The sequence below is a fragment of the Eubacterium sp. AF34-35BH genome, assembly GCF_003477765.1.
In the GTDB taxonomy this organism is placed as follows: domain Bacteria; phylum Bacillota; class Clostridia; order Lachnospirales; family Lachnospiraceae; genus Eubacterium_G.
The window spans coordinates 1-57,671 of sequence record NZ_QUDZ01000007.1; the positions used below are offsets into that span (position 1 = coordinate 1).

General features: G+C 32.4%; 57 protein-coding genes (1 of these 57 running past the window's edge). 54 read left to right on the plus strand and 3 right to left on the minus strand.

The genetic code is table 11. The features are described 5' to 3' along the window. The first annotated feature begins 190 nt into the window (after positions 1 to 190). From DWZ69_RS08790 to DWZ69_RS09010, 45 genes are all read left to right on the plus strand, one after another. Positions 191 to 502 (plus strand): hypothetical protein, encoded by a 312-nt coding sequence (locus DWZ69_RS08790; RefSeq protein ID WP_118436792.1) that lies wholly within the window; start codon positions 191 to 193, stop codon positions 500 to 502. A gap of 131 nt (positions 503 to 633) precedes the next feature. Beyond that, positions 634 to 1,779 (plus strand): aldo/keto reductase, encoded by a 1,146-nt coding sequence (locus DWZ69_RS08795; protein WP_118436794.1) that lies wholly within the window; start codon positions 634 to 636, stop codon positions 1,777 to 1,779. Between the two features lie 32 nt (positions 1,780 to 1,811). Then, complete coding sequence (locus DWZ69_RS08800; RefSeq protein ID WP_118436796.1) at positions 1,812 to 2,570, plus strand: arginase family protein; 759 nt, start codon at positions 1,812 to 1,814, stop codon at positions 2,568 to 2,570. A gap of 214 nt (positions 2,571 to 2,784) precedes the next feature. Next, the gene (locus DWZ69_RS08805; protein ID WP_118436798.1) at positions 2,785 to 3,279 is read left to right on the plus strand and encodes an N-acetyltransferase; all 495 of its coding nucleotides are present in this window, start codon (positions 2,785 to 2,787) and stop codon (positions 3,277 to 3,279) included. Positions 3,280 to 3,401: 122 nt separating this feature from the next. Further along, complete coding sequence (locus tag DWZ69_RS08810; protein WP_118436800.1) at positions 3,402 to 3,734, plus strand: hypothetical protein; 333 nt, start codon at positions 3,402 to 3,404, stop codon at positions 3,732 to 3,734. Positions 3,735 to 3,836: 102 nt separating this feature from the next. Beyond that, positions 3,837 to 4,964 carry a tetratricopeptide repeat protein gene (locus DWZ69_RS08815; RefSeq protein WP_158561063.1) on the plus strand — a complete coding sequence of 376 codons (1,128 nt, stop codon included), beginning with the start codon at positions 3,837 to 3,839 and terminating at the stop codon, positions 4,962 to 4,964. 4 nt (positions 4,965 to 4,968) lie between these two features. Then, entirely contained in the window at positions 4,969 to 6,072 is a 1,104-nt protein-coding gene (locus DWZ69_RS08820) for a hypothetical protein (protein ID WP_117999224.1), read from the plus strand. 105 nt (positions 6,073 to 6,177) lie between these two features. Then, positions 6,178 to 7,713 (plus strand): serine/threonine-protein kinase, encoded by a 1,536-nt coding sequence (locus DWZ69_RS08825; protein WP_118436802.1) that lies wholly within the window; start codon positions 6,178 to 6,180, stop codon positions 7,711 to 7,713. 45 nt (positions 7,714 to 7,758) lie between these two features. After that, complete coding sequence (locus tag DWZ69_RS08830; protein WP_118436804.1) at positions 7,759 to 7,941, plus strand: hypothetical protein; 183 nt, start codon at positions 7,759 to 7,761, stop codon at positions 7,939 to 7,941. A 304-nt stretch (positions 7,942 to 8,245) separates the two neighbouring features. Then, positions 8,246 to 9,322, plus strand: a complete 1,077-nt coding sequence (locus DWZ69_RS08835) for an ATP-dependent 6-phosphofructokinase (RefSeq protein WP_118436806.1) — start codon at positions 8,246 to 8,248, stop codon at positions 9,320 to 9,322. 53 nt (positions 9,323 to 9,375) lie between these two features. Next, on the plus strand, positions 9,376 to 11,451 hold the full coding sequence (gene ppk1, locus DWZ69_RS08840) for a polyphosphate kinase 1 (RefSeq protein ID WP_243002574.1): 2,076 nt from the start codon (positions 9,376 to 9,378) through the stop codon (positions 11,449 to 11,451). A gap of 397 nt (positions 11,452 to 11,848) precedes the next feature. Next, positions 11,849 to 12,403, plus strand: coding sequence for a sigma-70 family RNA polymerase sigma factor (locus DWZ69_RS08845; RefSeq protein WP_117999164.1), 555 nt, complete (start codon positions 11,849 to 11,851; stop codon positions 12,401 to 12,403). Continuing rightward, a complete protein-coding gene (locus tag DWZ69_RS08850; RefSeq protein WP_117999163.1) occupies positions 12,400 to 13,383 on the plus strand; it encodes a hypothetical protein in 984 nt (327 codons plus the stop codon). The genes DWZ69_RS08845 and DWZ69_RS08850 overlap by 4 nt, the downstream gene beginning before the upstream one ends. A gap of 146 nt (positions 13,384 to 13,529) precedes the next feature. Then, positions 13,530 to 13,760, plus strand: a complete 231-nt coding sequence (locus tag DWZ69_RS08855; protein WP_022165933.1) for a hypothetical protein — start codon at positions 13,530 to 13,532, stop codon at positions 13,758 to 13,760. 84 nt (positions 13,761 to 13,844) lie between these two features. Continuing rightward, entirely contained in the window at positions 13,845 to 14,108 is a 264-nt protein-coding gene (locus tag DWZ69_RS08860) for a hypothetical protein (protein WP_147337634.1), read from the plus strand. Positions 14,109 to 14,149: 41 nt separating this feature from the next. After that, positions 14,150 to 14,950 (plus strand): SDR family oxidoreductase, encoded by an 801-nt coding sequence (locus DWZ69_RS08865; protein ID WP_117999161.1) that lies wholly within the window; start codon positions 14,150 to 14,152, stop codon positions 14,948 to 14,950. A gap of 148 nt (positions 14,951 to 15,098) precedes the next feature. Beyond that, complete coding sequence (locus DWZ69_RS08870) at positions 15,099 to 15,959, plus strand: hypothetical protein (RefSeq protein WP_117999160.1); 861 nt, start codon at positions 15,099 to 15,101, stop codon at positions 15,957 to 15,959. Between the two features lie 40 nt (positions 15,960 to 15,999). Further along, positions 16,000 to 17,421: an MBOAT family protein gene (locus tag DWZ69_RS08875; protein ID WP_117999159.1), complete on the plus strand. Its 1,422-nt coding sequence runs from the start codon at positions 16,000 to 16,002 to the stop codon at positions 17,419 to 17,421. 11 nt (positions 17,422 to 17,432) lie between these two features. Further along, positions 17,433 to 18,836, plus strand: a complete 1,404-nt coding sequence (locus DWZ69_RS08880; RefSeq protein WP_117999158.1) for a hypothetical protein — start codon at positions 17,433 to 17,435, stop codon at positions 18,834 to 18,836. 84 nt (positions 18,837 to 18,920) lie between these two features. Continuing rightward, a complete protein-coding gene (locus tag DWZ69_RS08885) occupies positions 18,921 to 19,475 on the plus strand; it encodes a hypothetical protein (protein WP_117999157.1) in 555 nt (184 codons plus the stop codon). 300 nt (positions 19,476 to 19,775) lie between these two features. Further along, the gene (locus DWZ69_RS08890; protein ID WP_118436808.1) at positions 19,776 to 20,144 is read left to right on the plus strand and encodes a GntR family transcriptional regulator; all 369 of its coding nucleotides are present in this window, start codon (positions 19,776 to 19,778) and stop codon (positions 20,142 to 20,144) included. A 36-nt stretch (positions 20,145 to 20,180) separates the two neighbouring features. After that, positions 20,181 to 21,077 (plus strand): ABC transporter ATP-binding protein, encoded by an 897-nt coding sequence (locus DWZ69_RS08895; RefSeq protein ID WP_118436810.1) that lies wholly within the window; start codon positions 20,181 to 20,183, stop codon positions 21,075 to 21,077. Then, positions 21,065 to 22,363 (plus strand): hypothetical protein, encoded by a 1,299-nt coding sequence (locus DWZ69_RS08900; protein WP_118436812.1) that lies wholly within the window; start codon positions 21,065 to 21,067, stop codon positions 22,361 to 22,363. The genes DWZ69_RS08895 and DWZ69_RS08900 overlap by 13 nt, the downstream gene beginning before the upstream one ends. A 117-nt stretch (positions 22,364 to 22,480) precedes the next feature. Beyond that, complete coding sequence (locus tag DWZ69_RS08905; protein WP_118436814.1) at positions 22,481 to 23,818, plus strand: N-acetylmuramoyl-L-alanine amidase; 1,338 nt, start codon at positions 22,481 to 22,483, stop codon at positions 23,816 to 23,818. Between the two features lie 13 nt (positions 23,819 to 23,831). Further along, a complete protein-coding gene (locus DWZ69_RS08910; RefSeq protein WP_118436816.1) occupies positions 23,832 to 24,647 on the plus strand; it encodes a Cof-type HAD-IIB family hydrolase in 816 nt (271 codons plus the stop codon). A 237-nt stretch (positions 24,648 to 24,884) separates the two neighbouring features. Next, positions 24,885 to 25,991 (plus strand): SEC-C metal-binding domain-containing protein, encoded by a 1,107-nt coding sequence (locus tag DWZ69_RS08915; RefSeq protein WP_118436818.1) that lies wholly within the window; start codon positions 24,885 to 24,887, stop codon positions 25,989 to 25,991. A 134-nt stretch (positions 25,992 to 26,125) separates the two neighbouring features. Then, positions 26,126 to 27,295, plus strand: coding sequence for an FprA family A-type flavoprotein (locus DWZ69_RS08920; RefSeq protein WP_118436820.1), 1,170 nt, complete (start codon positions 26,126 to 26,128; stop codon positions 27,293 to 27,295). Further along, positions 27,270 to 27,848: an NUDIX domain-containing protein gene (locus DWZ69_RS08925; RefSeq protein WP_347497509.1), complete on the plus strand. Its 579-nt coding sequence runs from the start codon at positions 27,270 to 27,272 to the stop codon at positions 27,846 to 27,848. Before DWZ69_RS08920 ends, DWZ69_RS08925 begins: the two co-directional genes overlap by 26 nt. 110 nt (positions 27,849 to 27,958) lie before the next feature. Continuing rightward, positions 27,959 to 28,711 (plus strand): tRNA threonylcarbamoyladenosine dehydratase, encoded by a 753-nt coding sequence (locus tag DWZ69_RS08930; RefSeq protein WP_117999149.1) that lies wholly within the window; start codon positions 27,959 to 27,961, stop codon positions 28,709 to 28,711. A 148-nt stretch (positions 28,712 to 28,859) separates the two neighbouring features. Next, a complete protein-coding gene (locus DWZ69_RS08935) occupies positions 28,860 to 29,987 on the plus strand; it encodes an ATP-binding protein (RefSeq protein WP_118436822.1) in 1,128 nt (375 codons plus the stop codon). Continuing rightward, positions 29,971 to 30,135, plus strand: a complete 165-nt coding sequence (locus tag DWZ69_RS08940) for an AzlC family ABC transporter permease (RefSeq protein WP_118436823.1) — start codon at positions 29,971 to 29,973, stop codon at positions 30,133 to 30,135. Before DWZ69_RS08935 ends, DWZ69_RS08940 begins: the two co-directional genes overlap by 17 nt. Before the next feature lie 24 nt (positions 30,136 to 30,159). Further along, positions 30,160 to 31,062: a LysR family transcriptional regulator gene (locus DWZ69_RS08945; RefSeq protein WP_118436908.1), complete on the plus strand. Its 903-nt coding sequence runs from the start codon at positions 30,160 to 30,162 to the stop codon at positions 31,060 to 31,062. A 269-nt stretch (positions 31,063 to 31,331) separates the two neighbouring features. Further along, positions 31,332 to 32,447 carry a 5-methyltetrahydropteroyltriglutamate--homocysteine S-methyltransferase gene (locus tag DWZ69_RS08950; protein WP_117999147.1) on the plus strand — a complete coding sequence of 372 codons (1,116 nt, stop codon included), beginning with the start codon at positions 31,332 to 31,334 and terminating at the stop codon, positions 32,445 to 32,447. Positions 32,448 to 32,690: 243 nt separating this feature from the next. Continuing rightward, on the plus strand, positions 32,691 to 33,020 hold the full coding sequence (locus tag DWZ69_RS08955) for a helix-turn-helix transcriptional regulator (protein WP_022165423.1): 330 nt from the start codon (positions 32,691 to 32,693) through the stop codon (positions 33,018 to 33,020). A 130-nt stretch (positions 33,021 to 33,150) separates the two neighbouring features. Further along, positions 33,151 to 33,891: a response regulator gene (locus DWZ69_RS08960; protein ID WP_022165422.1), complete on the plus strand. Its 741-nt coding sequence runs from the start codon at positions 33,151 to 33,153 to the stop codon at positions 33,889 to 33,891. Positions 33,892 to 33,964: 73 nt separating this feature from the next. Beyond that, the gene (locus DWZ69_RS08965) at positions 33,965 to 34,606 is read left to right on the plus strand and encodes an HAD family phosphatase (protein ID WP_022165421.1); all 642 of its coding nucleotides are present in this window, start codon (positions 33,965 to 33,967) and stop codon (positions 34,604 to 34,606) included. Positions 34,607 to 34,719: 113 nt separating this feature from the next. Beyond that, positions 34,720 to 36,078: a Trk system potassium transporter TrkA gene (trkA, locus tag DWZ69_RS08970; RefSeq protein WP_117999146.1), complete on the plus strand. Its 1,359-nt coding sequence runs from the start codon at positions 34,720 to 34,722 to the stop codon at positions 36,076 to 36,078. A 13-nt stretch (positions 36,079 to 36,091) separates the two neighbouring features. Beyond that, entirely contained in the window at positions 36,092 to 37,549 is a 1,458-nt protein-coding gene (locus DWZ69_RS08975; protein ID WP_117999145.1) for a TrkH family potassium uptake protein, read from the plus strand. Between the two features lies 1 nt (position 37,550). Beyond that, positions 37,551 to 38,891 carry a potassium transporter TrkG gene (locus DWZ69_RS08980; RefSeq protein ID WP_118436825.1) on the plus strand — a complete coding sequence of 447 codons (1,341 nt, stop codon included), beginning with the start codon at positions 37,551 to 37,553 and terminating at the stop codon, positions 38,889 to 38,891. A 114-nt stretch (positions 38,892 to 39,005) separates the two neighbouring features. After that, positions 39,006 to 39,653 carry a TrkA family potassium uptake protein gene (locus DWZ69_RS08985; RefSeq protein WP_117999143.1) on the plus strand — a complete coding sequence of 216 codons (648 nt, stop codon included), beginning with the start codon at positions 39,006 to 39,008 and terminating at the stop codon, positions 39,651 to 39,653. 18 nt (positions 39,654 to 39,671) lie between these two features. Then, the gene (locus tag DWZ69_RS08990; protein ID WP_118436827.1) at positions 39,672 to 40,277 is read left to right on the plus strand and encodes a phosphoribosylanthranilate isomerase; all 606 of its coding nucleotides are present in this window, start codon (positions 39,672 to 39,674) and stop codon (positions 40,275 to 40,277) included. Between the two features lie 176 nt (positions 40,278 to 40,453). Then, positions 40,454 to 41,116, plus strand: a complete 663-nt coding sequence (locus DWZ69_RS08995; protein WP_117999141.1) for a response regulator transcription factor — start codon at positions 40,454 to 40,456, stop codon at positions 41,114 to 41,116. Then, positions 41,113 to 42,144, plus strand: a complete 1,032-nt coding sequence (locus DWZ69_RS09000; RefSeq protein ID WP_158573377.1) for a sensor histidine kinase — start codon at positions 41,113 to 41,115, stop codon at positions 42,142 to 42,144. Before DWZ69_RS08995 ends, DWZ69_RS09000 begins: the two co-directional genes overlap by 4 nt. 245 nt (positions 42,145 to 42,389) lie before the next feature. Continuing rightward, a complete protein-coding gene (locus tag DWZ69_RS09005) occupies positions 42,390 to 43,157 on the plus strand; it encodes an ABC transporter ATP-binding protein (protein ID WP_117999139.1) in 768 nt (255 codons plus the stop codon). Then, positions 43,144 to 45,171 carry an ABC transporter permease gene (locus DWZ69_RS09010; protein WP_118436831.1) on the plus strand — a complete coding sequence of 676 codons (2,028 nt, stop codon included), beginning with the start codon at positions 43,144 to 43,146 and terminating at the stop codon, positions 45,169 to 45,171. The genes DWZ69_RS09005 and DWZ69_RS09010 overlap by 14 nt, the downstream gene beginning before the upstream one ends. A 180-nt stretch (positions 45,172 to 45,351) precedes the next feature. On the opposite strand, the gene DWZ69_RS09015 is transcribed toward DWZ69_RS09010, so the two are convergent. The 3 genes from DWZ69_RS09015 to DWZ69_RS09025 form a co-directional block, all read right to left on the minus strand. After that, positions 45,352 to 45,687, minus strand: a complete 336-nt coding sequence (locus DWZ69_RS09015; RefSeq protein ID WP_117999137.1) for a YolD-like family protein — start codon at positions 45,685 to 45,687, stop codon at positions 45,352 to 45,354. 10 nt (positions 45,688 to 45,697) lie between these two features. Beyond that, positions 45,698 to 46,966: a DNA repair protein gene (locus DWZ69_RS09020; RefSeq protein ID WP_118436833.1), complete on the minus strand. Its 1,269-nt coding sequence runs from the start codon at positions 46,964 to 46,966 to the stop codon at positions 45,698 to 45,700. A 93-nt stretch (positions 46,967 to 47,059) separates the two neighbouring features. After that, positions 47,060 to 47,683 (minus strand): Maf family protein, encoded by a 624-nt coding sequence (locus DWZ69_RS09025; protein ID WP_118436835.1) that lies wholly within the window; start codon positions 47,681 to 47,683, stop codon positions 47,060 to 47,062. Between the two features lie 275 nt (positions 47,684 to 47,958). Here DWZ69_RS09025 and DWZ69_RS09030 point away from each other — a divergent pair, with 275 nt between their 5' ends. From DWZ69_RS09030 to DWZ69_RS09070, 9 genes are all read left to right on the plus strand, one after another. Then, positions 47,959 to 49,374, plus strand: a complete 1,416-nt coding sequence (locus DWZ69_RS09030; RefSeq protein WP_147364275.1) for a C40 family peptidase — start codon at positions 47,959 to 47,961, stop codon at positions 49,372 to 49,374. Positions 49,375 to 49,770: 396 nt separating this feature from the next. Continuing rightward, entirely contained in the window at positions 49,771 to 50,469 is a 699-nt protein-coding gene (gene pyrH, locus DWZ69_RS09035) for a UMP kinase (protein WP_118436839.1), read from the plus strand. Positions 50,470 to 50,522: 53 nt separating this feature from the next. Continuing rightward, entirely contained in the window at positions 50,523 to 51,077 is a 555-nt protein-coding gene (frr, locus tag DWZ69_RS09040; RefSeq protein WP_022164961.1) for a ribosome recycling factor, read from the plus strand. Between the two features lie 85 nt (positions 51,078 to 51,162). After that, on the plus strand, positions 51,163 to 51,891 hold the full coding sequence (locus tag DWZ69_RS09045) for an isoprenyl transferase (protein ID WP_279210259.1): 729 nt from the start codon (positions 51,163 to 51,165) through the stop codon (positions 51,889 to 51,891). 1 nt (position 51,892) lies between these two features. Further along, positions 51,893 to 52,717, plus strand: a complete 825-nt coding sequence (locus DWZ69_RS09050) for a phosphatidate cytidylyltransferase (protein ID WP_022164959.1) — start codon at positions 51,893 to 51,895, stop codon at positions 52,715 to 52,717. Between the two features lie 19 nt (positions 52,718 to 52,736). Continuing rightward, the gene (locus tag DWZ69_RS09055; protein ID WP_118436843.1) at positions 52,737 to 53,879 is read left to right on the plus strand and encodes a 1-deoxy-D-xylulose-5-phosphate reductoisomerase; all 1,143 of its coding nucleotides are present in this window, start codon (positions 52,737 to 52,739) and stop codon (positions 53,877 to 53,879) included. Between the two features lie 3 nt (positions 53,880 to 53,882). Further along, positions 53,883 to 55,184: a site-2 protease family protein gene (locus DWZ69_RS09060; protein ID WP_118436845.1), complete on the plus strand. Its 1,302-nt coding sequence runs from the start codon at positions 53,883 to 53,885 to the stop codon at positions 55,182 to 55,184. Between the two features lie 28 nt (positions 55,185 to 55,212). Further along, positions 55,213 to 56,268: a flavodoxin-dependent (E)-4-hydroxy-3-methylbut-2-enyl-diphosphate synthase gene (gene ispG / locus DWZ69_RS09065; RefSeq protein WP_117999131.1), complete on the plus strand. Its 1,056-nt coding sequence runs from the start codon at positions 55,213 to 55,215 to the stop codon at positions 56,266 to 56,268. Further along, a protein-coding gene (locus DWZ69_RS09070; RefSeq protein ID WP_347497521.1) for a PolC-type DNA polymerase III crosses the window boundary here: on the plus strand, positions 56,264 to 57,671 show its beginning. The gene runs 3,122 nt beyond the window's last position; only the first 1,408 of its 4,530 coding nucleotides appear in the window; its start codon is at positions 56,264 to 56,266; its stop codon lies beyond the right edge, outside the window. The genes ispG and DWZ69_RS09070 overlap by 5 nt, the downstream gene beginning before the upstream one ends.

Sequence of the window (57,671 nt, forward strand, 5' to 3'; positions counted from 1 at the left end):
TTCCCCAAAAGTACACCCCTTTTAGCAAAAAACAAGCAAAAGGGATGTATTTTCCCAAGTATGAAATTAACAAAACTAAGATGATTCCTCATAATACATCCCTTTTGACAAAAAATAGGTCAAAGGGATGTATTTCTCCATAATAATAAATATAGAACAGAAGATGTATTGAATAATAAGCATAAGTCCATTGACAGAAACTAACAAACCACTTCAGGAACATGGAAAAATTAAAACAAAAGATGTGGATATGGCAGCTACTTCTTTTGCGATGACTGTGCATTCTATGATGGATTATCAATTAGATTGTGCCGGAATGGAACAAATAAAGAATTCGGCAGAAGATGTTAGTCAGAATTATGATGAAGTTAAATATGCCAGAGAACAAAAAACGTGTGGCATGTTAGAAAATTATATAAAGTGGTTTTGCAGTGAATTTGGAGGAGATGGAAATGAAAAGAAAATCTCACATACAAAACAAGATTATCACTGCACAATATAAATTACGCAACTAACACAGTCTCCAAACAAAGTTGACGATTAATTCTTTCTAATGTAAATTAACTATAGGATTAAGTATTACATATTAACGTGAAGACAAATTTCAATTTATATGAAAGTGAGAATGATAAAATGAAAACACGTAAGTTAGGAAAGACAGGACTTGACGTAAGTGAAATCGGGTTTGGTGGTGAATGGTTAGAACGACACCCAGAAGAAGAGGGAATCGAATTAATTAAATATGCATCTTCTAAAGGAATTAATATTCTTGACTGCTGGATGGCAGATCCAAAATCAAGAGACACTATTGGAAAAGGTATCAAGGATAATAGAAGTGACTGGTTTATTCAGGGACATATTGGTTCTACCTGGAAAGATGAACAGTATTTTAGAACAAGAGACATGAAATATGTTTGGCCGGCTTTTGAAGATTTACTTAAAAGACTTCAAACAGATTATATTGATATTGGCATGATACATTACATAGATTCAGAAGAAGAATGGGAACAGATTCAGCATTCAGATTATATGGATTATGTAATGGAGTTAAAAGAAAAGAACATAATACATCACATTGGCATGAGTTCCCATAACCCAAAAGTTGCCATAAAAGCAGCACAGTCAGGGTATGTTGAGATGATTTTATTTAGTATAAATCCGGCATTTGACATGTTACCTGCAAGCGAAGATATTGACACAATGTTTGCAGAAAAATTTGATAACAACCTTAAAGGAATTGACCCTGAGCGTGCAAAGTTATACAAAATATGTGAACAGAATAATGTTGGAATCACAGTTATGAAAGGTTACGCAGGCGGTAGACTATTTGACGAAAAACGTTCTCCTTTTGGAGTAAGTTTAACACCTGTTCAGTGTATTCATTATGCATTAACCAGACCTGCAACAGCATCTATTATGTGCGGCTATGACACAAAAGAACAGGTAGATGATGCTTTGGCATATGAAACAGCTACAGAGCAGGAAAAAGACTATGCATCAGTAATCGCCAATGCTCCGTTCCATTCATACAAAGGAGAATGTACATACTGTGGACATTGCAAGCCTTGTGTGGCGAATTTAGATATTGCAATGATTAACAAATTCTATGATTTGGCGACAATGCAACCTGAGGTGCCTGCAACAGTACAATCACATTATGAACTTCTTGAACATAAAGCATCTGAATGTATTGCTTGTCATGCTTGTGAAGTACGTTGTCCATTTGGAGTAAAAATCGCAGAAAGAATGGAGAAAACAGCAAAACTATTTGGTTGCTAGAATCACATTTGCTTGTAAGGGGGCGTTTAACATTGATTAGAAGCAAAAATTACATTTTAGATTTTACACATGTATATATTGATGAGGACATACAACAAGAAAGTGGTATAAGCCTAATTGATTGTTCGGACATTGAAGGCTGTGACCTTTATTGCTCCAAGGCTGCTGAAATAGAAATAAAGAAAAGAACAGAGCAGTATGGAATTCATGGGATACATTTTATTGATTCAGGTAATTTTCATTACATAACAAAAATAAATACAGACAGAATAATGAAGCCCTTTTCATTAGTTCTATATGATCATCATACCGATATGCAGGAACCGATGATTAACAAAATGACCAGTTGTGGAGACTGGGCAGCGCAGGTTATTAATGAAAATAAAAATCTTGTTCAATTGATTCTGATAGGTGCAACTGAAAATGACATAGAGCAAATTCATATTAAGAATCGCGAAAAACTTATAACTTTTTCAGCAGAAGAACTTAGGAGTGGCAGAGGAAAAGATAAGCTTAGCAAAATAATGACAGATGTACCTTTTTACATTTCAATTGATAAAGATATTCTGGATAAAAATTATATTGAAACAAATTGGAGTCAGGGCCACATGCCACTTGATATGCTAGAGCATCTTTTACACTTTTTTATTAAAGACAAAAAGATTATTGGAATTGATATATGTGGAGAATGCCAGAGCGGGTTGCCTCTTCCTGAATATATAGAGGCAGAGGAGAAAAATTCAAAAACTAATATCGAGCTATACGAATACATTAGAAAATATAGAAAATGAAACTTATTTGATATGTCGCAATTAAAGTGGTAAAACAGTTGAAAATAATAATTAAAATTTAGGTTGGAGAAAAACTGTATTATATATTTTGATAAAATGAGCAGAAAAGTTTGTATTATATATTTTGATAAAATGAGCAGAAAAGCTTGCAACATAGATTGTGACTTAAGAGTTAAAAATGATGACATTCATTTTGAGTTAGGAGGCAGAACAAATGAACATACTCATAAGAGAATATAATCAGAATGATTTAGAAGCAATGATTGAAATTTGGAATCAGGTTGTAGAAGATGGAATTGCATTTCCACAGGAAGAATTATTAAACAACGATACAGGAAAAGAATTTTTTGACTCGCAGACTTACAGTGCAGTGGCGGAGGATAAGGATACAGGAAAAGTGTATGGCTTGTATATTTTGCATCCTAATAATGTGGGACGTTGTGGACATATCTGTAATGCCAGCTATGCTGTTAGTAAAGAATCAAGAGGGCTACATATAGGGGAAAAGCTGGTGCTTGATTGTTTGAAGCAGGGTAAGAACAAGGGATATGGAGTGTTACAGTTTAACGCTGTTGTTGCAACTAATACCCATGCAAGACATTTATATGAAAGACTTGGTTTTACTCAGTTAGGTATAATACCAAAAGGTTTTAGAATGAAGGATGGACATTACGAGGATATTTGCCCATATTATCACGAACTTGTTTAGATAATTTAATGAAAAATTACAGTTAGTTGCTAAATGCAAAGAATGTACATGGACTGAGAAAATATTGCAATATAGCAATATTGGTTATGTTAGAAATTAGGAGAAAAATATAGGTATGGTATATGTTAAAGATTTACTTCAGTTGGAATCTTTATGGTAAGAACAATGTTTCTGTCTGCAGCATTATGTGGAATAGCAGACTATTTTCAGGTAGCATGTTTAATGTGGTATTTGACTATGTGTTTATGTTCCCTATGAATTTAGGCTTTACGGGGGCTGCGTTAGCAACGTCACTTAGCCCGATTGTTACCATGAGTATATGCACAACACATTATTTAGGAAAAAGTAATCAGGTAGAATTTAAAACAAAAAGATTATCATTTCTGTCATCAGAAGTGATTACATTTACAGCGGTTATGATTGTGGCAAAGACTAACTTGAAATTCCGTAAATAAAGGTCAGTTTGTGAAAAAAAGCAATAAGTGCATGTGTTATAATACTTTAGAATTGCTGGTAGTATGTCAATAAATATTTGCATAAAGATAAGAGGAAGCAATATGGAATTTCAATATCTTCTAGAACAGAAAACAATGGATTATATTCAAAATAAAAACTTAGAATTAGTGGAAAAAAGTATGTGGAATAGTGGTGCTATTGTATATACTGTAAAGAAATCCGGCGATAACTTTGCCGGATTCTATTCACTGATAGCTATTTATTTGGAAGAAAAAGATTTTAAATTACAGGCAGAAATTTATAATTTATATAATGATAGCAGATTTAATGAAGATTTAATTCAGTGTGAAACAATTGAAGAAGAAATAGTTGATAATGGGAAATTAATCTATATAATTACAGAGAATGTTAATTCAATTATTGACATGATTTTAGATGGAAAAATAATTCTTTCTAACAAGACAGAAGAACAGAAAAAGATATGTTTATTTAATTTGCTTGCTGACATTTGCGATACCATAGTGTATGTGAAAAATAAATACAGCAATTTAAATATATACATCAATAATGAAGAATTATGTATTAACGAAAACGGTAAAGGAAAGCTCTTGTTATTTGATTTGGTAAAAAATCAAATGGCAACTAATAATGAAGCTTATGAACTTGCATATATTGGAAAAAATATTGCAAAAGGTTTAAATATTGATGTTAATATTCCGTTATTGGAAGAAAATATAGAAATGTTTAGACAGTTTTGTCTAAGGGAAATTAAATCTTGTGAAAAAGAAGAAGAAAAAAATAAAAACAAATATGAGAATAATTTAAAGAAAGCCAAAAAGGGTGATAAAAAGGCGCAATATATTGTTGGCTATATGTACGAACATGGAAAAGCTGTACCAAGAAGTATGAGTAAAGCAAAATACTGGTATGAAAAATCAGCCACAAAAAAATATACGAAAGCACTTAATAATATGGCGTATTTTTATCAAAAGGGAATACAGGTAGATAAGAGTATTGAAAAGGCAGAAGAACTTTTGAAAATCTCAGCAAAACAAAAAGATAGTGTGGCATGCTTAAATCTTGCAATAATGTACCAAACAGGAAAAAAGGGCAAAGTCGATATAGAACAGGCATTGTATTGGTATAAAAAAGCTATGAAATACGGGGATAAAGTAGCAGAAAGAATGTACAAACGTTTAATTATGCAAAAAGCAAATGAAAAAGGGTGACAAAATGGAACATATAAATACTACTGAGATGTACTATAAAGTTATAAATTGTGAAGAAGTAGATGAGTTAAAAGAAATATTAAATGCATACAGTCCATACTATTCAAAATGGAGAGATTATATAAATAATATAATGTTATCAAGGGGATTGTCTTATGAAAAGTTAGGAAAAAAATGTGGCTTTAGTAAAAATACAATAAAATCCTGGATAAAAAATAATAAAGTGCCAAAATCAAGGGAAAGCTTCATAAAACTTGGCATGGGGTTAAGGTTTAATTTACAGGAAATTAATTATATGTTACAGCGATATGGAAAATATCCTAGACTATATTCAAAATCATTAGAAGATGCTATATGTATTTATGTAATTTCACACTATCCAAAAGAAGAGAGAATTAATCCCTATGAATATTGCACTACGCTTAAGGGAAAATTTTTAGATATTTTAAAAACAAAAAACAGAAGAAAGTATTTGGCTAATTCTCAAAATGAAACCTTTGAAGTAGAAGAAAAATTAGTAAGTCTGAAAAATGAGAATGAGCTGGTCTCATTTATAAGGGAAAATGAAGTTGAATATATTAACAGTTATTACAAGTTGGTGGACTACATTGAAGCATATATAAAGGCTGAAAATTTTGGCGGTTCCTATCATAGCCTTGTAAAAGCCGAAAATCTGGATAAGGGATTTGAAAAAATGATTTCTAATTTGAAGAATTGGGGGGAAGTACCTAACAGACAAAGGTTAATTGCATTAGGAATAAAACTTAATATGTCTTATGTTGAAATCAATCAGTTACTTGATTATGCAAATATGGAAAAACTATGCCCAAAGGACAAGATAGAGTGTATAATACTTTATGTACTATCTAACATAGATATTTCTAATCCTGAATATCAGACAAATCATATGTCGTTAGTTACCAGTTACAGCAATAACCCACAAATTAAGGAACAGTGTTCACATCTTTTAAAAGAATTAACAGGGTTAAAAAATTCAGATGAAATTGAAAAAGATATGCAGTATTACATAAGTGATACTTTAAGAAACCTTGAAATGGATAAGGAAGATTATGGAATTTTAAAATTGTTTATTGGTAAAGACAATTAAAATTTATATGGAAAATAATAAGGTATTTTGTGATTAGAATATTTATAAATAAAAAATATGAGATAGTACAGCAATTACGATAAAAAATAAAAATGGGAGACAATAATGGATTCTATTTTAGGCAGAACAATATTAGGATACAATGTAATAGAAAAAATAGGTTCAGGTGGATTTGGCGATGTATATAAAGTTGAGAGAAGCAACATTGTAGGAAAGACTACAAGAGCTTTAAAAGTAATTACATTACCAAAAGATGATGAATACCTTGAAATATTAAACTCCATGGGTGGAGACAAAAACAAGACAAATGCATATTTTGAAAAAGAACTTAATCGTGTAGTTAATGAGATAAGAGTTTTTTCACTTATATCGGAGAAGGACAATCATAATATCGTTTCATATTATGAAAACGACGTAGAACAAATAGGTGAGTATAGGTATAACATATATATTTTAATGGAACTTCTTACACCGCTTAATAAATGGCTACAGCAAAATAATATTACTGTAGAGGATGGACTTAATATTGGGATTGGTATAGCAAACGGACTTGCTATTTGTCATAAGAACAATATTGTTCACAGGGATATTAAGCTAAGTAACATATTTGTTTCTAAGGATGGAGCGTTTAAACTAGGTGATTTTGGGGTATCAAAAAATATTACTAACGCAACAATGGCACATACCATAAAAGGAACACCTAATTATATTGCTCCTGAAATTTATATTGGCAAAAGTAAATATGACAATACTGTAGATATATATTCGTTAGGAATTTTAATGTATTATCTATTTAACAAAAAGCGTTTTCCATATTATCCTGAGTACCCAAAGGAATATACAAGGGAAGATGAAGATAAGGCGTTTTACAAAAGAATGCAGTATGATAAACTCCCAAATCCATTGGAGGCTCCGGATAGCATTACAAAGATAATAAAAAAAGCTGTTTCAAAATCTGATGAAAGATATCAAAGTGCAGTTGCCATTGAAAAGGACTTAATTGTGGCAAAATCAAAATTAAGCGAAAAACAGTTGAGTAGACAAATTGGTTTTGAGCCGGTTTTTGCTGACAATAACAAAATCGAAAACGAAAAGGAACATCTGTTAGTTCAGAACTTAATGGGAAAAGACTATAACAGCATCAGTTTTCAGGAGCAGGGCTTAACCATGGATGAAAGCGTTATAATATCTAAAAAGAATAACAAAAGAAAATGGTTAATTATAGCTGGTGTTATCGGTGTGGCAATATTGTTGTTTTTAATTGTGTATCTTAGCAGTTGTACAAATTCTAAAAATACTTCTGAGAAAAATATAGCCATAACAACTACTGAGAAATCAATAGTAATAAAAGAGAGTATAGTTATGGAATCTTCTGCAAAAGATACAGAATCAAATACTGAGACTACAAAAGTAAGCCAGACAACAGAAGTACAGAAAACTACTAAGAAAAAACGAAAGAAGAAAAGTCAGGTAGCTTCAGAGAAGACAACACAAGAAGTAACAACCATGCCTTCAACAAAATCAAATAATGCATACATAAATAAGTCAGCGCAACCGTCATCAAAGAAAGTTAATACAACAAATAAACCAGCCGGTCAGAAAAAAGACAGTGCAATTGACTTTGAAAATGTGGTAGAGTAAAGATATTATTTATGATTTAGATTACTCTGAATTAGGAGGGTTACAATGAAGAAAAGTTTAACAATAGTAATTATGATAGCATTAGCCATGGCTTTAGTATGGGCAGTTGTTTTCGCAATTGTTCTAAAAAGCTTAATTATAGGATTAGCCATTGGTTTGGCATTTGGTTGCTCAATGGCAATTGTAGCTTATGTTATAGTTAGCTCAAGTAGGAAAAATGATAAGTAATAAGTAAGGTATGTTTTTGAAGACAAGAACATATACATAATAAAAAACGATAACTCGTAAGCATACGGGTTATCGTTTTTTTTATGTAATAAGAAATTCCTTCATATTTTTTTATTACACAAAAACATAATGAGTAATTATTTTAGAATGTTTATTAATAATATGAATAGAATAATCAATAGACAGTTTAGATTTAACGTGGATTTTACTTTAAATGACACAAATATTTATAGGAAAAAAATACAATTAGAACAATGTATTAATAATACAAAATATTTGTGAAAAGAAATATTAAGGAGGAGAAGTGATGAGGGTAGGAATACTTACAAGTGGTGGTGATTGCCAGGGCTTAAATGGTGCAATGTATGGCTTGGTAAAAGCTCTTAATTTCAATTGCAAGGAGAAATTAGAGATATACGGAATTTTAGAAGGCTATACAGGCTTGATTAATGGTGATTACAAAAAAATGAAACATGAGGAATTTGAAGGAATTCTTAATATGGGTGGGTCCATACTTGGCAACTCAAGACAGCCATTTAAAAGAATAAATGATGCAGATGAAAATGGCGTTACAAAGGTACAGTCCATGATTAAAAATTATAAAAATATGGATTTAGATTGCCTTGTTGTGTTAGGTGGAAATGGTTCCCACAAAACAGCAAATCTTTTAAGTGAGCAGGGGTTAAACGTGGTGACTTTACCAAAAACAATTGATAATGACATTAACGGGACAGAAATGACTTTTGGTTTTCAGTCAGCAATTGATATAGCAACCAGAACGCTTGAAGAACTGCATACAACAGCCAAGTCACACAAGAGAATTATCATTGACGAAATAATGGGAAACAAAGCAGGCTTTTTAACTCTTTATTCAGGAATTGCCGGGGAAGCAGATATTATTTTAATACCTGAAATTCCTTATTCCATTGATAAAATCGTTGAGTTTATAAATAAAAAACTAAATGAGGGAAGGCGTCACATTATTATTGCGGCAGCAGAGGGAATTATATCAAAAGAAGAAAGTAAACTAACTAAGAAAGAGTTGAAGCAGAAACGTGCTACAGAGAACTATACATCAGCAGCAGTATATTTGGAGAAAAAATTAAGTGAAAAAGTCCACAGAGAAATTAGAGCAGTAGTTCCCGGTCACATTCAAAGAGGTGGCAGTCCATGTGCCTATGACAAAGTTCTAACATCAAGACTAGGGGCAAAGGGCGCAGAACTTATTTTAAATAAAGAATACGGAAGAATGGTAGCTGTTGTAAATAATGAAATTTCCAGTGTGCCATTAAGTGTAGCTGTGGAAAAGCCGAAGAGAGTTAATCCAAATGATGAAATTGTAAAACAAGTGAGAATGATGGGAATATGCTTAGGAGATTAATTGAAAAAAATTTCAAAATAAAAATTATTATAAAAAGTGAAAGAAGAAGTAATATGAAAGAAAACAAGAATACAGTGCTTCCATGTTATGACAATAGAGAGTTATCATGGTTAAAATTCAACGAAAGAGTTTTAGAGGAAGCAGAAGATGAAAGAGTACCTTTATGTGAAAGATTAACTTTTGTTAATATATTTTCAACTAACCTGGATGAGTTTTTCAGAGTAAGAGTTGGCTCAATTTATGATCAGATGCTAATTTCTGACAAGAAAAGAGAAAACAAAACTTACATGACCTCCAGTGAACAATTAGAAAGTATTTATAAAAATACAAAAGAACTTTTAAAGAAAAAGGATAGAGTTTACGATAAGCTTATTGATAAATTAAAACTATATAATATTCAGATTGTAGGTTTTGATAAGTTAAGAAAAGAAGAAACACAGTATATGGAATACTATTTTAGAACTAATGTAATGCCTTTACTTTCTCCACAAATAATCGGAAAGAAACATCCTTTTCCTTTTTTAAATAATCAGGAGATTTACGCAGTAGCCTTAGTTTCAAACAAAAACAGAGAAAAAATATGTATTGTACCATGTGGTGGTTCAATGTTTAGCAGATTAATACAGGTGTTCCCAAACAAAAACAAATACATGCTAATAGAAGAAGTTATTCTGCACTTTATGCCACAGATTTTCGAAAACTATAATGTGGAAAGTAAGTCTTTAATAAGAATAACAAGAAACGCAGATATTGATATTGATATTGATGAAATTTTTGCAGACGAAGACATTAGTTATAGAGAGTCAATGGAAGAATTAATTAGGATGAGAAAGAAACTTTGTCCTATAAGAATGGAATATTCAAGAGTTTTAGATGAAAAGGTTATTAAAAGTCTGTGTAAGGAATTAGGCTTAAACAAAAAGCAGACATTTTATTCCAAGGCACCACTTGATTTATCTTTTGTATTTAAAATACAGGATATTCTCAGAAATAATCGTGAACTGTTTTTCAAAAGAAGAGTGCCACAGATTTCTAAAAACATAGATGAAAATAAGTCGATGATGGAACAAATTGAAAACAAGGACATTCTTTTAAGTTATCCCTTTGAGAGTATGACATCTTTTATTAATTTGCTAAAAGAGGTTGCCCATAACGAAAATGTAGCTTCCATCAAAATGACATTATACAGAGTGGCTAAAAACTCACAGGTAGTAGAAGCACTGATTGATGCCGCAGAACATGGCAAAGAAGTTGTTGTAATGGTTGAGTTGCGAGCAAGATTTGATGAGCAAAACAACATAGAGTGGTCAAGAAGAATGGAGGATGCAGGTTGTCGAATTATCTATGGAATTGACCACACAAAAGTACATTCAAAAATATGCCTGATTACTTACACAAAAGACAACAAGGTAAAACATATTAGTCAGATTGGAACAGGCAATTATAACGAAAAAACTTCAAAACTTTATACAGATTTATCATTAATGACAGCCAATGAAGAAATAGCAAAAGAAGTTGGCAAAGTGTTTAACAAAATCTGTATGGAAGAGGTTATGGAAAAAACAAAACATCTTCTTGTATCTCCTAAATGCATGCAAAATAAAATTGCAGATTTAATTGATGGAGAAATTAAAAAAGTTGAAGAGGGCAAAACCGGATATATTGGCATGAAGTTTAATTCCTTAACAGACAAAGTTCTGATTGAAAAGTTAATTGAAGCATCACAGAAAGGTGTAAAAATCGACTTGGTTATTAGAGGCATCTGTTGCTTAATTGCAGGAGTTAAGGAATATACAGAAAATGTAACTGTAAAAAGTATTGTTGGCAGATACTTAGAACATTCAAGAATATATATTTTTGGAACTGAAGATGACAGAAAAATATACATTTCATCAGCAGACTTAATGACAAGAAACACTGTCAGACGTGTTGAAGTGGCAGCTCCAATTTATGATGAAAACATAAAAAAGAGAGTTAGCAAAATGTTTGACATAATGCTTCAGGACAATATTAAAGGCAGATATATGAAATCTGATGGTAAATACTATAGACCTGAAATCGCAGAAGGTGAAACATTAATAGATTCTCAAGAGTATTTCTTTGAGGAAGCTTATGGTAAAATAGAATAATTTTTTGAAATATTATATTTTTTAATTATTATATTGTTTTTTATTATATAAATAATTTTGTGATTAAGTAAAGCAAATAGTTTTGAACAAAAATGTAGCTGTGTTATAAGAATTCACAAAAAAGTTAGAACAAAAAATTTAGCTTTTTTGGGGGGATGAAGTTGTAACATGGCTATATTTTTTTTTGAAAAATTCTATTATACAAGGAACGTAAACCTGTTAAGTTGTTGATTCAAAGAGAGAAACATTATATCAAAATATGCAAATATGGAAAAATTATATAATAAGTTTTATGTTATAATTGACAATTAGAAATCCAATACCAATGGTATAATATTTTAAAATCAAGTGTAATAATACAGATCAATTTCGTAGTATAAGGTGAAGGAGGTAAAAAGTGAAAGATGAAAGAATAATTAAAGAGCTTTTTAACAGGTCAGAAGATGTTTTAAAAGTTCTAAAGGAAAAATACGAGAAGCCTTGTATGAACATTGCTATGAAATTAGTAAGTAAAGAAGATGCAGAAGAATGCGTTAATGATACCTTTCTTGCAGTGTGGAATCAGATTCCACCAAACAAGCCGGATCCTTTATGCGCATATATTTTTAGAATTACAAAAAATCTTGCCCTGAAAAAATATCACACTAATACAGCAAAAAAAAGAAATAATTATTATGATTTGGTGTTAGATGAGTTAGCAATGTGTATTCCTGACAAGGCAAATGTGGAAAGCGAGATTTTAGCAAAAGAACTGGAAAAATACATAAACAGTTTTATTGAAAGTTTAGCTGATATCGATAGGGTGATATTTGTAAAGCGATATTATTTCCTAAAGGAAATACCTGAAATTGCAATGGAAACAGGTAGAAGCAAAAATTACGTTACAGTTCATTTGCACAGACTAAGGACAAGGTTAAAGAAATATTTGTCTGAGAAAGGATGGATATTATGAGAAAAGAAGATGAAAAATTAATAAGAAAAAAACAAATGGCAGAGCACATGCTTAATTCTATTGATGCTAAATATATTAAGCAGGCAGCAGACTACAGGCCTAAAAATAATAGGAACACTGAAAGTGTTAGAAAGGTAGGAAAAACTGAAAGTGTCGGTAATGCCGAAAGCATAGGAATTGTTAAAAGTGTTAGATATGCCGGAATTGCAAAAGTAGCAATTGCAGCCTGCATAATTGTCGCATTAGTTTTATTTATAGGAAGAAATAATTTTAACAACAATAAAAATAATAATAGTTATAATGAAGTGGCACAAAGCCAATCAGTGGAAATTAAGGAAAACAACAGACTTCATTTATCAGTAGGTAAAAATGAAGAAAAGCTGCTAACAAAAGGCATGAAAGTAAATGTTGGGAAATATGAATTTTCAGTAGAATCAAGTCAGCCGGGAATTCCCATCATAGCAACTGATTCGCAGAATGGAAATTCCAAAATAACTGTAAAGTCAGACAGTGGAATTATAAGAGTGGAAAAAGATGGTGCTTACGAGACTATAGAAAAACAAACTACAATAACAAGTGGGCAGACAATTTTCTGGAGTCCAAGTCCTGGAAATGAAACAACAGCCGAGGTTGTTATATGCTTGTTTGAAAATGAAAAAATAGTTAGTGGTGTAGTTGTAAACATAATACCCTATAAAAACTCCACTTACATTGTTAAATATGTTGATGATGTGGATATTATTAATCAATATGAAGAGGTAAAAGGAAAGCTGGAAGCAGTTAAAGCATCCCAGTATGATATTGAAAAAGATTTACAAAGAGGTGCTGTGCCTGAAAACAAAATAAAGGCGGCGAAGAGTAAAAACAATAAATACAAAGGGTTTATTAAGAAGTATGAAAAGAAAATAAATGAAATGAAAAACAATCAAAAACTAGTTGATGAGTTTTTGGAAGACTACAATAAAATTACAGAAAAATAAAGAAATTTTGGAATCGTTTTCTTCTTTTACAGGATAAAGTAAAAAAGAAAACGATTTTATGTTATATATGTGCTTATATTACATTTACAGACGGGAAAAAGGAGAGTATACTGTAGCAGTAGGAATTAAAGAAGAAGGAAGGACTTATGGCAGGATATTTAATTAAAGATACAACAAAGGAAGAGAGAAGAAAAATTGTAGAGGAATCTCTTGGTAACATTGAGGCTAATTGCGATGGCTGTATGTCAGGGTTGGCTGAAATGTATGAGGATTACATTGATGGAAAAAGAGAAATAAGAGATATTAACATGGAATTTAACAGTAGATATGTTAAAGGAAATATGGATAGAGAAGATAGTAGAAGCTGTCCAATGTAAATAAATCGAGCAGTCTCAGGAAAATGTAATCATATTAATAATGAAAACAAAAGAATTTGAGTATAACAAGTAATTTGAGAAAAATTGAAAGGAGAGATAGCATTTATTGCTATTGTGAGTATTATGAACCCATTAGAAATGATGAAAATGAAAAATAAAATGACTGAATTCACAAACAGACATCCTATGTTGCCTAAATTTTTTAACAGAGCAGCTATGGAAATTAAAGAGGATACAGTTATAGACCTTGTAATAACACCAAAAGATGGAACGCCTATTAAGACTAACATCAAAGTTACAAAAGAAGATTTAGAGTTGTTAGAAACTTTAAAGAATATGAAGAATTAGTCAATAAATGATATTTATTTCAAAAGAGAGGAGATGTTAATATGGGATTTTTTAAAGACAAGACAGTAATTATTACAGGTGGTGGAAGAGCTGTTTTAAGTGATGGCAGTTGTGGATCAATTGGTTATGGCATAGCTACAGCCTATGCAAAAGAAGGTGCAAATCTTGTACTTACTGGTCGTAATGTTAAAAAGCTTGAAGATGCAAAGGAAGAGTTAGAGCGTTTATATAGTATAAAAGTTCTACCGGTTCAGGCGGACATAAGTGCATCAGCAGATAATGAGGCGGTGGTAAAGAGCGTGGTTGATAAAGCAATTAAAGAATTTGGACATATAGATGTTTTAATAAATAATGCTCAGGCTTCAGCATCAGGCGTAACATTGGCAGATCACACAAAGGACCAGTTTGACTTGGCAGTTTACTCAGGCTTATATGCAGCATTTTATTACATGAAGGAATGTTATCCTTACTTAAAAGAAACAAAAGGTTCTGTAATTAATTTTGCATCAGGTGCAGGTCTTTTTGGTAATTATGGTCAGTGTGCTTATGCAGCAGCCAAGGAAGGAATTCGTGGACTTACAAGAGTTGCAGCTACTGAATGGGGACCTGACGGCATTAATGTAAATGTTGTTTGTCCTTTAGCTTGGACAGCACAGTTAGAGAATTTTGAAAAAGCATATCCTGACGCATTTAAGGCAAACGTTAAGATGCCACCAATGGGACATTATGGAAATGTTGAAACAGAAATCGGTAGAGTCTGCATACAGCTGGCATCGCCTGATTTTAAATTTATGACAGGTGAAACAATAACTCTTGAAGGTGGACTTGGACAGAGACCATAGAGGGTTTTAAATAATATAATTATAAATACAGAAAAGGAAGAAGTATGTGGCATTTCTACTATACATCATATGCAAGAATGCTGGGAGTATATTCTGTATATAACAGGTATCCTGTTTTATAAATAAATTGAAAGGAAAAAAGGAAAAAATGAAAGGAAAAATGAAAGGAAAAAAACAAATTGCACTATTAATGTCTTTATGCCTGAGCATTGGCATGTTGAACATTACATTGGCTAACGTAAAAAATAATAATGCAGGTGTAGTAACAAAAAACGTTCAGACTTTAAGTGCAAACAAAAAAACAAAGGCTAAAAAAGTAAGCAAAAAGAAAAAAGGAAAAACAGGTTTTGTAACAAAAGAAGGTAAGAAGTATTATCTAAAATCAGGTAAAAAGCTAAAAAGCATAATTCTTGAAACAAAGAAGTACAAATATTTACTTGATAAAAACGGTGTGGTAGTTACCGGCTGGAAACAGTACAAAGGAAAATACTATTATTTTGACAGAACAAGTGGCAAAATGGCAATTAAGAAAAAAATAGATGGTATTTCTTTGGACAAGTATGGAAGGGCAAAGAAAAACAAATTAAATGCTGCCAAAATTAACACAATGATAAAGGCAAGAAAAACTGTAAACAAAGTTTGCAAAGTAAGTGACACAAAAGATCAGAAGTTAAGAAAATGTTTTGACTATATTGCAAAGGTCCCTTACAGAAGATACAGATTTTTAAAACCTATTTATCACAAAAAAGGTTGGGAGTCTACATTTGCAGATGACGTTTTTGACAAGGGTAGCGGCTGTTGTGTATCAATGTCAGCAGCATTAGCTTTTATGCTTCATGAGTGTGGTTATAGCACAGTTTATGTTGTACATGATTCAGAACACGCCTGGGTGGAATTAAACGGCAGAGTGTATGATGCTCTTTTTGCAAGAGCAAAAGATTATAATAAATATTATAATTTGTCATATGGCAATTTTAGTTGCCATCCTGTAGATAAAAGAAAAATTTAATAAATTACAAAAATAGATAAAATACAGACGGGAGAAAATTATGGTTTTTAGTTCGGCAATTTTTCTTTTTGTATTTTTACCGGTTGTATGTGCGTTGTATTTTATACTACCGGGTATGAAAACAAAAAATATATTGCTGATTATAGCAAGTTTAATATTCTATGCTTTTGGAGAGCCGGTTTATGTATTGCTTATGATTGCCTCAATCATATTTAATTATATATTTGGGCTTTTTGAAGGAAAGTTTAGTGACAGTGGAAGTATTGTTGGAAAAAGAATAGTTTTAGTGTTAGCAGTAATTGTTAATATTGGTATGTTGTGTGTGTTTAAATACACATCATTTATATTAGAGAATGTTAATTACATAGGTAACTTAAAAATCAAAATTCCTGCAATTGCACTTCCAATTGGTATATCATTTTTTACATTTCAGGCTTTATCGTATGTAATTGATGTATACAGAAATCCTGAATTAATGCAGAAGAATTTATTTAATCTAATGCTGTATGTTTCATTTTTTCCACAGCTTATTGCAGGTCCCATTATCAGATATAATGAAATTGCAAATCAGATTAATAAGCGTGAAAGTACAATTGACAAAACAGCAGAGGGGATTAGAAGATTTATCATAGGTTTAACAAAGAAACTTATTATTGCCAACGCGACAGGTTATGTTGCAGATGCAATCTTTAAACTAGATATCAGTGATTATAATTTTATTGTGGCATGGGTAGGAGCAATTACCTATACACTTCAGATTTACTATGATTTTAGTGGTTATTCTGACATGGCAATAGGTATGGCAAAAATCTTCGGTTTTGAATTTAGGGAAAACTTTAATCACCCTTATTCAGCCAAGGGTATAAAAGACTTTTGGAGAAGATGGCATATTTCCTTATCAACCTGGTTTAAAGAATATGTATATATACCTTTAGGCGGTAACAGAAAAGGTAAGTTTAGAACTGAATTAAACAAAATGATAGTATTCTTTTTAACAGGTATATGGCATGGAGCAAATTGGACATTTGTAATATGGGGCTTAATTCATGGTGTTGCAAATGTAATTGAAGATACAATTGGACAGGTAATCAAAATCAAAAACAAAATAGTAAGCAACATTATTACGTGGATTGTTGTAATTTGTGCCTTTGTTATGTTTAGGGCAGATAGTGTTATGATTGGTCTTAAGATGTTAAAGACAATGTTTACAGGATTTAATATGGGGCTAAAATCAATAAGCTATGTTGGTCAGTTACTAAGTCCATATTATGTATTTATAATATTGTTAGCAATTGCTTTTGCTTATCCCTTAAGAGAAAAAATTGTTAATGTAATCAAAAATAAATGTGGTGAGAATACATCAGGAACATTAATCTATGTTGCAGACATTTTATTTTTACTAATATGTGTTGTGGCACTTGCAACAGCAACCTACAATCCATTTATTTATTTTAGATTTTAACAGGAGAGAACATGAAGAAAAAGATATTTATAGCAATATTTTTTATTATGATATGTTTACCATCACTTGGAATGTTCTTTTATAAAACTGATATAAGTGCAGAAAAAAGAGAAGTTCAGACTTTCCCAAAAGTAAAAGAAAATGGAAAAGTAAATATGGATTTCTTTAATCAGTTAAGTGATTATTTTTCGGATAATTTCGCATTTCGTCAACAACTTATTGAGACTGATGCAGTAATAAAAAAGAATGTTTTCAAGGAGTCAGGAAACAGTGAAGTAATAGTGGGAAATAAAGGTTATTTGTTTTTTAGCGAAACCCTTAATGATTATTTAGGTCAGAACGTGTTGTCCCACAGACAAATATATGCCTGTGGAAGAGTTTTATCTCTGTTACAGGAGCATGTAGAAAACAATAATGGTAAATTTTTGTTTGTGGTAGCACCTAATAAGAATTCATTATATCCTGAATTTATGCCTGGCAGATTTGCAAAGATATCAGATAAAAACAACTATTATTACCTAAAGAAACAGCTTAAGGAACAGAAAATTAATACTGTTGATTTAAAAGGAAAATTCCTTAAATCGGGTAAGAAAGTATATCATAAACTTGACAGCCATTGGAATAATGAAGGTGCATCAATGGCGTGTGATTTTATGCTTAATAATTTAGGAAAGAAGCATTATAATTATTCAGATGAAAAGTACAGCGTAACAAAAGATTTTTCGGGAGATTTGTATGAAATGCTGTTTCCTAAAGGTAGTGAGAAGGATTACAATGTTAAGTATGATAAAAAGCATACTTATGAAGTAACATCTCACTTTAAGAAAGTAACAGATATATCAATGGCAACTGAAAACAAGGAAAAGAAAGGCTCTATTGTTATGTATAGAGATTCTTTTGGAAATGCGTTAATTCCGTTTGTAGCTGATGAATATGGAAGTGGCTATTTTACAAAGGCTGTTCCTTATGACATAAATTTGCAAAGTGAAAATAATGCTGAGGCAGTTGTAATTGAGTTAGTCGAAAGACATATACCTTCATTAATTGAGGAAGCTCCATACATGGCAGCCCCTACAAGAATTTTAAATGGAGAAGTTGTAGAAAAAGAAAATTCAGGTACTGTAAATATTGGTGACATGGAAGATTATCTCCCAATAAGCGGTCAGGTTGACGAGAAGTACATTGATGACAATGGCAAGATTTTGATTAGACTTAAGAGCAATGATAAACAGTATGTTTTTGAAGCTTTTCCTGCACCAATTAACAGTAAAATAAAAAATAAAGGTTATAATTATGGTATGTATTTGGACACTTCTTTAATAGATGGTGGCACATACGATATTGATGTTATAACTACAAAGAACAATCAGTATTATAGTTCAGGTGTGAAAACACAGCTAGAACTTGAGGAGTAAAATAACAGATTTATTTACCTCTAAGGGGAGTTTGTAATATGAGTTTGTGTAAATAAAAACTAAAGATTTAAGAGGAGAGAGAAAATGAGAAAAATTTGTGCAATGGTAACAGTAATTGCCACAATGGTATTTATGACTGCATGTGGAGGGAACAAAGAAGAAGCTACAACTGCTGTAACAACAACACAGGAAACAACAACAGTGGCACCTACAACACAGGAGCAGACAACAGTTCAGGAAACTACAAAAAAGAAGAAAAAGAAAAAAGTAAAAGAAACAACAACAGAAGAAACAACAACTGAGGCACCTACAACAACAGTGGCACCTACAACAACAGCTAAAGCAGAAAAGCAGACAACAAAGAAAGTTGCTAAAAAGAAAACAGTTGTAAAGAAAAAAACAACTACAAAGACAACAAAGAAAGCTAAAAACGAAGGTAGCTCAAACAAAAGCATTGCTAAAAAGTATGTTGGTAAGTCACTTGATTCATTAACAGCAAAAGTAGGAAACTACAAGAAAATGGAAAAATACAAGAGCTGTCTTGACGAAGGAGAATACGATGGTTTATTCTACTTTGACGGTTTTATTGTTTCTGCATCAACTAAAAATGGCAAGTGGATTATTTCAGGTGTAGAATAAAACAAATAACAGTTAATGTTTTCTTTATAGGAAATAGTATTTAACTAAAAACTGAATATTATAGGTAATGTGCAGACGTTATCTAGCATTAAAAGAAGCATTGTAAACTTTTGATTCTTAAGGAAATAGAGTTTATAAGGCTTCTTTTTTATGTAATAAGAAATCCTTTGAGAATTTCTTATTACATAAAATACGTTCCAATAGGGGCACTCGCTTGAAAGGAAATTTTTTCCTTGACAATATACAACAATACAACTACACTACATTATATCGGTAATGTGGTAGAGAGGAGGAGAAAGCTTGAAAATTGATGAAAACAGCATGATTCCCATTTATGTACAAATCGCTGATGGTATAGAAGATGACATTCTAACAGGCAGGATAGAAGAAGGTGGCACATGTTATTCCCAGGTAACCTTAGCTAAGGAACTACGTGTTAATCCGGCTACGGCTGCCAAAGGAATTAATCTTTTAGTAAATCGTGGAATTTTAATAAAACATAGGGGGCAGGCTATGACTGTATCAGAAAATGCAATTGAAATGATTACAAAGCGTAAGCGACATGAGGAAATCGACATGGTAGTTGATAATTTAATAAAACTTGGAAAGAAATTGTCGTTATCAAAGGATGAATTAATAGAAATCATAACAAGAAAATATGAAGACTAATTAGAAAATCAAATTATGTAGAAGGAGAAGTGAATAATGGAAATAAAAATTGAAAACATATCCTTTTGGTATATGTCAAAAAGAAGAAAAGTATTAGAAGATTTTTCGCTACAATTACAGCCGGATAATATTATTGGTTTAATTGGCAGAAACGGTCAGGGAAAAACAACATTAATGAAATTGTTGGCTGGAAAGAATCTACCTGATAAGGGAACAATATTATATGATGGCGAAGAAATAAATAAAATAAATGTAATAAACAAAATAGTTTATGCTTCAGATGAATTAGGTTATATAAATAGAAAATTAGAAAGTATAGTTAAAGATTATAAATTAATGTATAAAAATTTCGACTTGGAATTTGCAGAAAAATTATTGGAATTATTTCAATTAAATAAAAAGGTAAGAATTAAACAGTTGTCTAAAGGTCAGAGAAGTTTATTTAATTTTTGTCTGGCAATGGCAACAAGATCAGAACTTACAATTTTAGATGAACCGGTTGCGGGAGTGGATGCAGTAAGCAGAAGAAAAGTTTATGATGTGATTTTAAGAGATTACATTGAGCACCCAAGAACGATTTTAGTTTCAAGTCATATGTTAGGGGAAATGGAAAATATGTTATCCCATATTGTGATTTTGGATAATAACAATATTGTATATGATGGGGACCTTGATGAAATAAGAAACAAGGCATACAAAGTTACTGGGGAGAAAGAAAAAGTTGAGAATTACATAGTAGGAAAAAATGTATTATACAAAAACATCGGGGCTTTAAATTCAATGGCAGTAGTTGAAGAAGAAATAACTGATAACATAAGGGAAGCATTAATTAAAGAAGAGTTAGCTTTTGAAAATCTTACAGCAGAAGAATATTACGTGTTTAAGACAACAAAAACGGATAGTGAAAATATGGAGGAATTATGGAAAAATTAGAATTAAGAAATATAAAGGATTTATACAAATTAAGAATAAGACAATTATCAGGTTACATTAAAGGTCTGGCAGTAATAACCATAGGTATGCTTATTTTGAATTTTTGGGAAATAGTATTAATGATGAAAAATACTTCAAATCACTGTTATGCAGTGGAATTTCCGAAAGGGGTATTTGTTTTCGCAGCCTTAATATTAATGATTGTGTTTTCATATAATACAAATATTTTTAAGGAATCAACTGGCATGTATCCACAAAACAGAGTAACAAGATATGTTGCAAGCTGGTTAAGCGACATTACTGTTTTAGGAATTTTTTCATTGCTTGAAGTTGTGTGCGTACTAATTATAAAATTTGTTATATTTATTATTTGCGCTACTACAGACTTTTCTGTTTTCACAAAAATAAATGCAAAATTTATCTTAGGTATAACAGTTTACATTTTGGCTGGCTTCCTGCTCTTAACAGCGGTGATTAAACTTACAGCAACCATTGCAAGAAAGAGCATATTAGTATTGCTGGCAATAGTCATGGGAATACTACTTTTAATAAGAAACGGGGTTATAGTATTGTCAGATTCAGATGCCCAATTTAATGTGGCGGGAAAAGACATTTTAGAAATTTTAATTATATGTGTAATCTTTTTCGTAATTGGCTTTTTACTTGAAAAATACATAAAAGACAGCAAGTTTACAATTAACTATGGAAACATTCTCATGGGTATTGTAATTGCAATGATGATTATGTTACTTGCAGTGACACCACTCCTTTATGTATCATCAGGAACAGAAGAGATGGAAGATTATGTTAAGGGAAATAAAGAAAAAGCTGAAAAGGTGGAATATAGTATTAATATACCGGCAGGCATGAAAGTAGTAGAGGGGTGTTACGGACATAACGACATGGATGCCATTGGAGTTGAAAATGTAGAAATAAGACAGGGAGATAAAGCAAAAGTAGTTGTTAGAAAATATATCCCAACTACTAAAAGTTCTTTGATAGATGATATTTTTGCTGATTCAGACATTAATGTTTCTGTAGAAAACAATAAATTCGTTATAACTAATAAATCTTTAAATAAGAAATATATAGCATTAAATGTTTATGGACTCCAAAATGCAGATATACAGAGATTCATGGGAAATAAAGTTAAAGATTCTGATGATGACTTAGACGATTTTAAAGAAATGATAAGCAGATATACAACATCTTATCGTGTTGTAATTTATGTTCCAAAGGCAAATACATCTGAGAATATAAACTCAGAGTTTATAAAAATTAAATAAATAAGAAACATTTGTGTTATAATGTTTCCTATAGCTTGATTGAAAGTGATAAAAGTAAGACTGTAGAATGTATTGTTTAAATATATTCTACAGTTTTTAAGAATACAGGAGATAATTATGAGAAAATTAAAAAGAACATTTTATATAGGAACAACTACATTCTTATTAGGTTTGGGAATTGTTTTTTCTAACAATGTTTTAGCCGCAGTGGAACAGGAAACTACAACACAGGTAGAAACAACAACTGTGGAAGAGACTACACCAAATGAAACAACACCCCCGGAACAGACAACACCCGCTGAAACTACGAAACCGCAGGAAACAACAACTGTGGAAAAATACACAGAGTCTAATCTTTCACCTGTTAAGTCCAAAATAATTTTGTTAGATCCGGGACATTGCAAAGTACATATAGGAGCTCATGGTAATGGTTTAAAGGAAGAAATAATCACATTGGATATTGGACTTGCCTGCAGGGACTATCTTAATAAGTTTGGTGACGTGACAGTTTACATGACAAGAACAAATGGTAATTGTTTATCAACTGCAAGTCTTGCAGGTTGTCTTGTAGCAAGAAATAATATGGCAAAAAGACTAGACGCAGATTTTTTAGTAAGTCTTCACATTAATTCAGACCCAAGCCCAAGCAGAACAGGAGCACTTTTGCTTTCTGCATATAATTCGGGTTACAGAACTTCTGTAGGTATAAAAACAACGGAATTAGGAAAAATAATTTTGGATAATCTTCAGCTGGCAGGGGTGTATAACGGTGGTTTCCTTTTAAGAAAGTCCGATGATTATTATCCAAACAAAGCTAGAGCAGATTACTATTCAATTGTACGAGAAGGCATTTATAACAAGATACCTAGTATTATTGTTGAACATGGATTTATTACCAACAAAAGTGACTGCAAAAAGTTTTTGAAAACAACTGCAAAACGAAAAAAATTAGGTGTAGCAGATGCAAAAGGTATAGTTGCTTATTATAATTTAAGTAAAAAGAATATTTCAGGCACTTTAAATAAAAAGAGAAAATCTACATATTACATTAACTCTAACGGTAAGAAGATTACAGGCTGGGTTAAGGTAAATGGCAGCTGGTATCATTTTAACAGCAAAAATGCCAAAATGGATAAAGGTTTCATAACTGTAGGAAAAAATAAGTTTTATCTTGACTCCAAAACAGGTGTTTTAAAAACAGGCTGGTTTATAGTTAAAAACAAAAAATATCTGGCAAAAGGCAATGGAGTTATATTAAGAAGTAAAATTTATAATGACGGTGTTAGCAGCTACTATTTTAACTCAAAAGGTTATAAGAAAAACGGTTGGGTAAACTACAAAAATGCTACTTACTATTTTTCAAAGAAAAAGGGCATGCTAAAAGGTAAAAAGAAAATAAAGAAAAAATATTATAGATTCAGCAAAAATACAGGAAAGCTTTTAAGTAAAAGATAGAATGAGGTAGAAAATGGATAAAAAAGTTGTATTTTTAGATATAGATGGAACAATAGTTGATTTCTTTGGTAACATACCTGAATCAACCAAAACAGCCATTAGAAAAGCAAGAGAAAATGGACATTACATGGTTGTCTGCTCAGGTAGAAGTAAATTCCAGATAGCGAAGGAAGTTCTGGACTTAGGAATAGACGGTATAGTTGCAGCAGCAGGAGCGTATGTGGAATATGAAGGAAAAGTTGTATATCACAAATGTATGACAAAAGAGCAGAGAGAAAAGTTAGGTCATTATTTAAAAGATAACAATTTTATTTTCAGTATTCAAACGGACACAAGACTTATTACAACGGAAAACTGCAAGGAAAAATTAACAGAAGGTTTTGTTAAGGCAGGTGCAAGTAAGAAACATATAGAAAATACTTTTGGCAAAATGGAAATAAGAGAAGATGTATGGATTCCGGACAATCAGGAGAAAGCTGTTTATCAGACAGGACCTTTTCCGGGAGACAAGGTGGCAGCTGATTTGGCACCTGATTTTGAAAATACACCACTTAGTTATAACAATCAGAAAAACGGTGGTGAGATTACCATTGCAGGTGTTAATAAGGCTATAGGCATGAGAGAATTTTTAAAAGCCGCTCAGGTATCGGTTGTCAATTCAGTTGCAGTTGGTGACGGCCCAAATGATTTTGAAATGATTGAGTTTGCAGGAACAGGCATTGCAATGGGTAATGCAATTCCTGAATTAAAGAAGAAGGCAGATATTATAACAACGGACATAAACAATGATGGCATTTATAATGCTTTTGAAAAACTTGGTTTATTGTAAGGTATTATTGTCAAAAGTGCAAAAACAAAGAGAAAAATACAGGAAAATCTATGAAAAATACTTAAAATTTTTTCAAACTTAAATTTTTTAGTTTACAATATAAAAAAATCAAAGTAATATAATGTGTGGATTGAAATTGTTTTATGGTGCATAGCACCTGATTTAGAAATTAAATATTTATGGTAAGAATACTTTAAATATAATTAATATACTAAAGTTAAGAGAAAAGGAGTTTATATGAAAGTTGCTAAGTCAGAAAATCGTAAGGAAATATTATTAAAAGATATTTTTGAAGATTTTAATAAAGATGATTTAAAAGATATTGCAAAAATGAAAGGCATTAAAGGAATATCTAAACTAAATAAAGGTCCATTAATTGAAACAATTATTGAAAAAATGTTAAGTGCTGAAGAAATGGTGAAATACTTCCAGTATATGACTGATGAGGAAATCGAAGCATTTAGAAATAGAGATAATAACGAAGAAGATGATACTACAAGCAAGATTTTATATAGTAAATTATATGGTGCTTCATACATGGGTAGAATTTCTGAAAAACAGTATACAGCACCGGCAGATGTAGTTAAAAGATATGAAGAAATTTCAGACGAAGAGTTTGAAGCAAAAAGAAAAATTAACAGTTTTCTTTTCTGTTGCTTAAAGACTTCAGGTTTTTTACACGGTATAGCACCGGTTTCAGTTATTCTTGATATGATGAAAAAAGGTGTTAAGTACGATGAAACAGAAGAACAGCTTATTGAGAGAATTGAAAGTATCCCTTATGAATTAAGTTTATACCAGGTTCACGATGGAAAAGTTTACTATAGTTTCTTTTATCCAAATGACAGAGGTTTAATAAAGGCACAGGGTGACAGAGCATATTATATTCCAACAAAGAAGGAAATTATGTCTCTTGGAACATACGGTATTTTACCTGAAACAATGGAAGCCCAGAACTTTGAAGATTATATGATTCGTAAGATGAACATGACAGAAGAACATGCAACTAACTTATGCCAGCGTGTACAGTCAGAGATTATGTCAGGGGCAGAAATTAGAGAAGTTTTTGAAATGATTAAAAACGAAGAGGGCGTTCATTTAGACAGTGACCTTCAGATTAGTGCCTTGGCACAGTATGTTCAGAATCTTTGGAACAACAGCAGAATGATTTTAAATCGTGGTTTTACACCACTTGAAGCACCAAGAAGAGTTGACTTGAATACACAGAGTAATCAGTCAAAACCAAAGAACACAGGTGTTACACATAGTAAGAAAATTTATCCTAACGATAAATGCCCATGTGGCTCAGGAAAGAAATACAAACAGTGTTGTGGAAGAAAATAAAAAATTAAAAAAATGAGGTTATGACAATGTCAGACCTCATTTTTTATGTAATAAAAATTGCTTCAGAATTTCTTTTCACATATATTGTGACGTGATATACTATAAAGTAGTTTTGAATTCAAAGGAGGAAGAAGATGAGCGATACATATATTTCAGATGCAATTAAGTACATAGGAGTTGATGACACAGACATAGATTTATTTGAAAGTCAGTATGTAGTTCCAAATGGTGTTTCATACAATTCTTATGTAATTATAGATGAGAAAACAGCAGTAATGGATACTGTTGATGAAAGAAAAACAAGTGAGTGGTTAGATAATCTGTCTAATGCATTAGCAGGCAGAAGTGTAGATTATTTAATTGTTTCACATTTAGAGCCTGACCATTCGGGAAGTATTAAGGAAGTTACAGAAAAATATCCTGAAGCAAAAATTGTACTAAGTGCAAAAGCGTTGGCAATGTTACCACAGTTTTTTGAAATTGAAAACTTACAGGAAAGAAGCATTGTTGTAAAAGAAGGCGAAGAACTTAATTTAGGATCTCATACACTTAAATTCGTAATGGCACCAATGGTTCACTGGCCGGAAGTTATGGTGGAATACGAAGTGTCAGAGAAGGTACTTTTCTCAGCAGACGGATTTGGAAAGTTCGGTGCCCTATCAGCGGATGAAGATTGGGCATGTGAAGCAAGAAGATATTACTTTAATATTGTAGGTAAGTACGGTATGCCTGTTCAGACTTTACTTAAAAAAGCAGCAGCCCTTGAAATTAATACTATTTGTCCACTTCATGGACCAATTTTAAAAGAGAATCTTTCATATTACATTGGCAAATACGCAATATGGAGTAGTTATGAACCAGAAGACAATGGTGTTCTAATTGCATGTGCATCTATACATGGAAACACTCTTAAAGCCGGTGAAAAAATGGCTGAAATCTTAAAAGAGAAGGGTGTTGAAAAAGTTTCAGTTATGGATTTATCAAGAGATGACATGGCTGAAGCAATTGAAGATGCTTTCAGATATGACAGAATGATTCTTGCAGCAGCTACTTATGACGGCGGAGTTTTCCCGGTTATGGAAGATTTCTTAAATAGATTAGCTCATAAGAGTTACCAGAAGAGAACAGTAGGACTTATTGAAAATGGCTCCTGGGCTCCATTAGCCGGAAAAGTTATGAAGGGGCTGTTAGAGCCAATGAAGGATGTTAAAGTGTGCGAGAATATGGTAACAGTTAAGTCTGTTATGAAGGAAGAAAACATAGAACAGATGGAAAAACTTGCAGAAGAAATCATCAATTGTTGATAACAAAAATGAGTTAGGAAAGGTTTATAAGCAAATGGAAAAATGGGATTTGTACACAAAGGACAGAATTAGAACAGGCAACACAATTAACAAAAACGAAGAGGTACCAGAAGGCTTTTACAGAACAGTGGTACATGTTTCTATTTTTAACAGTAAAGGTGAAATGCTTATTCAACAGAGACAGGAAGATAAGAAGTTGTGGCCAAATCTTTGGGATGTAAGTGTCGGTGGCAGTGTGATTGCAGGAGAGACAAGTAGTGAAGCTGCAAGCAGGGAAACTATGGAGGAACTTGGAATTGAGCTTGACTTAAGTGAAGTCAGACCGGCTTTTACAATTAATTTCCATGGAGGCTTTGATGATTGTTACTTAGTTGAAAAGGATGTAGACATTAAGGATGTAACAATTGCTCTAAGAGAAGTTAAAGCTGTAAGGTGGGCTACAAAAGAGGAAATTCTTGATTTAATTGAAAAAGATGAGTTTATTGCTTATCACAGAGCAAAAATTGAATTAATGTTCTTCTTGAGAGACCACGAAGGAACTCATTTAAAATAAAATGTTTGACAAAGATAATTACCACATTTATAATATTTACCTATATTATTACTAGGAATTATAACAATGCGGGTGCAGTGCATCCGCTGTTTATATGTAAGGAGAAAATAATGCTAACACAATTTTCAAGAACAGAATTATTACTGGGAAAAGAAGCAATGGAGAAGTTAAAAAACTCAAGAGTTGCTATTTTTGGAGTAGGTGGAGTAGGTGGCTACGTTGTAGAAGCTTTAGTTAGAAGTGGCGTAGGAACATTTGACTTAATAGATGACGATAAGGTTTGTTTAACTAATTTAAACAGACAGATTATAGCTACAAGAAAAACTGTAGGAAAATATAAGGTAGATGTTTGCAAGGAACGTATATTAGAAATTAATCCTGATGCAAAGGTAAACACTTATAAGTGTTTCTTTTTACCTGAAAATGCTGATGAGTTCCCTTTTGATGAATATGACTACATTGTAGATGCTGTAGATACTGTTACGGCAAAGATTTCATTAGTTATGAAAGCCCAGGAGAAAAATGTAAAAATCATCAGTAGCATGGGTGCAGGAAATAAACTTGATGCCAGTGCATTTAAGGTGGCTGATATATACAAGACAAAGGTATGTCCTTTAGCCAAGGTAATGAGAAGAGAGTTAAAGAAACGTGGTGTAAAAAAATTAAAGGTTGTATATTCAGAAGAGCCTGCGATGACACCGGTTGAAGATATGGCAATTAGCTGTAGGGCAGACTGCATTTGTCCACCGGGAGCAGAACACAAATGCACTGAAAGACGAGCAATTCCAGGCAGTGTGGCATTTGTACCATCAGTAGTTGGCTTGATTATTGCAGGTGAAGTTGTCAAAGATTTATCGGTATAATTTTGATGTAGGTTATTTAACACATGTTTTCTACAGAAAAATATTTTGGACAAAGTAGAAAAAATAATTACAAAAAAGTAGTTATAAAAATAATTATAAAAGATTATCAGTAATCAAATGATACTTATATAATATTTGGAGGAAAATTATGAACATTTCAGCAAAAGAAATGAAAGCATTGGATAAAGATTCATATCAGGTTATAGACATTAGAAGTGAATTGGATATTTCTTATGGTGCCATACCTGGTTCAATACATGTTTCCCCTGATAACATAGAGAATAATGAGAATATAGATTGTTCAAAAAAATTAATTATATGTTGTGCAAGAGGAAAAAACAGTTTAGAAATAGCAGAGAATCTTTGTGAAAAGGGCTATGATGCAGTGAATCTTGAAGGTGGTTACATTGCGTGGCTTATGGACACAATGAACGAAGAAATTGCAGAAAACAAAGCAAAGGATGTAGAGCAGAGTATTAGAAAAAAATATAAGAAAACTATCTGGTCTAAGTTTGCCAAGGCAATAAACACTTACGAACTGGTAAAACCGGGAGACAAAATTGCTGTCTGTATTTCAGGTGGTAAAGATTCAATGCTTATGGCAAAACTTTTTCAGGAATTAAAGAGACATAACAAATTTGATTTTGATGTGAAGTTTTTAGTTATGGATCCGGGTTATAGTCCTGAAAATAGAAAAGTCATTGAAGACAATGCAAAGAAACTAAACATCCCAATTGATATATATGAGTCAGATATTTTTGAGTCAGTATTTAATGTGGAAAAGTCACCATGTTATTTATGTGCAAGAATGAGAAGAGGCCATTTATATAGTTTCGCACAGGAATTAGGTTGCAACAAAATCGCATTAGGTCACCATTACGATGATGTTATTGAGACAATATTAATGGGTATGTTGTACGGTGCGCAGGTTCAGACAATGATGCCAAAACTTCACAGTACAAATTTCGAAGGCATGGAATTAATCAGACCCTTATATTTAATTCGTGAAGATGACATTAAGTCATGGAGAGACTATAACGACTTACATTTCATACAGTGTGCGTGCAAGTTTACAGACACTTGCACAACCTGTAACAATGAAGAAAACAGATCAAAGCGTGTGGAAATAAAAGAACTTATTAAAAACTTAAAACAGGTTAATCCTTATGTGGAGAGCAATATTTTCAAAAGCGTTGAAAATGTAAATTTAGATACAGTTATTTCATACAAGAAATCAGGGGAGAAACATCACTTCTTAGATGACTATGACAGATGAAACTTATGCTGTAAACTGTACTGTTGATGGCGAAACCAAAAGAGGTCGCAAAATAATGTTTTTTGCGGCTCTTTTTAGTTGGTGCTATTGGATGGTTGGTTCAGTAATTGGTGGTGTGGTTGGATATATGTTACAATTTCGTTTATAATTGAAAAAGAAAGGGTTTACAAATATGACTTTACAGCAGTTAAAATATGTGATAGCAGTTGCAGATACGGGAACTTTGACAAAAGCTGCAAAACAGTTGTTTATATCGCAGCCCAGTTTGACTAATTCCATACATGCCCTTGAAAAAGAAATGAACATTGAAATTTTCAGAAGAACCAATAAAGGCATTGTTATTTCAAAAGAGGGTGAGGAGTTTTTAGGCTATGCAAGACAGGTTTTAGAGCAGTCACAGCTTTTAGAGGAAAGATACAAGGGCACAAGTGGCAGAAAATTAAAGTTTTGTGTTTCTACACAGCATTATTCTTTTGCTGTAAATGCTTTTGTAGAACTTATTAAGGAATATGGAAAAGAAAAATATGATTTTAGTTTAAGGGAAACACAGACTTACGAAATCATAGAAGATGTGGCAAAAATGAAAAGTGAAATAGGCGTTCTTTATTTAAATGACTTTAATCAGGTGATTTTAAATAAGGAGTTGAAGTCAAATGAGCTAAAGTTTACTGAACTTTTAGTTGCAAAACCACATGTTTTTATAAGCAGTAAACATCCTTTGGCGAAAGAGAAAAAGGTTACTTTTAAAGATTTGGAAGAATATCCGTATTTGTCCTTTGAACAGGGTGAACATAACTCTTTTTATTATTCTGAAGAAATTTTTTCAAGTGAGGAAAAAAAGAAAAATATTCGTGTAAGAGACAGGGCTACTTTGTTTAATCTTTTGATTGGTCTTAATGGTTATACTGTTTGCAGTGGCGTAATTGATAAGGAATTAAATGGAGCAAACATTATCGCAGTACCGCTTGAGGGGAATGAAAACATGAGAATCGGATATATTACCCACAAAAAATCAGGTTTAAGCCCACTGGGAAAAATATATGTGGAAGCTTTGAAGAAATATATTGGTAAATAAGAAAATATATTTCAAAATAAGTAGTAAATAAATTAAAAAACAAAAATTTATTTCAAAGTAAGTAGTAAATAGATTAGAAAACAAAATTATATTTTAGATCGGGTAAGAAAGATATTAGAAAACATACATTGAAAAGTAGTAATTTAAATATCACAGCCATAGTTTAAAACTATAACCAAGTAAAAGAAAAATGTATTATACAATTTTTTTTATCGTTGATATATTAACATCATAGCAATTAGCAATATATAAACGAATAGGAGAAAAATATGTATAATAAAACACCATTTAGATACGACCACGTTGGTAGCTTTTTAAGACCTGAATATTTAAAAGAAGCAAGAAAGCAGTACGAACAGGGTGAGATTACAAAAGAACAGTTAACAGAAGTTGAAGACAAGGCAATTACTGAACTTGTAGTCAAGGAAAAAGAAATTGGCTTACATGCCATTACAGATGGAGAATTTAGAAGAGCCACATGGCATTTAGATTTCATGTGGGCTTTTGACGGTGTAGGTCACAGCAAGACAGAACATGGTCTTCCATTCCATGGAGAAGATGCTATGATTGATGACACTTATGTAGTTGGAAAAATCAAGTTAAGTGGCAAGCATCCTTTTATTGAACATTATGAATTTTTAAAACAGTTTGAAGATGAGAATACTGTAGCAAAGCTTACCATACCTGCACCGGCTCAGTTTTTAGAACAGATGATTATGCCTTTTGCATGGGAAAATACTAAAAAGTATTATGATAGCAAGGAAGAATTAGTAAAGGACATTGCAGATGGTTATAAGAAATTCATTAAAGATTTATATGACAAGGGCTGCAGAAATTTACAGTTAGATGACTGCTCATGGGGAATGGTTGTTGATCCAAATGCCTGTGCAATTTTTGATACAGATGAGGAAGGCTTAGAAAAAATCAAGAAACAGTTATTAGATATAAATAATTTAGCAATTGACTCAGCTCCGGAAGATTTGACAATAAATACTCATGTTTGCCGAGGAAATTTCCATTCAACTTACGCAAGCTCAGGAGCTTATGACAGTGTAGCTGAAACATTATTTGCAAAGGAAAATGTTAATGCATATTATTTAGAATATGATGATGAACGTTCAGGTGGATTCCAGCCACTTAAGTCAGTTGGTGAGGATAAGAAAGTTGTACTTGGATTAATTACAACAAAATCTCCTGAATTAGAAAACAAAACAACAGTAATAAACAGAATAAAGGAAGCATCTAAATATGTTTCTTTAGACAGATTATATTTAAGTCCACAGTGCGGCTACGCTTCTTGTGAAATTGGAAATAAATTAACAGAAGAACAGCAGTGGGCAAAGATAAAATTAGTAAAAGAAATTGCCGAAGAAGTTTGGGGATAATATTTCAAGTCCGGCTTTAATTTACAAAAGAATATAAAACATAAAAGATAGCATTTTTATAACCCTATTATATAGGATTATGGAAGTGCTATTTTTATTCTTCAAAAAGAGATAAAAACAAAACAATATTCTTGCCATAAAAGAAAAATACACACCCAAGGTATGCACTAAAACTACCAAGGGGTGTAGAATAAAACATTTAAACCATATAAAATTCATATAGAATAACTATGGAGATGACAAATGAAGAAAAAGGAAATAACGAAAGAAAATATTGAAATAGGTCAGCGTGTTAAGGCACTTAGAAGAGAGCATAATCTGTCTCAGGAAAAAATGGCATCAATATTGGGGATTGAGTCAGTTCCTTTTTATCAGAATATTGAAAAAGGTGAAAATGATTTACAAATAGACAGATGCATAAAACTTAGTAAGTATTTTGACGTTAGTACAGATTACATATTAAAAGGCGAGGTTAGCGACTGTAGGGAGTTTCAATTGTATTTTGAAAGCCTCAGTGGCAGAGAGAAGAAAAGAGAATTTGATATATTGTTAAACAAAACATTTAGTAAATAATTATAGCTAAATAACTAAATTGAAGCAATTCAATCAAAATGGCTAAGTTTAATAAATCAAAATAATTAAATTTGAAATTTTTAAAAGGAATAATTAACTAAAAAATAAGAAAAAGGGGATTGAAAAACAAATGCAATCAACAGATAAACAAATATTGATAGTGGAAGATAACAAGAGACACATGGATAGAGCCTGCGATATTTTAGAACAGCTTGAAGATGTTGTGATTTTTAAGGCAGATAATTGTGCTGATGCCTACAGATATGCCATGGAATATAGTATCGATTTATTTATTGTAGACATAATTTTGGAAAAAACAAAAAACGGTGATATGTCAGGTATGACTTTTGCTGATAATATAAGAGAAATAGAAAGGTACAAGGCAACGCCAATTATTTTTACAACATCGCTGGAGGATCCCAAACTACACGCCTATGCACATTTACATTGCTATCAGTATTTTGATAAATATTACAGAGAAGATGAATTCAAAGAAGCAGTTCAGTTTACTCTTAAAAATTACACAGCGAAAAAGGAAAGAGAATATATTTATTTTAAAACAAATGGTATTGTCTGCCCGGTAAAAATAAATGATATTGTTTACATAGATAACAAAATTTCTACATTGTCAATTTATTGCAAAGATGGAGAGATTGTAGAAGCACCTTACAAGTCGACAAAACAGTTAATTCTTGAATTAGGTTCAACGAAATTTCTGAAGTGTAACAAAAGTGAAATAGTTAATTGCGACTATGTTAAGTTTGCAGATTATTCCAATTATCTTATTAAATTAAAGGAAGATTTCGGAGAGTTAAAAATTGGCAGACGTATTTTGAAAAGTTTTAAAGAAGGCTTTGAAAATAGAATATAAAACCATTGAATAAAATAGGTCTTTAGTGTTAAAATAGTTGAACGCTAAGGACTTTTTTTGAAGGAGAAGATAAATGATTAAGGCAGTAATTTTTGATATGGATGGGCTCATGATTGACAGCGAGAGAGTTACTTATGAGTGGTATCGAAGATATTTACAAAAAAGAGGAGAAGACATGACAGTGGATTTTTACAAAAATCTACTGGGAAAAATACAACCTGTCTGCAAAAGTATTATAGCTAATGAATATGGCGAGGATTTCCCTTATGAGGAATGTATAGATTATGTTCATAAGGGAATGGCAGAAGAGTTTGAAACAAAGGGAGTGCCATTAAAAAAAGGAATTGTTCAGTTACTTAAATATCTTAAAGAAAACAATTACAAAACAATGGTTGCAACTTCCAGTAATAGAGACAGAGTTGATGTGATTTTAAAACAGGCAGGAATTGCACAGTATTTTGACGGCGAAATTTGTGGTGATGAGGTTGTTAATGGAAAACCTAATCCTGAGGTATTTTTAAAGGCATGTAAGAAGGTGAATGTACAGCCTGAGGAAGCACTTGTTTTAGAAGACTCAGAGGCAGGCATAAAAGCGGCTCATGACGGCGGAATTAAAGTTATATGTATACCTGACATGAAATATCCTGAGGAAGAATACAGAAAAATGACTGAAGAAATCTTTGAGGACTTGTCAAAGGTTGTAACTTATTTTTAAAAGTTGTAACTATTTTTTAACAGTTGTTGAGATTATAAATAATAGTGCTATACTATAGATGTTGCCATGAAGTTATTCATTGCATTAACGATAAGAATGTGGAGGAAAATCTCATGAAGATTATTATTGCTGGAGATGGAAAAGTAGGTGCAAATCTTACTAGGAAGTTATCAGCGGAAGGTTATGACATAACCTTAATAGACACTAATGGAGAAGTATTAGACGCAAGCTTGGAGAGATACGATGTTATGGCTGTTAATGGAAATTGTGCCTTAATGTCTGTTTTGTCTGAAGCAGGAGTTGACAGAGCTGATGTTTTAATTGCATCTACAAGTGCAGATGAAATTAATTTGCTTTGTTGCATGACAGCACATAAGATGAATCCTGAACTACATACTATTGCAAGAATCAGAAATCCTGAATACAGTGAACAAATATATACCATGCGCGATGCCTTTGGCTTATCTTTAACAGTTAATCCGGAAAAGCAGACAGCAGTGGAAATTGAAAGATTGTTAAAATATCCTGGATTTTTACAGAGAGATACTTTTGCAAAAGGAAGAGTGGAATTAGTAGAACTTAGAATAAATAGTGACAGCATTATAAAAGATGTTTCATTAAATGATCTTTATGGAATTGTAAAATGTAAGGTATTGGTTTGTGCCGTTAGAAGAAACGGCGAAGTGCATATTCCAAATGGTGATTTTATCTTAAAAGAAGGAGATAGAATTTACGTTACAGCACCATCACAGAACCTTACTATTTTATTGAAAAACTTAGGCTTTTTATCTCACAAGGTAAAACATGCAATTATTTGCGGTGGTGGAAAAGTAAGCTATTATCTGTCAAAGATATTAATTGACTTGGGAGTAGCCGTAGAGGTAATTGAAAAAGACGAAGATAGAGCAAGGGAGTTAGCTGAGCTTCTTCCTGAAGTTGCTGTAATTCATGGTGACGCAAGTAGAAAAACATTACTTGAAAGCCAGGGCATAAGTGACTGTGACGCTTTTATTACCTTAACAGGAATGGATGAGTTAAATATAATTATTTCTATGTATGCTAAGGCATGTGGCGTGGAGAAAGTTATTACAAAAGTAGGACATACTGACAGAAGCAGTATTCAGGACAGCCTTAATTTAGGTAGTGTAGTATGCCCAAAGGAATTATGTTGTAATACAATAGTCGGCTATGTTAGAGCCTTAGGGGCACAGACAGGAATGGCTATATCAGTTCATAATATTGCAGATGGACAGGCGGAAGCAGTAGAGTTCATTGCAGATGAGAAAACACAAAATTGTGGTGTTCCACTTAAAAACATGAAATTAGTAAATAATGTTATTATTGCATGTATAACACATAAAGGAAAAACAGAAATTCCAAATGGTGAATCATATTTCCAAAACGGAGATACTGTTATTGTTGTAGCAACAGGGGATATAGTATTACATCAATTAAATGATATATTTCAATGATTGAGAGGAAGTTATGAATTATAAAGTTGTAGGAAAATTTATATCACAGATTTTAGCTGTAGAAGCGGCATTTATGCTTCCGGCATTAATTATTAGTGCAGCATGTCAGAATTTGAATGCAGTTATAGGATTTATAGTTTCTATTGTAATTATATTAGGTATTGCTTCGTTGCTATATGTATTATGTAGAAAGGCAAATAAGCGATTTTTTGCAAAGGAAGGTTTGGTTTCAGTGGGTATAGGCTGGATTGTTCTTAGTATATTAGGCTGTTTACCATTTTTTATTTCAAGAGAAATTCCTTCATTTGTAGATGCATTATTTGAGACAGTATCAGGTTTTACAACAACAGGAGCCTCAATTTTAACAGATGTTGAAGCTATGTCAAAAGGCATGCTTTACTGGAGAAGTTTTAGTCATTGGCTTGGGGGGATGGGTGTCCTTGTATTTTTACTTGCCATTGCACCGGCTGATGGAAAAAGCAACAGATTCACAATGCATTTGTTAAGAGCAGAAAGTCCGGGACCAACAGTTGGTAAGCTGGCTCCAAGAATGAGAGATACAGCACTTATTTTGTATTTAATGTATATAGGACTTACGGGACTTAATTTTATATTTTTAATTATTGGGAAAATGCCTGTTTTTGATGCAGTCTGTACAGCATTTGGTACTGCAGGAACAGGTGGCTTTGGTATTAAAGGAGACAGTATGGCAGGCTACAGCCCATACATTCAGAACGTCTGTACCATCTTTATGCTGTTATTTGGCGTGAACTTCAGTTGTTATTATTTAGTATTATTAAGAAGATTCAAGTCAATAATAAAGGATAGTGAACTTAGAACATACGTTGTTCTTATTTTATCAAGCGTAGCTCTTATAACAATAAACATTTCAGGTATGTTTTCATCAGTAAGAGAAGCACTACATCATGCGGCATTTACAGTATCAAGTATTATTACCACAACAGGTTTTGCTACAGAAGATTTTAATATGTGGCCTAATTTTTCAAAAACAATAATACTTATGCTTATGTTTGTTGGTGCCTGCGGGGGAAGCACAGGCGGTGGTCTTAAATGTGGCCGTTTACTTATTATTTTAAAAAGTGTAAAAAGAAACATTAGAAAGACTTTAAATCCAAGAAAAGTTGAAGTTATCAGAATGGGTGGAAATGTTGTAAAAGAAGAAGTTGTTTCGGCGGTTAATAGTTACTTTGTTGCATACATAGTTATTGTTTTCTTAAGTTTCATTTTCATTTCCGTTGATGGTCACAGTATACTTACTAATTTTTCAAGTGTAGCATCATGCTTTAACAATATAGGACCGGGACTGGATATGGTTGGTCCGGCATCAAACTATTCAATGTTTAGCGATTGGTCTAAACTGGTTTTAATAGGTGACATGCTTGCAGGAAGATTGGAAATATTCCCAATATTAATTTTATTGTCAAAAACCACATGGAGTAGAAAAAGATAACATGAAGAAGAGTAGACATATATCAACATCAAGATTTATATTTTTCGGGTTTTTAGGCGTTATAGTTTTAGGAACCTTTATTTTGACGCTTCCAATTTCAAGTAGCTCAGGAGAATTTACATCTGTAGTGGATGCCTTATTTACAGCAACATCAGCTACATGTGTAACAGGACTTGTAGTTCACGATACGGCTACTTACTGGTCAGCCTTTGGTCAAGGTGTTATTATAGTTTTAATTCAAATTGGCGGCATGGGTGTTATAACAATAGCACTACTGTTAACAAGAATGTCAGGTAGAAAAATAGGTTTAAGGCAGAGAACACTTATGCAGGAGGCAATATCAGCACATAAAATGGGTGGTATAGTAAGACTAACAGGTTTTATTGTGAAGATGATGCTTATTTTTGAATTGGCAGGCGCAGTGTTAATGTATCCTGAATTTGCAAAACAGTTTGGCATTATAAAAGGTATATGGTATTCATTATTTCATTCAATATCAGCCTTTTGTAACGCAGGTTTTGATTTAATGGGTGTAAGAGAGCATTATTCTTCACTAACAACATTTTCATCTTCAGTTTTAATTAATGTTGTAATAATGCTTTTAATTATAATTGGCGGTATTGGCTTTGTTACATGGGATGACATAAAAAAGCACAAACTTCATTTTGGAAGATACAGAATGCAAAGTAAAGTTATTCTTGGAGTAACATCAATATTAATAATTGTACCGGTGCTATATTTTTATTTTTTTGAATTTGGAAAATCAACTTGGAATTTCGATTCAGAAAAAGACAGGGTTTTGGCATCTTTATTTCAGACCGTGTCACCTAGAACAGCAGGCTTTAACACAGTAGATTTAAACCAATTATCAGGTGTGGGACAGTTAATTACTATTATTTTAATGCTTATAGGTGCAGCACCCGGTTCAACAGCCGGTGGTATGAAAGTTACTACAGTGGCAGTATTATTTTCAACAGCCGTAGCAGTTTTTAGGAAAAGGCAGGATGCAAATTTATTTAAAAGAAGACTGTCCAATGAAGTGGCAAGGTCAGCTTCGGCAACACTGTTAATGTACACATTTTTGTTTATGTTTGGTGGTATTGTTATTAGTATTGCAGATAACATTCCTATAATGAAATCTTTGTTTGAAACAGCATCGGCAGTTGGAACAGTAGGTTTAAGCTTGGGAATTACACCATCTTTGTCCATGGTTTCCAAAATAGTATTAATTGTGTTAATGTTTTTAGGCAGAGTTGGTGGCTTAACAGTTATTTTTGCAACTTTATCAAATAAGAATTATAATGTATCTAGATTACCTCAAGAGAAAATTATGGTAGGATAAAGTAAAATAGTAAAGAATTATAATGCGTCATGATAAATGAAAAATCAGGAATGAAAATGAATGAGGCGTAAAAATACAAGAAATAGAAATGTATATAAATTGTATGGAGGGAAAATGAAGTCAGTTTTATTAATTGGATTAGGTAGATTTGGCAGACATATTGCTAAAACATTAGATGAATTAGGTCATCAGACAATGGCAATTGACGTAAAGGAAGACAGGGTTAATGCGGTATTACCTTACGTCACAAGTGCTCAAATAGGAGACTCGACAAATGAAGAATTTTTGGATACATTAGGTGTGGATAATTTTGATGTTTGTTTTGTGGCAATTGGAGACGATTTTCAAAATTCTTTAGAGACAACATCTTTGTTGAAAGAAAAAGGTGCCAAGATGGTTGTCTCAAGAGCTGCAAGAGATGTACACGCCAAGTTTTTGTTGAGAAATGGAGCAGACCAGGTAGTTTATCCTGAACGTGAACTTGCTAACTGGACAGCAATAAGATATACAGCTAATCATATTTCAGATTACATTGAGGTGGGAGAAGGCTGTTCAATAATTGAAGTTGAGATTCCAAAAGAGTGGATTGGAAAAGAAATACAGGATTTAGATTTAAGACGAAAATACAAAATAAATGTCTTGGCAATTAAGAAGGAAAATGATATGAATTTGCAGGTTATGCCTGACACTGTCCTGAAAGAAGGGGCTAACTTATTGGTACTTGGAAAAACACACGACATACAAAAGTGTTTCCATATTTAAATTAAAAGTAATAGGAATATGATAGTAAAAATTTGCGGTATTACAGATGTTGAAGAAACAGAATATTTAAATGAAAATAATGTAGACATGGCTGGCATGGTTTTATATTTTCCAAAAAGTAAAAGAAATATAACTTTGGAGAAGGCAAAAGAAATCATGGCTTCTCTAAATGAAAATATAAAAAAAGTTGCAGTGGTTGTGTCGCCTAGCATTGAGCAGGTAAAAAGCATTGAAAATGCAGGATTTGACTTTGTGCAGATTCATAAAGACTTGCCGGATGGTTTGTTTAATGAAACATTAATTGATGTTTTAAAGGCTTTTAATGTAAACGATGTAGAAGAACTTGGAAAGTACAAAAACATAGAAAATATAAAAGGCTATGTTTTTGATGCCCCAACATACGGCAGTGGAGAAACTTTTGACTGGAGCTTATTAAATAACATTAAACGAGACGATAAGTTATTTATATTAGCCGGCGGACTTAACGGAGATAATGTAAGAGATGGCATAAAAGCAGTACAACCTGATGGCGTAGATGTTTCATCAGGAGTTGAAAACGACAACGGAGTTGGCAAAAGCAGAGAGAAAATCAGAGAATTTGTTATGGCTGCTAAAGTAATCTAATTATGTAGATAGTTGAGTAAAAATAAAGTTAAATTAATTGATAAAAAAATAGTTGAGGCAGAATTAGTATAAGAAAAAAGTAGTTATGCAAGAACCGGGGTAAGTAAAATTTAGAAAATGATTGAAGCAAAAAGTCATAAAATCAATAATATCCGTAAACAGATAAAAGGAATAGAATGAAAAAAATATTAATTGTTGAAGATGATGTATCCATAAGGAATGAGTTGCAGAAGTTACTTGTAAACAGTGGCTATGAAACAATAGTAATGGATAACTTTGAAAATCAAATAGAATTTATTTTAGAAAGCAAAGCAGATTTAATATTGCTTGATATAAATATACCAATTCTAAATGGAGAAATGGTTTTAAAAGAGCTACGAAAAAAATCAGATGTGCCGGTAATTATGGTTACCAGCAGAACAAGTGAAGTAGATGAAGTTTTGTCCATGTCCTACGGGGCTGATGATTTTATTACAAAACCTTATAACCCCACAGTTCTTCTGTTAAGAATCCAAAATATTTTTAAAAGAATGGAAGTAAAAACTGACAATGTTAAATACAATAATCTTAATGTGGAATTAAGCAGGGGCATAATAAAATCAGAGACTAAGCAGGTTGTTTTAACAAAGAATGAAATGATTATTTTTGCATTGCTGTTAAACAACAAAGGCAGAATTGTTTCAAGAGATCAGTTAATGACAGATTTGTGGAACAATGAGGAATATATTAATGACAATGCGCTTACTGTCAATATTAGCAGATTGAGAAATAAACTGGCATCTCTTGGATGCGCAGATGCAATAGAAACTCGAAAGGGACAGGGTTACATATTATTATGAAATTAATTAAATACATAAAAGATAAATGGCTGACAATAACAATTAGTGCTGTCAGCTATTTTGTTATTTTAATGGTTATGAGAGTTTTTGCCTTACCTGTTGAAATAGTTGCAATAATTACATTTTTGTATTTTTTTACAGGCGGGCTGCAATTACTAATTAATTATTTAAGAAAAAGAAAATTCTATAACAGACTTCTTCTTAATGTGGAAAGATTGGACAAAAAATATTTAGTTTTGGAAACCTTAACTAAACCGGATTTTTATGAGGGGGAACTTATTTGGGAAAGTCTTTATAAAATTAATAAATCCATGACTGAAAACGTAAGTGATTACAGGGAAAACGTGGAAGATTTTAAAGAATATGTTGAAATGTGGATTCACGAAGTGAAAATTCCTATAGCAAGTCTTGTTTTAATGTGTCACAATCACAAAAATGAGTTGGACGAAAAATACATAAAGCAAATCAAACGTCTGGATAATTATGTTGAACAGGTTTTGTATTATGTAAGAAGTAGCTGCAGTGAAAAAGATTACATAATAAAAGACGTGAATTTGGAAGAGGTTGTTGGAAAAGTTCTTATGAATAACAAGGACGATATTTTGGGAAAAAATATTGAACCACAAATAAACATTAAAAACATAACAGTAAAATCTGATAAAAAATGGCTGGAATTTATTATTAATCAGATAGTAAATAACAGTATTAAATACTGCAAAAATATTGCAATGTCTGATAATGATACAAAGGCTGTGCTGAAAATAAGTGCCACAGAAGAAAAAGAAAAAGTCATATTATCCATCTATGATAACGGAATCGGAATCCCAAATCAGGATTTGAAAAAGATTTTTGAAAAATCATTTACAGGTGAGAATGGAAGACTGGGACAAAAGTCTACAGGCATGGGGCTGTACATAGTAAAAAATCTATGTAGCAAATTAGGTCATCAGGTTTCTGCCTGGTCTATCCAAAATGAATATACAGAAATAAAAATCGTGTTTGGTAAGAATGATTATTATGGGGTTTAGATTTAAATAATGTTAAAAATATAATGCTAAAAAATAATATTTAAGAAATTAATATTAAAAATCTAACAATAAGAGCAAATATGAGAATTATTAAAATATAAACATAAAAAACTAATATTACAAAATTGTAATGTTTAGTAATATTAGAAATGCGACAAATCTCAAGGCAAAGTATACACTGTTTATGTAATGTGAAGATTATAAAGCTTTATGAATTACACAAAACATGTGGAAAGGAGATAACAATGGATAATATTTTAACTATTGATAAAATCGAAAAATATTACGGAAGTAAATCAAGTCTTACAAAAGCAATTGACGGGATTTCTTTTGAAGTGGAAAAAGGAGAATTTGTTGCAATTATGGGGGCATCAGGCTCAGGAAAAACAACTTTGCTTAATTGTATCTCAACAATTGATAAAGTAACAGCAGGTCATATTTATGTTGCAGGTCAGGACATAACAGCCTTAAAGTCAAAGGAGTTAAATAAGTTTAGAAGAGAGGAACTTGGTTTTATTTTTCAGGACTTTAATTTGCTTGATACTTTAACAGCTTATGAGAACATTGCATTAGCATTGTCCATTCAAAATGAAAAGTATAAGGAAATCAATTTAAAAGTAAAAAAAGTAGCTTATGACTTAGGAATTGAAGATATTTTAAATAAATATCCTTATGAAATGTCAGGAGGACAGAAACAGAGAGTAGCCAGTGCAAGGGCAATTATTAATAATCCAGAACTTATTTTGGCAGATGAACCAACAGGGGCTCTAGATTCTAAATCTTCAAGAATGTTATTAGAAAGATTTGAGTATTTGAATAATTTATTGCAGGCAACAATATTAATGGTTACCCATGATGCTTTTTCAGCAAGCTACAGTTCAAGAGTTATTTTCATTAAGGATGGCAAAATTTTTAACGAAATTGTAAAAGGCGATAGAAGTAGAAAAGAATTTTTTAATGAAATAATCAATGTAGTTACAATGTTAGGGGGAGATTTAAATGATGCTCTTTAAACTCTCGGCGAAAAACATAGCAAAGAGTATAAAAGATTATGCCATCTATTTTTTTACTCTTATATTAGGTGTGGCTATATTTTACGTGTTTAATGCCATTGATTCACAAACAGTAATGCTGGATGTTTCTAAAAACACATCTGATATTATAAAATTAATGACAGGCATGCTTTCAGGTGTAAGTGTTTTTGTGTCAATTATATTAGGCTGTTTAATAATATACGCTTCTATTTTTTTAATAAAAAGAAGAAATAAGGAATTTGGAGTTTATCTGACTTTAGGTATGGAAAAAAGAAAAATATCCCTTGTACTTTTCTTTGAAACACTGATAATTGGCATAATATCCCTTATAGTTGGGTTAATAATTGGCACAGCATTTTCTCAACTAATGAGCATAGTTGTGGCAAATATGTTTGAGGCAGACATGCGCAAGTTTGAATTTGTATTTTCAAAAAGTGCCTGCATAAAAACACTAATATATTTTGGCATAATGTATGTTTTCGTAATGGTATTTAATACCTGGACAATTGGCAAATGCAAACTTATAGATTTGCTAAATGGAAGAAAAAGAAATGAAAAAATAAAAAACAAAAATTCTATTGTATGTATAATGATTTTCATTATTTCATGGGTAGTTTTAGGTAGAGCATATTATTTAGTAACCGTTGGCGTTAATGAATTAGAAAGTTCAATGGACATTTTAATTCCAATAATGCTTGGAATTGTTGGCACATTGCTGTTTTTCTGGTCAGTATCGGGACTAATACTTAAAATCGTAATGGCGAAAAAAAGCACATATTACAAAGGTTTAAATAGTTTTGTTTTACGACAGATAAGTAGCAAAATAAATACAACAGTTGTCCAGATGACTATTATATGCATTATGCTTTTTGTAACAATTTGCGTTTTATCAAGTGCATTTTCAATTAAAAATTCTTTATCAGAAAATATTCAGAAAATGTGCCCGGCGGATGTTCAAATTACTGTTGGAAAAGAAGTAAAAAATGATGTTATAAATAATAAGCAGGTGAAGGTAAAGAGCATATTGGAAAGCGCTGGCTGTAAGATAGAAGATGAGTTTAGCGAATATGTGGAATATGATACTTATAAGACACAGAAGCTTACTTTAAGAGATGTTGTTGGAAACAGCTATAATGAAATAGCAAAAACATATAAGGGAATAACTTTAAATAGTCAGGAAGATATAATGAAAATAAGTGACTATAACAAGGTGGCAAAACTTTATGGACAAAAGACTTTTAAACTAAAAGAAAATCAATATCTTGTTGTAGCAAACTTTCAGGGAATGGTTCAATTAAGAAACATTGCGTTGAAAAATGGTGAGAAAATTAAATTAGGTGGAAAGGAATATTCTCCCCTATATAGAGAGTGCAGATATGGATTTGTTAATTTATCAGGTAATGAAGAAAATTCGGGTATCATTGTATTGCCTGACAGTGCGCTTAAAAATGCAGAAGTATATGACAGTACTTTAGTAGGAAAGTACAATACAGCGCCAAAGGATGAAATAATAAAAAACAATGACCGGATAACCAAAATAATGGGTAAGAAAACTTACAATATGATTTCGATAAATACAAAAATGGATGTAGCAGAAGCATGTATCGGGCTTGGAGCCATAGTTACATTTATTGGCATGTATTTAGGAATTATTTTCCTGATTTCATCAGCAGCAATACTTGCATTAAAGGAATTATCTGAGTCAACAGACAATAAAGAGCGTTATTTAATGCTAAGAAAATTAGGTACAGATGACAAAATGATTAACAGGGCATTATTTAAACAGATTGGAATATATTTTATGTTTCCACTAATTATTGCCATTATTCATTCTGTTGTAGGCTTGAAATTTGCTACAACAATTTTAGCAACCTTTGGAAAAGTTGGTTTGCTTGGTTCAATTATATTAACTGCAGTTGTTTTAGTTTTAATTTACGGCGGGTATTTCTTAATAACATATTTCTGTAGCAGAAATATTATTAAGGAAAGATAAAGCAGGCAATACAAAGTTCAGTTAAAAAATAGGATAATAATGAAAAGAAGATGGAAAATAATAGTAAAATAAATATCAGACAATAAAAATTATAAATGATAAACCAATGGTAAAAAATAAGTAGTAAATAAAATGGCTGATAAATGCATATTATATTAAAAGATTTAGTGTAATATACATTTAATCAGCTATTATTATGTCTAGTAAATCATCAAAAGGAATTTTGGTGTTTACAATTTGTATGATTCTGCTGTCGTAATTGATTTTAGCAATCATACCTGTAAGTTTGATATATTCCTCTTTGCAGTAGTAGACAACTGTTATAATAGAACCTGCTTTTAAACTTTTAAGTTTAAGATTAAGTTCTTCGGCATAGTCTTGTGTAAGTTCTTTTTTGGGAACGATGATTTTCTCTTTGGAAGCTAAGGCTTCCTCAAGACCTTTTAAAGCTGAAAAAGGCATAAACTGTTTGGCACGTTCCTCTATTGGCATTTTTTGTTTTGGTTTAGATGGCATGACTTTCTCCTTAATTTTCGCCACTTTTATGACCACCAATTTGTCGGTTTCTCTCAATAGCAGTGGCATTTTTTTGTAAATCCATTCCCCTAAGAACGGCATTCTTTCCAAATTTTGACTTGATTTCAATCATTGCTTTTTGAATTTTCTTATTCCGTTCCAAAGCTTCAATGTCCATAAAGAAAGTATACTGAGTGTAACCTTCAGGCATAACATTATTAAATGTAATGTTAATTCTTCTTATGCCAATGTTAGGTCTTATGATTTCCCTGTATAGATTGGTAACGGCTGGAATAATAAGTAAGTCTGAATTAGTGTTGATATCAAGTCTTGCTGTACCATGAGCAGGTTTCATGTTAAGGGCATTAGAGTAACCTACATGCAAAGTTACCGAGCCTGTAACAAGTTCCTGATCAACCAAATCAAGACAAAGAGCATCAACCATTTCCTTGACTACAAGAAGACCATCATCAAAATTGTAATCACACATAAGAACCTGACCACTTGTTAAACAGTTACTTTGTGGCTTGTAATGCTTGATTTGGTACATGGTAGTTGGCTCAATGCCAAAAGCATGGTCTATTAAAAGCTCCGCGTCAACACCAAAAGCATTGTAAAGTACGTCCTCGTTAGCTTCTGCAATATCTTTCATGGTATAAATACCCATTGTGGCAAGACGCCTTACAGTCCCCGGACCTACACGCCAAAAGTCAGTTAGTGGAGTGTGATCCCAAAGAGTTTCTTTGTATAAATCTTCATCCAAAAAGCCGATGAAATCAGGTGAATGTTTTGCTGTGATATCCAAAGCAATTTTGGCTAAGTACATATTAGTGCCAACTCCACAGGTTGCCCGTAAGCCAAAAGTGTTGTAAATATCTTCCATTATTGTACGCCCAAGTGTAATTGCATCCATTTGATAAAGGGCAAGATAATTGGTAACGTCCATAAACGCCTCATCAATTGAGTAAACGTGGATATCATCTTTTGAAATATATTTAAGATAAATACTGTAAATATCTGCAGAGTAATCAATGTATCTTTTCATACGGGGAACAGCAGTAATATATTCAACATTCTTAGGAATTTCAAACAATCGGCAACGGTTTTTTATGCCGAGAGCTTTCATTGCAGGTGTAATTGCCAGACAAATGGTTTTATCTGTTCGCTCTTTATCTGCAACAACTAAATTAGTTGTCATGGGATCAAGCCCTAATTCAATGCACTCAACTGATGCATAGAATGATTTCAAATCAATACATAAATAATATTTCTCTGACAAAACAATATCTCCTAAAATTAATAATTCTCTAAAATTAATATCTTCTAAAAGTAATAATCGTCTAAAGCTAATATCTTCTAAAGTTGATAGCTTCTAAAGCTTTTGAAGTTCGTGGTACAACTTACTAATTGGAAGCCCCACAACATTATTATAATCTCCACTGATTTCCTTAACATATACTGCAAAATTACTCTGTATACCATATCCTCCGGCTTTGTCATAACAGTCACCTGTGTTGATATAGTCGTTAATTTCCTGAGATGACATTGGATACAAATGCACCTGAGTACAATCGTTGAAAGTTATATGTCTCCTTGCCTGTGTGTCAAAATCGTACACAATAGCAGTAACACCTGTATATACCTGATGGGTATTTCCCTGAATGGAATCAATCATATTATATGCTTCATTATGATTCTTAGGCTTGCCGAGAATATTGCCGTTACTGCAAACAATTGTATCGGCTCCAATAACCATAAGGGATAAACCACCAAAAGCCATAAGAGACAAATCTACAGATTTCAAAATCATGTTAAGAACATTGTCAGCTTTTTGAAATGACAGTTCTTCCACAACTGCCTCCGGTTCAGTTTTTGTTATAACTTCTTCCATGTTAGACGCAATTATTTCAAATTCATAACCTGCCTGCTTCATAAGCTCGCTGCGTCTTGGCGACTGAGAAGCAAGTATAATCTTGGTTTTTTCTAAATTAATCATAAAAAGAGTATAACATAAATCGAATGAATGTTCACCCTTAAAAATAAAAAATAAAAATTTTATGAAAACTGTTGAATATATTAGAAAACGTTATTATATTAGTAGATAGTGATTCATAGTATGGATAAAATAACGGATTTTTATAATAAATCTAAAAAAGATGATGGCAATAGAGTTAATTAACATAGGTCGATTTCATCCATTTAAAAAGAGAGGTGAAAATTGATCTTTTTGTGCTGAAATTATATAAAAAATGGGAAGTAGAAATAAAGAGAATGAATTTTATAAAAGAAAAAATAAATAAATTAAGTTTTGATAAGAAAACTGTAATAAAAGCAGTTAGTATTTTGGTGGTGTTTGCAGTTGCGATTGGAACAATTGTATTAATTGGGCATAATGGAAAAACAACGTCAAGTAAGGAAGTTCAAACAACAACTGTGCAGGAAACAACAACACAGGCAGAAGTAGCTAAAACAAAAAAAGTGACTAAAACTAAGAAAACTAAAACAAAAAAGAAACAACCGCTATATGGCAAAAAATATAAAAAATTAAAAATTGTTAAAGTTTACGATGATAAATCTTTCGAAGAGATAGATGATATTGATGACGATATAGCAGAAGTTTACAAGGACAAATCCATGGCAAGCGATGAGGCAGGAGTTGCTCTTGAAGGATGCGTTGTAAAGGTCGTAGAATCAGGTAAAGAGTGGACTAAAATCAAGTCAGGTAAAGTAGAAGGCTACATTGAGAGCAAGTATGTTGTAAAGGGAAAAGAAGCTAAAAAAGTGCTACTTAGAACAGAGCATGTAATTGCAAAAATAAAGTCAGAAAACGTAGCTATAAGAAAAGACGGCAACAAGAAGGCAGCATCAATAGGTGTGGCATACAAAAAGACAGAATATCCTATTGTTGAAATTAGCAAAAATGAAAAATGGGTAAAAATAAAAAGGTCTGAAGCAGTAACAGGGTGGATTCCGGCAGGACAAATGACTTTGAAGGTACAAAAAGAAAAAGTATATACTTCTGAGGAGTATGATGAGATGGTAGATACCCAGTGGACTGGTGGTATTGTTGGTTATAGTCTGGCCGAAAAAGATTTGCCTAAAAAAGGTGAAGCAAGGGACTTGATAAAGTATGCTTCAAAATTCCTTGGAAACAGATACGTTTGGGGTGGTACAAGCTTAACAAGAGGCGCTGACTGTTCAGGATTTGTACAGTCTGTTTTTAGAAAGTTTGGTCATTATCTTAACAGAACAGCAGCAGAACAGGCAAAAAACGGAAGCGCAGTCTCATTAAACAAATTAAAGCCTGGAGATTTGGTTTTTTATCACACAGACAAAAGAGATAAAAACAGAATCAGTCATGTGGCAATTTATATTGGAAATGGAAAAGTAATACATTCCGCCAATAGAAAAGTCGGTATGGTAATTAGTGCGGTAGGAAGTCCATGTGCAGCAAGAAGAATTTTAACAGCGGAGAATCTAAAGTTAAAATCAAAAAAAGAAGTGGAGACAAAAAAAGCTAAAAAGAAAAAAGAAACTAAACATAAAAGTAAGGATAAGACAAAGAAAGAGCAAACCACAAAAGCTCAACCTGAAACAAAAAATCCTGAAACGGAAACAAAGAATACAGAGTCTGAAACAACAAAAGAAATTGAGACAACAATAGAAGAAAACAGTAGTGAAATTTAACTCACTACTGTCTTTTTAAACGCTCTTTTAATCTGTCTAAAAATTCCTTTGAGGCACCGCTAAATATTTGATATCTTTTCCATATAATTGAAAGATTAAGTGTGGTTTCCGGTTCCAGTGGGACAAAACAAAGATTATTAAAATGTATAATCCATATCATAGAGCGCCTGAACAGAAATTTGTAGAAGCGATAAACAAATATATAGAAAATCAACCTAAAAAATCTGCGTTGAAAGAGTATATATTAATCTTTATTTTTTACTTGATATATGGTATTCTAATTCTAGGTTTTGACTAAAATCGGTTATAAATAAAGAAAGGAATGTAAATGCAAAATTTATTTTGTGTTTACGTCTTTTATTTGTGTAAATACTAATAAAGGACTAGGTGAGAAGAATGAATAGAGTTTTACTTAAATTAAGTGGTGAAGCTTTGGCAGGAGATAAGAAGACAGGTTTTGATGAAGAAACCTGTGTGGCTGTTGCAAAGCAGGTAAAGGCTATAGTAGATAAAGGGGTTCAGGTTGCAATTGTTATCGGTGGTGGTAACTTTTGGAGAGGACGTACAAGCAATAAGATTGACAGACCAAAGGCAGACGGGATTGGTATGTTGGCAACAATTATGAATTGCATGTATGTTTCTGAAATATTTAGAACAGAAGGTATGGATACTAATGTATATACACCGTTCTTATGTGGAACTTGGACAAAACTTTTCTCAAAAGATGAAGCTGTTGCAGATTTAAATGGAGGTAAGGTTGTATTTTTTGCAGGCGGTACAGGACATCCATATTTTTCAACAGATATGACTATGGTCCTTCGTGCAATTGAAATTGAAGCAGATTGTATTTTAGGAGCTAAGGCAATTGACGGAGTTTATGACAGTGATCCTGCAGTTAATCCTAATGCAAAGAAATATGATGAATTACCTATTTCAAAGATTGTTGACGACAGACTTGGTGTAATTGATTTAGCTGCAAGTGTTCTTGCAATGGAAAACAAAATGCCAATGTTATTGTTTGGTCTCAACGAAGAAGACAGTATTAATAAAGCAGTTTCAGGCGAAAAGATTGGTACAAAAATTACAGTAGAATAAGAATATTGCAGATTAAGATATTTAAGAAAAAACTTTTAAGGAGATTATTTATTATGGAAGAATTATTAATGACTTACGAAGAAAAAATGGAGAAGTCTTTAAAAAATTTGGATGACGAATTTGGAGCAATTAGAGCAGGTAGAGCTAATCCAAGAGTGTTAGACAGAATTACAGTTGATTACTACGGAGCACCTACACCACTTCAGCAGGTAGGTAACATATCCGTACCGGAAGCAAGAGTAATTGCCATTAAGCCATTTGATCCTTCAATTTTAGGTGATATTGAACACGCACTTATGGCATCAGACATTGGTATTACACCAACTAATGATGGAACAGTTATCAGACTTGTATATCCTGAATTAACAGAAGAGAGAAGAAAAGAACTTGCAAAGGATATTAAGAAAAAAGGCGAAAATGCAAAAGTTGCAATCAGAAACATAAGAAGAGATGCAATTGATGCAATTAAGAAAAAAGGAAAAGAAGATTCAATTTCAGAAGATGAAATTAAGGGATATGAAGATGATGTTCAAAAGAGCACAGATGCATATGTAAAGAAGATTGATGATGCAATTGATGCTAAGTCAAAAGAAATCATGACAGTTTAATTTTGAATTAATGACAAAGAGGAAACGGTGCGTTTCCTCTATTTTCAGTTATTGAAAGAACGTATAAATGAGTAAGGAGACCGGGATGGCAGAGAAAATTGATTTAACAGGAATGAACATTCCAAATCATGTTGCCATTATTCTTGATGGAAATGGCAGATGGGCAAAAAAGAGATTTTTACCTAGAAAAGCAGGACATGCCGCAGGTGCAAGAACAGTAGAAAAAATACTCGAAGATGCACATGATATTGGTATTAAATATGTAACAATGTATGCTTTTTCAACAGAGAATTGGAACAGACCACAGGATGAAGTGGATGCACTTATGAAACTTCTTAGAAAGTATTTATCGGACTGTATAGAAAGAGCAAATAAGAATAATATGCGTTGTATGGTTATCGGCGATAAAACAAGATTAGATGACGATATTGTTGCCAAAATCAATGAATTAGAAGAGTGTTCAAAAGATAATGATGGCATAACATTTATTATTGCACTTAATTATGGTAGCAGAGACGAAATAAGAAGAGCTACAACAAAGATGGCAATGGACTGTAAGGAAGGAAAGTTAAATCCTGAGGATATAACAGAAGATACAATTAGCAGTTATTTAGACACAAGAGGAATTCCTGATCCTGATTTGTTGATTAGAACAAGTGGAGAAATCAGATTATCTAATTATTTATTGTGGCAGTTAGCATATACAGAATTTTATTTTACAGATGTATTATGGCCTGATTTCAACAAAGAAGAACTAAAGAAAGCAATAGTAAAATACAATCAGCGTGACAGACGTTTTGGAGGAGTTAAGTAAAATGGTTTTAAGTAAATTTGCAAATAAATCTTTTTTTACAAGATTAATTAGTGGCATTGTTTTAGTTGCACTTATTCTTGTGACAATTATACCGGGAGGAAACATTTTATTTTTCTTTAATATGTTTTTGTCAGTTGCAGCTTTGTATGAATTGTATAAAGTGTTAGGCTTGGAAAATAAACTACCGGGTATTACAGGATATATTGCGTTAATAGTTTATTATGCGTTGATTTACATAGGAAAAGAAGATTATGTAATTACATTACTTGTTGTATTTTTAATTTGCTTATTGGCAGAATATGTATTTATGTTTCCTAAATATAAAACAGAGGAAATTTCAAATGCAATAATGTGTATGTTATATGGCGGAATACTATTGTCATATATTTATTTAGTGAGAAATGGAGAAAACGGAACTTATTTAGTTTGGTTGATTTTCTTATGCTCATGGGCAAGTGACACATGTGCGTATGTTGCAGGCGTAGCTTTTGGAAAACATAAGATGGCACCGGTTTTAAGCCCTAAAAAGTCAGTTGAGGGTGCTGTTGGCGGTGTAGTTGGAGCAGCGGCGTTAGGTGCAATTTATGCAGCAGTATTTTCAGATAAAATTAACTTAAGTATTAATCCTGTAATTGCGTGTGCAATTATATGTGCCATAGGTGCATTAATTTCTATGATTGGCGATTTGGCAGCGTCAGCAATTAAGCGTAATCATGATATCAAGGATTACGGAAAATTAATTCCGGGACATGGCGGAATTATGGATAGATTTGACAGTGTTATTTATGTGGCACCAATTATTTGGATATTAATACAATTGTTTTAAATTTTTAGAGGAAAGATAAATGAAGAATATTTCAATTTTAGGCTCTACAGGTTCAATAGGAACACAGACTTTAGATATAGTTAGAGCAAATGATGATTTAAACGTTGTGGCAATTGCTGCAGGCTCAAATATTAAAGCGTTAGAAGAGCAGGTTAGGGAATTCAATCCTGAATTGGTTTGCGTCTATAACGAGGAAGCAGCGAAGAATTTAAAAACAGCCATAAATGATACTAATACAAAAGTAGTAACAGGCATGGATGGCTTGATAGAGGCAGCTACAATAAAAAGTGCCGAAATAGTAGTAACGGCATTTGTTGGCATGATTGGAATAAGACCAACATTAGAGGCAATTAAGGTAAAGAAGGATATTGCACTAGCTAACAAGGAAACTCTTGTTACAGCAGGTCATTTGGTAATGAAGGCTGCAAAAGATAATGGTGTTAAAATATTGCCGGTTGACAGTGAACACAGTGCAATTTTTCAGTCATTAAATGGAGAAAATCCAAAGGAAATTGATAAGATTTTATTAACAGCATCAGGTGGACCATTTAGAGGCTACACAAGAGAACAGATGAAAAATGTTAAAGTTGAGGATGCCTTAAAACATCCAAATTGGTCTATGGGACAAAAAATAACCATCGACTCTGCTACAATGGTTAATAAAGGACTTGAAGTAATTGAGGCAAAATGGTTATTTAACGTGGACATTGACAATGTAAAACCAATAGTTCAACCACAGAGTATTATACACTCCATGGTGCAGTTTAAGGATGGGGCAGTTATAGCGCAACTAGGAACTCCTGATATGAGGCTTCCAATTCAGTATGCTTTATATTATCCTGAAAGAAGATATTTATCAGGTGACAGACTGGACTTTGCAAAAATTGGTCAGATAACTTTTGAGGAACCTGACTTAAATAATTTTGTTGGTCTAAAAATGGCTTTTGAAGCAGGTAGAATCGGTGGCTCAATGCCAACAGTATTTAATGCAGCAAATGAAAAGGCAGTTGCAAAGTTTTTAAACAGGGAAATTAGTTTTCTGGAAATAACAGACATAATACAATACTGTATGGAAAATCACAAAGCACTTGAGAATCCGACAGTAGAACAAATATTAGAAATAGAGGGATGGGCTTATGAGCTCATTGAGAAAAGGTGGTAATTAATGGAGACAGCAATCAGTATAATTATAGCATTAATAATTTTTGGCTTATTAGTTTTAATACATGAATTTGGTCATTTTATTGTGGCAAAGAAAAACGGTGTATTTGTAAATGAATTTTCAGTAGGTATGGGACCTAGAATTTTAAGTAAAGTTGCAAAAAGCGGCACAAGATATTCCTTAAAGATTTTACCTTTAGGTGGTTCCTGTGCAATGCTTGGAGAAGATGAAGATAACGAAGAGGAAGGCTCTTTTAATTCAAAATCAATCTGGGCGAGAATGGCAATAGTATTTGCAGGTCCGTTTTTTAATTTCATATTAGCTCTTTTACTTGCGTTTATTGTAATAGGAGCAAAGGGTGCGGATGTATCATATGTTACAAATGTTGACAAGGCGTCACCGGCGTATGAAGCAGGACTTAGACAGGGAGACAGAATCGTTAAGTATAATGGCGCTCATGCAACACTTGGAAGAGAAATATACTTAGAAGATTATGTTAATCCATTAAACGGTGACGACATAACAGTATCTTTTGTTAGAAATGGTGAGACAAAGACAATTAAGTATTCACCTGAAATTGAAAAAAGATATATAGTAGGTATGCAGTATGCACCAAGCGATGCAGAAGCTGAAATAACTCAGGTAACAAGAGGTTCAGCGTTCTTTAAGGCGGGCGTTCAGGCAGGAGACGTAGTTACTGAAATTGACGGCACTGCAATCAAAACAGGCAATGACATGAACGATTATTTAACAGAGCATCCTTTTGGTGAAAATGAAGTTAAGATTACTTTGGACAGAAAAGGAAAAACTGTAAATGTAACTGTTAAACCTATAATGACAAAGATTGCAAGCAGGGGCTTTGATTACAACATTGGAAGAGAAAAACAGTCTATAGGCGGCGTAATCAAGTACAGCTTTACAGATGTAAGATACGAAATAGCAACAGTTTTAAAGAGCTTAAAAATGTTAGTTACAGGAAAGGTATCAGCAAACGAAATTTCCGGACCTGTTGGTATTGTTAATGTAATTGGCAATACTTATTCAACAGCTAAGTCTCAGGGAACAACTGTAACTATTTTATCCTTGATTAATTTGGCAATAATGTTAAGTGCCAACTTAGGTGTAATGAATTTATTACCATTACCTGCATTAGACGGTGGAAGATTATTCTTATATATTATTGAGGTTATCACTAGGAAGAAGATTCCAAAGGATAAGGAAGGTATGATACATTTCATTGGATTTATTTTATTAATGGCATTAATGGTATTTTTATTATTTAATGATATTAGAAAATTAATTTAAATTATGATTTATCGGATAGGTGAAGATTATGTATAGAGATAATACGAAAGTAATTAGAATTGGAAATAAAGTTATTGGTGGAGGAAATCCAATAATGATTCAGTCAATGACTAACACAAAGACTGAAGATGTGGAAGCTACAGTAGCTCAAATAAAAGAATTAGAGGCTAGTGGATGTGATATTATCAGATGTGCGGTTCCAACAATGGAAGCTGCTAAGGCAATTGCGGAAATTAAAAAGCAGATTTCAATACCACTTGTAGCAGATATACATTTTGATTATAGGCTTGCCATTGCTGCCATGGAAAACGGAGCTGACAAGATTCGTATTAATCCGGGAAACATTGGCTCTGTAGACAAGGTTAAGGCTGTAGTGGAAGTGGCTAAGGCGAAAAATATTCCTATTAGAGTTGGTGTAAACAGTGGCTCGTTAGAAAAAGATATTTTAGAAAAATATGGTAAGGTTACAGCGGAAGGTTTAGTTGAAAGCGCTTTAGACAAAGTAAAAACAATCGAAGATTTAGGTTATGATAATCTTGTTATCAGTATTAAATCTTCTGATGTAATGATGTGTGTTAAAGCCCATGAATTAATAGCTACAAAGACTAATTATCCACTACATGTTGGAATTACAGAATCAGGAACAGTTACATCAGGAAATATTAAGTCAGCCATAGGACTGGGCCTTATTTTAAATCAGGGAATTGGCGATACAATCAGAGTATCCCTTACTGATAATCCGGTTGAGGAAATTGCCAGTGCCAAACTTATTTTAAAAACATTAGGTTTAAGAAAAGGTGGCATATCAGTTGTTTCATGTCCTACTTGTGGTAGAACTCAAATTGATTTAATTGGTTTGGCAAAACAAGTGGAAAAAATGGTGTCAAAGTATGACTTAGACATTAAAGTTGCTGTAATGGGATGTGTGGTTAATGGACCCGGTGAGGCAAGAGAAGCTGATCTTGGAATAGCAGGAGGAAAAGGAGAAGGTCTTTTGATTAAAAAGGGCGAAATAGTAAAGAGAGTTCCTGAAAACGAATTATTAAACACACTGGAAAAGGAATTAAAAAACTGGAGGAATTAAATTGGCAAAAAAGAACTTTTTAGAAGTTTTTGATAATCTTCAGTTAAATGATGAATTACGAGGTATTTTAGAATTAGTAGATATAACGAGAATTGTTACTAATACAGAACATACCAAAATAAGAATCTATATTGAAAGCAGCAGACTTATTGAAAAGTCTGCTATTTTCAAAATTAGGGAAGAATTAGCAAGAACTTTAAGAACAGGCAAAAAGATAGGTATAGAAATCATAGAGAAATATTATTTGTCTGCTCAGTATACAACGGAAAACTTATTTGAAATATATAAGGATAGTATTGTGCTTGAATTAAATGAACATAGTCCCATAATTGCTACTATGTTAAAGAAGGCACCAACATCCTTTGATGAGAAAGGCAGACTGGTTATTAATCTGGAATCAAGTATTATTTCGGAAGCCAGAATGAAAACTTTAAAGGATACAATTGAGAGAATTTTTAGAGACAGATTTAGTATGCCTTTAGAAGTTAAAATCAAAAAGCATGCCATTGACGGAAATAGATACGCTAAACGAAACGCTAAACGTTTGAAAAATGAAGTGGATGTTCTTTTAAGCAAAAATGAAGAGAAGCAGCCAGAGGAAGCAAAGAAGGTAGAAGAGAGACCTAAAAGACTTAAAAAGGCTACATATTCAGATAATCCTGAAGTGGCATACGGAAGAGACTTTAAATTTGATTCAGACACAGCCTTATGTGATGTGTTTGAGGGAACAGGCGAGTGTGTGGTTAAAGGTCAGGTTATGACCATGGATGACAGAGAATTAAAATCAGGAAAATACCTTGTCAGCTTAGAGATAACAGATTTCACAGATAGTATTGCAGTAAAGATTTTCTTAGGAGATGAAAATGCCAAGAAGGAATTTACTTCAAAGGTAAAAAAGAATACTTTTGTAAGAATCAAAGGTGTTGCGATGTATGACACCTATGACAGACAGGTGGAAATCAGCCGTGTGGATGGTATGAAGGTTATACAGCCGTTTTCAACTGAAAAGAGAAAAGATACTGCAGTGGAAAAAAGAGTGGAACTTCATTGTCATACCAAAATGAGTGATATGGATGGTGTAAGTAACTGTAGCGATTTAGTAAGACGTGCTTATGAATGGGGACATAGAGCGATTGCCATAACAGACCATGGCGTAGTACAGGCATTTCCCGATGCCTGGCATGAGTATTGTGACATTAAGAAGGAATGTTCAAAGGTAGGAAAAGATTGTGACTTTAAGGTAATATATGGTGTTGAAGCTTATCTGGTAGATGACTTGAAAGATATGATTGTTAATCCCAGAGGTCAGAGCTTAGATGACACATACGTTGTATTCGACTTGGAAACAACAGGATTTAGTGCAAAAAGTGACAGGATTATTGAAATTGGAGCTGTAAAGGTAC

Bases quoted from the DNA above. Each gene is read 5' to 3' on its own strand.
- trkA (WP_117999146.1), top strand. From the start codon at position 34,720: ATGAAGATTATTATTGCTGGAGATGGAAAAGTAGGTGCAAATCTTACT.
- pyrH (WP_118436839.1), top strand. From the start codon at position 49,771: ATGAATAGAGTTTTACTTAAATTAAGTGGTGAAGCTTTGGCAGGAGAT.
- DWZ69_RS08880 (WP_117999158.1), top strand. From the start codon at position 17,433: ATGAAGAAAAAGATATTTATAGCAATATTTTTTATTATGATATGTTTA.
- DWZ69_RS09000 (WP_158573377.1), top strand. From the start codon at position 41,113: ATGAAATTAATTAAATACATAAAAGATAAATGGCTGACAATAACAATT.
- DWZ69_RS09010 (WP_118436831.1), top strand. From the start codon at position 43,144: ATGATGCTCTTTAAACTCTCGGCGAAAAACATAGCAAAGAGTATAAAA.
- DWZ69_RS08935 (WP_118436822.1), top strand. From the start codon at position 28,860: ATGAACATTTCAGCAAAAGAAATGAAAGCATTGGATAAAGATTCATAT.
- DWZ69_RS08950 (WP_117999147.1), top strand. From the start codon at position 31,332: ATGTATAATAAAACACCATTTAGATACGACCACGTTGGTAGCTTTTTA.
- DWZ69_RS08905 (WP_118436814.1), top strand. From the start codon at position 22,481: ATGAGAAAATTAAAAAGAACATTTTATATAGGAACAACTACATTCTTA.
- DWZ69_RS08865 (WP_117999161.1), top strand. From the start codon at position 14,150: ATGGGATTTTTTAAAGACAAGACAGTAATTATTACAGGTGGTGGAAGA.
- DWZ69_RS08940 (WP_118436823.1), top strand. From the start codon at position 29,971: ATGACTATGACAGATGAAACTTATGCTGTAAACTGTACTGTTGATGGC.
- DWZ69_RS08920 (WP_118436820.1), top strand. From the start codon at position 26,126: ATGAGCGATACATATATTTCAGATGCAATTAAGTACATAGGAGTTGAT.
- DWZ69_RS09025 (WP_118436835.1), bottom strand. From the start codon at position 47,683: ATGATTAATTTAGAAAAAACCAAGATTATACTTGCTTCTCAGTCGCCA.
- DWZ69_RS08955 (WP_022165423.1), top strand. From the start codon at position 32,691: ATGAAGAAAAAGGAAATAACGAAAGAAAATATTGAAATAGGTCAGCGT.
- DWZ69_RS08985 (WP_117999143.1), top strand. From the start codon at position 39,006: ATGAAGTCAGTTTTATTAATTGGATTAGGTAGATTTGGCAGACATATT.
- DWZ69_RS08875 (WP_117999159.1), top strand. From the start codon at position 16,000: ATGGTTTTTAGTTCGGCAATTTTTCTTTTTGTATTTTTACCGGTTGTA.
- DWZ69_RS09045 (WP_279210259.1), top strand. From the start codon at position 51,163: ATGGCAGAGAAAATTGATTTAACAGGAATGAACATTCCAAATCATGTT.
- DWZ69_RS08805 (WP_118436798.1), top strand. From the start codon at position 2,785: ATGAACATACTCATAAGAGAATATAATCAGAATGATTTAGAAGCAATG.
- DWZ69_RS09055 (WP_118436843.1), top strand. From the start codon at position 52,737: ATGAAGAATATTTCAATTTTAGGCTCTACAGGTTCAATAGGAACACAG.
- DWZ69_RS08915 (WP_118436818.1), top strand. From the start codon at position 24,885: ATGAAAGTTGCTAAGTCAGAAAATCGTAAGGAAATATTATTAAAAGAT.
- frr (WP_022164961.1), top strand. From the start codon at position 50,523: ATGGAAGAATTATTAATGACTTACGAAGAAAAAATGGAGAAGTCTTTA.
- DWZ69_RS08810 (WP_118436800.1), top strand. From the start codon at position 3,402: ATGTTAAAGATTTACTTCAGTTGGAATCTTTATGGTAAGAACAATGTT.
- DWZ69_RS09030 (WP_147364275.1), top strand. From the start codon at position 47,959: ATGAATTTTATAAAAGAAAAAATAAATAAATTAAGTTTTGATAAGAAA.
- DWZ69_RS08990 (WP_118436827.1), top strand. From the start codon at position 39,672: ATGATAGTAAAAATTTGCGGTATTACAGATGTTGAAGAAACAGAATAT.
- DWZ69_RS09005 (WP_117999139.1), top strand. From the start codon at position 42,390: ATGGATAATATTTTAACTATTGATAAAATCGAAAAATATTACGGAAGT.
- DWZ69_RS08795 (WP_118436794.1), top strand. From the start codon at position 634: ATGAAAACACGTAAGTTAGGAAAGACAGGACTTGACGTAAGTGAAATC.
- DWZ69_RS08945 (WP_118436908.1), top strand. From the start codon at position 30,160: ATGACTTTACAGCAGTTAAAATATGTGATAGCAGTTGCAGATACGGGA.
- DWZ69_RS08900 (WP_118436812.1), top strand. From the start codon at position 21,065: ATGGAAAAATTAGAATTAAGAAATATAAAGGATTTATACAAATTAAGA.
- ppk1 (WP_243002574.1), top strand. From the start codon at position 9,376: ATGAAAGAAAACAAGAATACAGTGCTTCCATGTTATGACAATAGAGAG.
- DWZ69_RS08815 (WP_158561063.1), top strand. From the start codon at position 3,837: ATGGAATTTCAATATCTTCTAGAACAGAAAACAATGGATTATATTCAA.
- DWZ69_RS08980 (WP_118436825.1), top strand. From the start codon at position 37,551: ATGAAGAAGAGTAGACATATATCAACATCAAGATTTATATTTTTCGGG.
- DWZ69_RS08975 (WP_117999145.1), top strand. From the start codon at position 36,092: ATGAATTATAAAGTTGTAGGAAAATTTATATCACAGATTTTAGCTGTA.
- DWZ69_RS08885 (WP_117999157.1), top strand. From the start codon at position 18,921: ATGAGAAAAATTTGTGCAATGGTAACAGTAATTGCCACAATGGTATTT.
- DWZ69_RS08855 (WP_022165933.1), top strand. From the start codon at position 13,530: ATGGCAGGATATTTAATTAAAGATACAACAAAGGAAGAGAGAAGAAAA.
- DWZ69_RS09050 (WP_022164959.1), top strand. From the start codon at position 51,893: ATGGTTTTAAGTAAATTTGCAAATAAATCTTTTTTTACAAGATTAATT.
- DWZ69_RS08960 (WP_022165422.1), top strand. From the start codon at position 33,151: ATGCAATCAACAGATAAACAAATATTGATAGTGGAAGATAACAAGAGA.
- DWZ69_RS08910 (WP_118436816.1), top strand. From the start codon at position 23,832: ATGGATAAAAAAGTTGTATTTTTAGATATAGATGGAACAATAGTTGAT.
- DWZ69_RS08965 (WP_022165421.1), top strand. From the start codon at position 33,965: ATGATTAAGGCAGTAATTTTTGATATGGATGGGCTCATGATTGACAGC.
- DWZ69_RS08820 (WP_117999224.1), top strand. From the start codon at position 4,969: ATGGAACATATAAATACTACTGAGATGTACTATAAAGTTATAAATTGT.
- ispG (WP_117999131.1), top strand. From the start codon at position 55,213: ATGTATAGAGATAATACGAAAGTAATTAGAATTGGAAATAAAGTTATT.
- DWZ69_RS08870 (WP_117999160.1), top strand. From the start codon at position 15,099: ATGAAAGGAAAAATGAAAGGAAAAAAACAAATTGCACTATTAATGTCT.
- DWZ69_RS08895 (WP_118436810.1), top strand. From the start codon at position 20,181: ATGGAAATAAAAATTGAAAACATATCCTTTTGGTATATGTCAAAAAGA.
- DWZ69_RS09015 (WP_117999137.1), bottom strand. From the start codon at position 45,687: ATGCCATCTAAACCAAAACAAAAAATGCCAATAGAGGAACGTGCCAAA.
- DWZ69_RS08830 (WP_118436804.1), top strand. From the start codon at position 7,759: ATGAAGAAAAGTTTAACAATAGTAATTATGATAGCATTAGCCATGGCT.
- DWZ69_RS08825 (WP_118436802.1), top strand. From the start codon at position 6,178: ATGGATTCTATTTTAGGCAGAACAATATTAGGATACAATGTAATAGAA.
- DWZ69_RS08850 (WP_117999163.1), top strand. From the start codon at position 12,400: ATGAGAAAAGAAGATGAAAAATTAATAAGAAAAAAACAAATGGCAGAG.
- DWZ69_RS09060 (WP_118436845.1), top strand. From the start codon at position 53,883: ATGGAGACAGCAATCAGTATAATTATAGCATTAATAATTTTTGGCTTA.
- DWZ69_RS08995 (WP_117999141.1), top strand. From the start codon at position 40,454: ATGAAAAAAATATTAATTGTTGAAGATGATGTATCCATAAGGAATGAG.
- DWZ69_RS08930 (WP_117999149.1), top strand. From the start codon at position 27,959: ATGCTAACACAATTTTCAAGAACAGAATTATTACTGGGAAAAGAAGCA.